The organism is Cytophagaceae bacterium ABcell3 (genome assembly GCA_030913385.1).
Lineage (GTDB): Bacteria > Bacteroidota > Bacteroidia > Cytophagales > Cytophagaceae > ABcell3.
This window is the reverse complement of record CP133159.1, coordinates 2,886,685-2,944,355: the sequence shown is the minus strand read 5'-3', so window position 1 is coordinate 2,944,355 and position 57,671 is coordinate 2,886,685. Positions and strand designations below refer to the sequence as shown.

The following is a 57,671-nucleotide window of genomic DNA, read 5'->3' as shown; positions in this document are numbered from 1 at the left end:
AACTTTGTCGTTCTCACGAATTTGATCGATTAAGCCTGAAGCGTGTACAAAAATGTCGTCTCCTGACTCTGATGGTTTAATAAATCCAAATCCTTTTGATTCATTAAAAAACTTTACTGTTCCTGTTTGCATTAGTATTAAATTGTAATAAATAAATAAGCATTTTTTGGTACAAGAAGTTCATTTACTTCTTATATTTTTTTTAAGAAATCTTGTTACTACAGGAACCGGTTGTTAATTATACAATTATTGGCAGGTATCTGAGGACACTATTACTTAAAAAGTATACTCAAATATATTCCGCATTTTTCAAAAAACCTACTATCCTGAAAAATTTATTTTTAATTTTATAAAAATTAATCAAAGCACCAATACATCAACTATGCGAATATCAGGAATAACATATAAACACAACAAAATAGAGGACCAAAATACCTTTAATGCGCTTCCAGAGCAACTACAGATCTTTCTAGAACAAATAAATGGGGTTGTTGCATATAAAGGGGGGCTACATATCAGAGGTTGCTGCCATTCACCTTCCTGGCATTCACTAGATGAAGCATGGACAGGAAAAAACGCCTTCTGGAAGCATTACCCTGAAATTTTGGATACAGATATTCCGTTTGGGCAAGACTGTATGGGCGATCAATTTCTGCTCAGAAATGATAATGTCATAAAGCTTTTTAGCGAAACAGGAGAGCTGGAAGAATTGAGGGTAGACTTTAAGAACTTCCTTCAAAAATCAGAAGAGGATCCTTTAAACTTTTTGGGAATGCACCCCCTTTTAAACTATGAAATGGAAAAAGGCTCCTTAGAGCCATGGCAGTTACTTAAAGCTTCTCCCCCATTTTGCTTTCAAAAACCAGGTGTAAAGCTAGAAGCTGTTTCAGCAGAAGAGCAAATTGCTTATTTATCAAAACTTTATAAAGAGATAAAAAAATCTAACGGTGACGACCAAATTGACTTTCTGGTAAGCTAAAAAAACAAAACTTCCCTGATATAAACCTACAGGAGGCTACTATTATCAGGGAAGTTTATTTTTACTTTTTCTTTATTGACTTAAAAATAGGTGTATTCTTCTTTATCAGCTCATTTCTGACAAATGTACCTGACTCTGTAAGTTCACTTTCTTTCCATCCACCTTTACCACTTGCCCCAGGCTTAAGGGCTGCCGAAGTTTCCTCTTTGTCTGCAATTGACCAATTACACCAGCTAATTTTCCTTTCGTCCAGAAAATCATACCATTCCTGCGCACGTTTGTAATCAATCCGTCCATCGCCGGAAGCGGTCGTAATGCCGTACTCGGACACAAAAACCGCAATACCTTTATCCAGGGCTTTTTTTGTTTCATTGATCAACCACTTTCCATGTGTGGCAGCGTAATAGTGGACTGTATATACAATATTTTCACCATCTATTGGATCGGCAGCAGCTTCGCTTACCATTTGCGACCATTGGCGAGTTCCGACTATTATTAGGTTGTTACTATCGTACTTTCTGATCGTGCTGATAACAGCTTCTGCGTAAGGTTTAATATCGTTGGACCATGAGGCGTCTTGCAAAGGCTCATTATATATTTCGTAAATAACATTGGGGTACTTATGGTATCTTTCTGCCATTTCTGCAAAAAATTTCTTCGCAGACTCATGGTCTGTATGCGCTTCATGGGAATGGTAGTCTATAATAACATAAATTCCTAGATCAATGGCAGCATCTACCACATCTATAACCTTTTGTTTTTCTTCTTCAGGGTTGTCAAGGTAACCTCCTTTTTCTACCCCCATAGCAGCGCGTACCACGGTAGACCTCCAGTCGTCCCTTAACCATTTAACGGCATCTCTATTATAGAATTGAGGCATCCATTGACTCCAAAAAAGAGACATTCCCCTTAGTTGAACCGTATCTCCATGTTCACCTATAATATAATTGCCATCTACAGAGAGCTGCCCATACTTCTCTACTATAGTTCTTTGGGCACACAGAGGTGAAGCGCTGCCAAACAACACAAGCAGTATCATTACAGCCAATAGTCTTACATTTTTACACATTACAATAAAAATATTGTTAATAAGAGTTTTTTTAGGAAGACTAGCTAAAAACATGCCATTTTCATTATTTTAAAACAGCTATAAATTAAATAGGAACGGTAAACTTAAATACAGCCCCTTTATTTGGCGCTGAATCTACCTGAATAGCCCCGCCATGCTCCTCAACTATATCTTTTACAATGGCTAATCCTAGCCCGGTACTGTCTAAAGCTTCGTTTTCATGTCCTACTTGAAACATCCCAAATATACGGTCTTTGTCTTCAGGTTTAATTCCAATGCCATTATCTTCTACGAAAATTTGATAATTGGAGCCATGTTTCTCGCAATAAACTTTAATAATACCATGCTCTTTGTTATTAAACTTAATAGCATTGCTTAGCAAATTTTGAAAAACCTGAAAAAGAGATATTTTATGGTATTTTACCTTGGGAAGGTTAGGTTGTATTTTAACAGTAATGTGTTCAGGAACTTGTAAACCAACTAAAACATCTTGAATTAACATGTTCAAATTAACAGGTTCCTTTACCTTATTAGTATTACGAGCCGACTCGAGAATCTGAGATATCATAGACCCCATATGCCCCAAACGTTCTCCAACCATATCCATCATCAATAAACTGTCCTTACTCAATTTATCCTCAGATTCCTTCCGGATAAATCTTAAAAGTGGTATTATTGAATTCAATGGAGACTTAAGGTCGTGAGAAACAGTATAGGCAAACTTGTCCAGTTCTTCATTAATCTTTCTCAACTCATTGTTCACCGCAGTCAAGTCTTTGGTTCGTTCAGTTATTTTCTCTTCAAGCTCAGTGTTAATTTCTTTCAACTTTAGTTTTGTGAGGTATAGATCCGTGACATTGTATATAGTCCCTATAACTTTTGCAGCTTCATTTTTTGAGTTTTTGTAAGTTTTGCATTGTGCCATCAAATAAACCTCTCTACCAGAAGGCAGAATGGCCCTATACACTAAATCATCAACTTGTTCACCTTGGAAAATAAGAGAGATATTATGCTTTACAATTTTAAGATCTTCAGGATGAACCAGCCTTAAAAAGTCTTCCATATTCATAGAAGAACCTTGCTGACCTAGAATTTTAAAAAACTGTGGCGTACCTGTTAATTTATCTGAAACGACATCCCATTCAAAACTACCTACTTGAGCTATTTTTTGGGATTCCAGAAGTAGGTTTTCAAGCCTTACCCGCTCGGTGATGTCTTGAGTAAAGCCCATTACCTTTACCACATTACCATTTTGGTCTTTTACAAACTTAGTCCTTCCAAAAGCAAAGCCTTCTGGGCGTTTTTTATGAATAAAGCGAAATTTATATTCAAAATCACTCTTAGCTGACTTAAAAAGCTTCGAAATATACTCTTGATCCTCTGGATGAACTACTTCCAAAGCCGACTCTGGTGTCAAAGTAAACTTGTTAGGATCTATGCCATAAATATCATAGAGCTGCTTGGTCCACGTCATTTTTCCTTCAACAATATCCCACTCAAATATTCCAAGCTTTGCTAGCTCCTGAACTTCTTCTAAAATTCCTTGTGTTTCAGAAATGCCACAAGCAACTTTTTCAACGACTTTAGTGAAAGTGGCAATTATTAAGTCATCTATAATTTGGACATGCGCATCGAACACCTTGTTTTGGCCACTCAAAGATACATTTCCAATATAAATCATCCCTTGATCTATAAGTTCAGGAAAAGAATTAATCAAACGACCGTTAAAGGTGCTTGCAACATTAGAAAGCAACTCATTTTCCGTGAAATCCACACCCAGAAACTCAGAAATTTTTGAGTTATAAAACTTAATATAAAAATCACTTATAGCAACTGAACCGGATTCAGCGACAGGCTCCAAAACTAAAACTCCATCCAGAGATTTCTCTACTATTTTTTCAAACAGATCCTTCATACAATCTGGTTATATAAAGAGCTTCTTTTCTTAAAGGTTCAACATTTATAAAGAAAAATCTGGCGGATTTAAAAATGCAACTTAGTTGAAATGTTCTTTTATAAAAAATCTTCTTTAAATATATTATTACAGGGATAATAACTCGTAAATACTAGCATTTACGGTCTTATAAATCTACAGTCGGAGTATAATCAACCGTGATGAAATCCTTCTAAAGCTAATTCAGAAGCCTTATAATCTATATACATTGACTCATCTAAAGGGTAATCCCAGCACCCTTCTCTGTGATGTAAATTCCCCCCAAAACCTGACTTAAATTTGTAAAGTCCATACATAGGATGAGACGGATCAGGACGATGAGCTACCCCAAACATATCATACTCTACACAACCCAATGATTTTGCTGTTTTGATAGCTTGCCATTGCAGTGCATAAGCGCCCATGTATTGTCTGTACTTATTAGAAGATGCGCCATAAAGATAAGTCGCTCGGCCTCCTGAGATTATTAAAAACATAGCTGCCAAGGGATTACCTTCTACTTCTGCTATTAAAAACTTAATACAGGTATCGCCGGGACACTCCTCCTTGGCCTGCAGCAAAGTCTTGAAAAAATCCCTATCTGATGAAATAATCTTATTCCGTTCTGCTGTCTGACAATGAAGGTCATACCAAATAGGAAGCCCTTCTTCGCCTGCTTCATAAACATGAGCTCCTTTTTTATAAGCCAATCTGATATTGTAACGAGTTTTGGGTTTCATTTGCTGCAAGAGCTTTTCTTCAGACAAGCTCAAATTGATCAGAAAAGTACTTGAAGGAAGTACATCGGTAGGTGCTTTTCTTAAATTCCACTGATTAGTCCCAAAGTTCATCCTAAACTCTCTCACTCTAGGTTCTGGAGGGCCAAGCCACATACCATTTTCGTCACAAAAATCCTCCTCTTGTGCATAGGGAGAACCCCAAGGAAGATCATATCTAATCAATATAGTTTCATCAGGCAAATGCTCCCGAAGGTTTTCAGAAAGTTCTTCAAGAACATTTCCTTGCTGACCTTCCGCTGGTATATTTTTTGGCCCATATGGTATATAAGCGATTTCAGAACTCTCCCCTATTTTTTGAGATACTATTAGCAAATCGTCTTCCACCTTTTTGCGACCAACCTCTCCTTCCTCTTCTAATATGATCTTAACATCATATGCATTGGCATCCCAACCTTGCTTTTGTTTCACGTGTCCCCAGTAGCTCGTTTGCTGAAGTATGTGACTTGAGGTAATATCATTAATCGGTTTTGGATCGACATTTACAAGCATTACAAATTGTGGCTTTTTTGATAAGGAAGAATTTTAAATTTACTAAATTTATAAATGAATGTAAAGGCACCCCTTTAGCTTTAGAATATTTAAATCAGAAGTATGTAATAGAGCTTTCCATTACGTATCAAATAACAAATCAGGTTTAAAACTTGTGGCACCATATTATCTTTTCAGCTCTGAACCAAACACTCCAACCCCTTATACCACTCCCTCACAACAAGTTTTAATAACCTAACACCTAGGTTGCTCACAATGTTTTTCCTAATACAATAACTTCCTATATTTCCTGTATATGGATCGTTATATCGTGTGGCGCAGTTTCCGTCCCTCCAAAGTATGGGAAAAGATAGTAGCTTCTTCCATTGCCACTGCACCCCCTGTCCATTGTTGTTGATTGGTTATTGACAGAAAAAATATATTGTCCTCTGTCTTTTTTAATTGAATACTGATACTCTTTTCCTAAATCCACAGAGGTTATATACTCCATGTTACGCTGGCCATTGCTATAACAGTATGCAAATATCTGTAATTCTTCCTGATACCATCGCCACCCAAAACGGGCACTATTGGTATGGTGAAAGTTTCCGCAGTCTGAGAAACCATAAAGTTTATTAATATCGCTTTGGTTAGAAGACGCCAGATCATAAATGGCAGATTCGTCAAAAACAGCATTAAAGTTCATCTCATTGCCTGTAAAAAACCTAACAACAGAAACTGAACTATGGCTACCTTTCCCTATTAAAAACCTCTGAAAATTGCTTAAATCAGGCATATCTAAGCTATCGGCCTCCTCCTCTTCGTTTGGGTATTCAAAATCTACGCTATCTTTAGGATACTCTTCCTCTAATGGATCATCCATTTGCATTTCTTCGCCTGAATCATCATTTGACTCTGAAGGATCTATTTTTTCTTTATTACAAGAAACAACAAAAAAAATCAAAACTAGGAAAGGGAATATTTTCATGATTTAAAGATATTTTTCCCTAAACCATTATAGGATACAAAAAATTCCCGAAAGATATAAATCAAGGAGTTATATAAAAAAGGCAAGGTTACGGCCTTGCCTTCATGAAACGTAAATCAGCGATTCTCCCCCTCTTCCAACATCTTTAAAGAAACCGATATCTCACATATCTCCCCTTCAACCTTTATCTAAGTTTCTTTATAAAAATAACCAGTGCCAGATAATAATGTTTACAGACAATCTTAATTCACGCAATGTCATTGCTGCTATCTTTACATTTATTACTTTTGTATAATTCAATAAGCGTATGAAGTTTGAAAGCTATAATATAGCACAAGAAATAAACCAAAATTTAGCCAAGGAAGGTTTTAAAAGGCCTACGGATATACAGTTTAAATCTATACCGCCTATACTTCGGGGTGAGGATGTATTGGCCATAGCGCAAACAGGAACCGGAAAAACAGCAGCTTTTGCTATACCCGTACTTTCAAAGCTATACTATAAAAAAAATAGAAAAGGGTTAAGTTGTCTGGTAATGGTTCCTACCCATGAACTGGCAACCCAGATAGCACAGGTTTTTGAAACCCTTGGGAAAGGCACAACAGTTAAGGTGGCATGTGTACACGGCGGGGTGGACCAACAACCTCAAATTGAAAAGCTAAAAAAAGCTGATGTTTTGGTAGCAACCCCAGGAAGGATGTTTGATTTAATGCATCAAAATCATATCAACTTAAGCCAAATAGATACACTTATTCTCGATGAAGCAGACCAAATGCTTGCCTTAGGTTTTTATAAAGACATTAAAGATGTTCTAAAGCATATACCAAGAAAACACCAAACTTTGTTTTTTTCTGCTACCATTGATGAAAACATAAAAAAGTTAGCGTACTCGTTGGTGCATAATCCCATCCGAATCCAAATTTCACCCAAAGACCCAGTGTCCAAGAATGTGGATCATTCTGTTATGGAGGTTATAATGGATGACAAACGTTTCTTTTTAGAGCGTATTCATAATGAAAATGATGGCAAAAAAATACTTGTTTTTGTAAGAACCAAGGTTCGTGCTGAAAGAGTAGCAAAGGCCATGGAAAGAGTAAATATTAAGTCTGAAGTATTGCACGGAGACAAAAATCAGACTGAAAGAGTACATGCGCTGGAACAGTTTAAAACGGGTGCATCTAAAATGCTTATTACGACTGATGTAAGTGCAAGAGGCATAGACATTCCTGGCGTTGAACTTGTTATAAACTATGACATTCCAGAACAGCCAGAAAGTTATGTACACCGGGTGGGAAGAACAGGCAGAGGTACACAAAAAGGGTTTGCCATTTCTTTTTGCAGTCCTGAAGAAAAAGAACTTTTTAATAATATTGAGAAATATATAGGCAAAAATGTAAAAGTAATCAATGTCGACAACAAAGAATATGCGGCTACAATAGACTTTTCAGAGGATAATCAAAAAGATATCAACTCCTTACTCTCAGAAATAGAATTTCTTGAAAACAAAAAACGAAAAGCTTATAAAGGAAAAAAGAAAAAATAACCCTTAATAGGGTTTTTCATACTAGTTACAAATATTGTGTTAACTGTAGCGTTATCTTTTAAGCAAAATATTTGGAAAGGGAGCAAAATCGATTTTATTTTCGTTTTGCTAACTATAATAAACAAGCAAAATCTAACTACTTTTATATTAAATTAATAATGTTGAGAATTCCTTTAGTATTAACTGCCGCGTTTTTAATTACTTTTTTTTCTTGTAAAGATAAAACTAGAGACCCAGAGCCGGATCCCAATGGAGCGGTAGATAGTAGTTTTAAAGAGAAAGCGGTTGGGAAATGGGCATTAGAGAAAACAGTTAGACACTCTACAAGTGGCGAAATAAGGGAGACTTTTGCTGGAGAATATCATGACGAGGAAAAAGATGTTACCTTATCATGCAATGATAGCCCTTACAACTTTACCTATACAGACAGAAGTGGAGTTAACTTCGATACCCTAACATTATATTCTACAGGTGCCGTAAATTGGCATATATCAACCACTTCTACAAGCTACTCCTTTTCTAATGACGAGAATACCGGGTGCACGCATGAAGTGATTACAAACGACAATACTTCTGTTATGTCTGGATTCTGGACTACCAATACGCAAAACGAACTAATTCTTACCGGTAGCTTCAACAACAGCTCTTCCTCAAGAACTAGCACGATGAAAATAGAACAAGTCAATGACAGTGAAATGATACTCTCCGCTGTAAGAACCAGTGGGGTTAAAGTGTATAGTCACTATAGCGCCCAACCATTTTAGCAAACCCTTAAAAAACGGGCATTAATGCCCGTTTTTTTATTTCATATAAAGCTATAATTCCTCAATCTAAGATTTCCTGAACCCTTCCAATCTCCCCTGATTCTAGTCTAACTTTAATACCCCGTGAGTGATAAGGAGATTTGGTTAGTAGATCTTTTACCACACCTTCAGTAAGCTTCCCGCTACGTTGATCTTTCTTTAAAATTATATTTACTTTAGTTCCAGGGCTAATATTTTCCCTATTTTTTCCGTCCATGTTAATCTAATTAATATATTTCAAATTCGACTTTGATAGGTAAACAACTCATAGTACCTACCTTTTTTTTCCAACAACTCTTCATGTACACCTTTTTCAAACACCCTTCCATTTTCAATAACCAAAATCAGATCAGCCTGACGTATGGTACTTAATCGATGGGCGATTACAAAGGTAGTCCGCCCTTTCATTAGCTTCATGAGGCTTTTCTGAATAAACGACTCGCTCTCTGCATCCAAGCTAGAAGTTGCTTCATCTAAAATCAACACTTTAGGATTTGCGAGTAAAGCACGGGCTATAGCTATCCTTTGTTTCTGGCCTCCAGAAAGCTTCACTCCTCTTTCTCCAATCAGCGTATCTAAACCATGTTCAAAGCCATTAGCAAACTCCGTCACATATGCAGCATCCACCGCTTCCATTAACTGTTGTTCACTAGCACCTGGGCTTGCAAATAAAATATTATCTTTAATAGAACCTTCAAAAAGAAAGTCATCCTGTAACACAACCCCCAGCTGACTTCGGTAACTGGTCAAGGTCACCTTTGAAAGGTCATTTCCGTCGGCATAAATCATACCTTTTTGGGGAGATAAATAAGAAGCCACTAAACCTGCAATAGTAGATTTGCCAGACCCTGAACTTCCTACCAAAGCTGTGATACTACCAGGCTTTGCATCAAAGCTAATATTATTAAGTACATATTTCCCATTTCCTTCATTATAGGAAAAAGACACATTGTCAAAAACAATGTTTCCTTCAAGCTTTGGAAGCTCAATATTTCTCCTAGGGTCTTCATTCTCCCTTTCCTGTTTTAAAAGATCTTCCATCCTATCAAGACCCGCAAACGCTTCTGTAAGTTGACTACCTGTCATGCCCATTTGAACTATAGGTGCCACCATAAAGCCTAAGTATAGGGTAAAAGCAAAGAAATCGCCTACTGTCATTTGACCATCCATTATTTTATTTCCCCCTACACCCATAATTAAAATGCTGGCCATGCCAAGAAGCAATGTAGACAAACTGGTTACGAGGCTCGAGGTCGTTAACGTTTTCTTTATATTATTGAAAAGCTTTGTAACACCTATGCTAAAAACATTTATTTCAAAATTTTCAGCACTAAAACCTTTGATGACCCTTATGCCATTCAACGACTCGGTAAGTCTCCCGGTAACTTCTGCTTTAATTTTACTCCTTTCCCTAAAAATAGGCCTTAAATAGTTGAAAGCTTTAAGGGAAATAAAACCAAAAACCAACATTGGAAGCACGGCAAACAAAGTCATTGAAGCATTAATCCTTAACAATATCAGAAAAGCTACCACGGACGTAAGAAGTCCGCCTACAAGTTGGACCAGCCCCGTACCAACCAAATTCCTAACGCCTTCTACATCATCCATGACACGAGAAACCAGTGAGCCAGACCTGTTATTATCAAAAAAATTTACCGGCATGTGCAAAACTTGTTTCTGAACTTTGAGCCTCAATTGAGCTATAAGATTTTGCGCTTCAACACTTAACACACGTGTCAAAAAATAGGAACTGAGGGATTGTATGGCAATAGCTCCGCCAACAACCCCAAGCAAAGCATATAATTGGTGAACCTCTTGCGCAGGTAAAATATCGTCGATTAGGATTTTTGTAGACCCTGGAAGCACTAAGCCTGACAAACGGTTGATAATTATCAGAACGAGTCCTAGCAAAAGGAGATATCTCCTAGGCCAGATGATATTTTTAAAAGCATACTTAACCGCAGACAGTGAAGCTCTCTTCTTATCAGGGTAGTCTCTATACCTCTTCATTTCCCAAATCTACGATATTAAAACACATTTTTTTAAACATTATGCACTCCACTATGTATTTTTTGTTCTAACACTATTCACAAATGAGACTAAAAACCTTACTTTTTGTACTAAGTCTGCTGCCTTGTCAGCGCATTATGGCATGTACAACCTGTAATTTGCCTTTACAAGACGCTATTTTTAACCACAACTTTTGGGAGTTAACTTTCACACTTATACTTCCTTTCATCTTTGCAGGACTACTTATCACAACCATTTATTTTAGGCTAAAGTAAATGAGCAAAAACAATCATAATAAAAGATCTGGCCCATTGGTGGCGGCAACCTTGCTTTTAGGTATGGGCTTGGGAGGTTTTATTGATGGTATTGTTTTCCATCAGATCCTTCAATGGCACCAAATGATTTCGAACATTGTAACACCAGATACTTTACTTAACAAATCGGTCAACATGTTTTGGGATGGAGTATTTCATGCTTTTACATGGACATTCACTTTTACAGGCTTACTTATACTATGGTCAATAACATCAAAACCTAATGTAGTAAAGTCAGATAAAATATTTGCCGGTGGCTTACTAGCCGGCTGGGGCTTATTCAACCTGATCGATAGCGCCAACCATTTCATTTTTAAGATTCATAATATTAGAGAAGAAACAGCAAACCCTTTCCTTTACAACATATTATTTTTGGCTTTTGCAATAATATTGTTGATTGTAGGTGGACTGCTAATTGTGAACGAAAGGAAAAAAACAACACATATCGCCTAGAGGTAAAAAATAGCTACATAAACCTGAAATATCCATTAGAACTTTCTATTGCGTGGCCAAATAACTTAAAATCAGACGCTTCACTAGCATTTGGTTATAACCATTGAACGAACCACTATGCTTTGCAAACCAAATACGTTGATTTTTTTGTTCTTTTGCCCCTCATAACGAAATCTAATGCATAATCCAAGTAAAAAAACAAACCTGCAATTTTTACAATTACAGGTTTACGTACATTTAGGTGTAAAAACTTCTAAGGTCTAGCAGTTCTTCTTTTTCCAGACCACCTCCTAGAAGGGTTAGATAATTTTGAAGAAGCAGTTGCTTGCTTAGGCCTGTTGTTTGATGAGCGGCTGTTATTCTTTGGAGCAGGCTTAACATCGGAAAAAGGATGTTCAGTAACAACCGGAATAGTAAGACCAATTAGCTTGTTTATATCTTTAAGGTATGCCTTTTCTTCACCATCACAAAAAGAAATAGCTTTACCATCGGCACCGGCCCTACCTGTACGACCAATCCTATGAACATATGTTTCAGGTTCATTTGGAAGGTCATAGTTAATTACAAAAGGTAATTTTTCAATATCTATACCACGAGCGGCAATATCTGTAGCCACAAGTACTCGAATTTTTTTATCCTTAAAATTGCCCAAAGCCCTTTGTCTGGCATTCTGACTTTTATCGCCATGAATAGCTTCTGCAGAAACACCTGCTTTGTTCAAATCTTTTGTAATTCTATCGGCGCCTCTTTTGGTTCTTGAAAAAACAAGCACCTCATCGATATCATTATCTGCAAGTAAATGCAACAACAAAGGTTTTTTACCTGGCTTTTCAACAAAATACACCTGCTGTTCCACAGTCTCTGCCGTAGAAGAGACAGGCGTAACTTCAATTTTTTGAGGGTTACGAAGAATGGTGCCTGCAAGACTTTGGATGTCTTTGTTGAGAGTAGCGGAAAAGAATATTGATTGTCTTTTTTCGGGCAATCTACCTATTACTTTACGCACATCATGAATAAAGCCCATGTCCAACATACGATCGGCTTCGTCCAATACAAAAAAGCTAATATCTTTAAGAGAAATAAACTTTTGGTTAATTAAATCCAGTAATCTTCCTGGGGTAGCAATTAATATATCTACGCCCTTTCTCAATACATTGACTTGTGCACCTTGAGATACACCTCCAAAAACAACAGTATGCTTTAAAGGTAACTTTTTGCCATAAGCAGCAAAACTGTCACCAATTTGTATGGCCAACTCTCTAGTTGGCGTTAACACAAGCGCTTTGATTTTTCCTGATTTATGTTGATAAGCAGATCCGGACAACAATTGCAAAACAGGAATAGCAAATGCTGCCGTTTTCCCAGTACCAGTTTGTGCACAACCTAAAAGGTCATTACCTTCAAGTATATAAGGTATTGCTTCTTGTTGAATCGGGGTGGGAGATTCATAGCCTTCTGATTCCACTGCCTCCAAAATTGGCTTAATAAGATTAAGTTTATTAAATGACATTAATTAAAGTTTAGAATTAAAATTGTACAACACTGACAATCAGGGTACAAATATGTAAAAAAAAGTATTTTTATTATTAAGTTTTAAGTTGCCCAAACAAAATGTTATCTTTATAACTGATCCTTGAAATGTATGGTTTGCGGGTAAGCTTCCCTTCTATCCTTCGGTAAATTTATATCACTCAATAGGCAGTAAAAATATCAATGGCGAGAAAACAGAAGACTTTTGTTATTTTTGTATTACAAAAATAGATAGAATAATAACAAAAACCTATTAACAATGTATATGTTGTTGAACATTTTTAACTTAATTAATATTATTTAAACACTTACATACTTATAAACAAAAAAAATTTACCTTAAATTCAAATTATGACAATACTATTATTCTTTGTGTTACATTGGTACCTATCTCTATTCACACAAACATTCTTTCACCATAGATATGGTGCGCACAAAATGTTTTCGATGAACAAGTTTTGGGAAAGAACCTTCTATATCCTCAGTTACTTATTTCAAGGTTCTTCTTACCTGACACCAAGAGCTTATGGCATCCTTCACCGGATGCACCATGCCTATAGTGATACAGAAAAAGATCCTCATTCTCCTCATTATCACAACAACATTTTCACCATGATGTGGCACACTAGAAAAATATATAATGACCTAGTATATAGCAGAAAAGAAATCGGTACACGCTTTGCCAACAACCTACCTGAATGGAAATTTATTGACAATTTAGGCGAGTCAGGCTATTCAAGAATTGCATGGGGCTTGCTTTATATTGGCTTTTACGTAGCTTTTGCCACACAATGGTGGATGTTCCTCTTATTACCAATCCATTTTTTAATGGGCGCAGTGCACGGTGCTATAGTTAACTGGTTTGGACATAAAATGGGGTATGCTAATTTTGACAATAACGACAAATCTAAAAATACGCTAGTGTTTGACTTCTTTATGCTAGGGGAACTCTTTCAAAACAACCACCACAAACACGCTGACAAACCTAACTTTGGTGCAAAGTGGTATGAGTTTGACCCGGTATACCCAATTATAAAACTGCTATCAATGTTAAGGATAATCAAATTACCCAAAACTCCGGAAATGGCAAAAGTAAATCAATAACATAAATAGCAAAAGAGGAGATGTCTCCCTTATGGGAAGCAACTCCTCTTTTTTTTATTTGTAAAATCTGGGCAATATTGAAAAAGAAAAGGTAAAAAGACTCTTTACCCAACATTTTTTATGCCTAAGAGCGGCACTTAGCGCTCTACCACATTTAAACCTGAAATATGTATTAGGGCTTTCTATTGCATTATCCAGGTTAAACACATAACACTAAAAGCTTGCCTTGAAAATTATGCTTCCACCATTTCTTTCTTTCTCAACTTTCTTGGAATAACTTTCTTTGGTATCTTTTTGACCCTAAAGGTAAAATACTTTTGAAGAATAAAAGTAATAGCAACAATAAGAGCGGTATTTAATATTTTGGCCGGTGTTGGATAAAAGTTCATAACATCCACAAAAAGCTTCAACAATACATAATTAAGGAACAGGTTTAATGCAACAACTGAAAAATACCTGCTCAATTGCACCCAGCCTTTTATTGTTGATTCAGGAAAGACTACAATACGCATCAATAAAAAGCCTGCTGGCGCAGTAATGCTAAAAGCCATTAAAAATGCAGCAATATGCGGACTTATAGAAAAACCTGCAAGAGAAACAATCTGCTTGTTTAAGATAAAGTTATAAGAAACGAAATACAAAAAGATGTCCAGTGCTGTATTAGAAGCGCCACATACTCCATACCTATAGGTTTGAATGTCCAAAAACCTGCTGCATAATGGATAAAAGGGATCAGTAATTTTTAGGATAAGCTTTCTTAACATCAATCAATCATTCGAAGAGCAAAAATGCTCTGTTTTAATATTTTAACCTAAAATAAGCATTAGAACTTTCTATTGCGTGAAATCCAGGTTTAACAAAGCACCATAGACAAATCTGTCTATAGTGCACATGTCATATATAACCCTTAAAAAGCTTAACAGTTTTAAGCAGAATTCCGTTCTGCATTGATAATCCCAAAAGAACACCGTATAACCAGCTTTTCGTAGATTCTTTTTTCAGGCAAATCTTGTCCTTGCTCAGCCATTTCCCTGATTTTCGTGAGCGCATGTTGTTGAATTAGTATCAACGGAAGCTCAATTCTTTGACGCATCTGAATAGACAAATAGTCTACCGGTTTGTTACCCATAATTTCTGATGCACCGGTTAATTTCAGCAAGTACTTCTTCGTCCGCTCATACTCTTCATATATATTTTGCCATAGATTGCCATATTTCTCATGCTTCGCCAAATAAGCTGTGGCAGGAAAATAGCATTTGCTCATGGCCATTTCACAGTTATCAATCAATGTCTTGAAAAACAAAGAGTGTTTGTATAGCTTCTGTAGCTCATCCCATTTTCCAGTCGCTTCTAGTTTTTCAAAAGCAGCCCCCACACCGTAATAACCAGGCAAATTCTGCTTTAACTGGCTCCATGACCCAACATAAGGCACAGCCCTTAAGTCATTTAAGTTCAGTTTACCTGATTTACGTTTAGATGGGCGACTACCAATATTGGTCTCTGCATAATACCTCAAAGGACTCACATAATTAAGGTATTCTATAAATTCCGGATGGTTCTTCAATTCATTATAAGCTACATAACTTTCCTCAGCTATCATGTTTAAGAGATTGTCCTCTTCTTGATTCAAAGTAGCAGTTTCAGAAGAAAACAAAGCGTTACTTATACCTGCATTCATCAATTGCTCAATGTTATACTGAGCCGCATCGACATTACCAAAGTTTGAACTGATGGTCTGACCTTGTATAGTAAGCTGAATTTCTTTACTAGAAATATTTTTTCCCATAGAAGCGTAAAACTGGTGGGTTTTTCCACCACCCCTGGCAGGAGGTCCTCCCCTTCCATCAAAAAACACTACCTGTACATCATACTCTCTGGAAATAGCGCTCAGTTCTTCTTTGGTTTTATAAATGCTCCAATTGGCCATTAAGTAGCCCCCGTCCTTAGTTCCATCGGAAAACCCAAGCATAATGGTTTGTATACTTGAGCGCTTGTGAAGTTGCTCACGGTAAATCTTATTGGTGTAAAGCTCCTTCATAACATCGCCCGCATTGCGAAGGTCATCTATGGTTTCAAACAAAGGAACAATATCAATGGTAAGTTCTTCTGGCTTCCACCCTCCAAGAAGAAAGAGGCCATATACTTCAATAACATTTAACGCACTGGTGCTGTGGCTAATGATGTATCTATGACAACCGCTTTCTCCATTAAACTCTTGTATTTCTTTAATAGCAGCAATGGTCTCAAGGGTATCTTTAAATAATTCATTATCCTCAAAAACCGAAGGATCCACCTTTCCTCTGACATGAAGTAAAAGGTCAATTTTCTCATTGTCAGAAAGCGTCTTGTAGTTATCAGGTAGCAAATCAGTTCTTTCTGAAATGGCTTCAAGCAGTTGAGCATGAACAGAACTGTCCTGCCTTACATCTAAAGAAGCGAAGAATAGTCCAAAAAGCTCTACTTTACTTAACAGGTTCTCAACCATTTCGAGGAACAAGCCGTTATGCTTTTCAATAATTGTATTCCTTATTTTTGTCAGAGAGCCAATAATGTCCTCTTTGGTCAAGTCTGCTTTATGTCCAGGTATAAACAGGTTATTGTATAGCTTTTCTTCCAATTCTGTGAGGATATTACCCAAGCCATCAAAAGTAAGTCTTCTTTTTAGACGGCGTACGTCCATGTAATAAGACTTCACAATACTTCCCCTTAAGGCCTCTGCTACTTTAATAGTAATACCAGCGTTTACATAAGGGTTTCCATCACGGTCTCCTCCTGGCCAAAAACCCATTCTTATTAGGTGGTTATTGGCATTGACCGCGTCTGGATATTGATTTTTTAAATAAGCAAGAATCCGTCCTGCTGATTGGTAAAAAACATTTTCAAGGAACCAAATCAAGTTGATAGCTTCCTCATAAGGGGAAGGCTTTGTTTTCTTAAAAAATGGAGTTTTACCCAACTGCTGCAAGTATGTATTGACAAGGGCCGTATTATCCGAGGTAAGCGCTTTAGACAAATCATGAATAATGCCTAACACCTCACTGGTATAAAACTGGGTCGGGTGGGCAGTTAAAACCAACCTGACGGCGAAGTCTTCAAACTTCTGAGCCAGTTTTTCCTGAGACATGTTTTGGTCAATCGGGCTTTCGAGATGCTTTAAAGTACCAACACCTTTCATATCATGCACATGCTTGAAAGCAGCATCCTCAAGTGCATCAAAAAGCACTACCTGTCTTTCTGCATACTGAATAAAACGAAACAAAAGACTATTTTGCTCTTGCTCTGTTCGGTATGAAGTAAACTGTTCAAAAAATGATTTAATCATTTCAGAAGGGCTCAAGCCTTTATTCAACCCTTCTTCACAATGAAGTACAAATAAAGATAATAAAACACCTGTTTTTTCTACCTTACTAAATGGTAGAGAGGTAAAGAGACTGTTATACATCTCATACCTCGTACCTATTAAACTTTTAAAAACTTGTACGTTACTATTTGCGGAGTTGTCCATCTAATTCTGCTGTTCTTTCGTTCCTGCCTAAAATTGTTCTAAAAATTGCTTGAATTTACAATAAATTCAGATATTTAACCAATGAGTAGTGACATAATTCTCCCTTTGAAAATATAATTTTGTCGACTAACAACGTATAATTCAATTATTACTAACTAATTTTACATTCTATTAAACCATTACACTTTGGAGCTTCCAATAATCTATAAAGACGAGGCACTCGTAGCCATTAACAAACCTCATGGGCTGTTGACTCATTTCTCCCCAATAGCCCGAGATGCCAATGAATGTGCTTTACAATTACTTCGAGATCAGATAGGACAAAGAGTTTGGCCTGTGCATAGAATTGACAGAAAAACCGGGGGCGTGTTGCTATTTACTCTTCAAAGCGATTTGGTTTATCCAGTCCAACAGCAGTTTTTTGACCATACAACTATTAAAAAACACTTAGCTATAGTAAGGGGTTTTGCTCCTGAGTCTGGAGAGATTGATTATCCGTTGAGAAATGAAAACGGCATTGTACAGACAGCAATTACAAACTATACTAGATTAGCAACAACTGAGCTTCCCATTCCCTTAGGCAACCATAACAGCGTCAGGTACTCTTTGGTAGAGGTATATCCGAAAACCGGACGAATGCATCAAATCAGAAGGCATTTTGCACATATTTCACACCCCATTATTGGTGACCGCCCCCATGGTTGCAATAAACAAAATCGTTTTTTTAAAAATACTTGGCAATTAAACACTATGCTTCTGCATGCAGCTGAGCTGACTATCAACCACCCTGTCTGCAATAAAAAAATTACCCTTGCTGCTCCTGTTCAGAGCGAATTCTCAAGAATAGCGGATCTATTAAAGCTAAAATTACCTGATTTCAAACAAGTTGCACATGAAAAACCTGAATAGTGAAAGAAGCCATTACAACATTATATAAAGTTTTCCTTCGACACATTTAAATATTTTTTCTAACTTTAAGATTGCTATTTCTGAAAAAACATTGAAAGTCTGCATTGCTGAAAAACCTAGTGTAGCCAGGGAAATAGCCTCTATCCTTGGCGCTAAAAATAGAAAAGATGGATATTATGAAGGCAATGGTTACCAAATAACCTGGACCATAGGACATTTGTGTACGCTCAAAGAGCCTCAGGATTACAACCCTCAGTTGAAATGGTGGAAAATGCACCATCTGCCTATCCTGCCTACTCGCTTTGGCATCAAAGAAATAAACAACCAGGGCATCCAAAAGCAGTTAGGTATAATTGGCAAGTTAGTAGAGAAAGCAGAAGAGGTAATAAACTGTGGGGATGCTGGGCAAGAGGGAGAGGTAATTCAGCGCTGGGTTTTGACTAAGGTCAAATGTAAAAAACCTGTAAAGCGGCTATGGATTTCTTCTTTGACCGAAGAAGCGATAAAAGAAGGTTTCAACAAACTAAAGGACAGCAAAGATTTTGACCTTCTGTATGCAGCAGGGAGCTCAAGGGCTATAGGAGACTGGCTGTTAGGCATTAATGCAACCAGATTATATACTTTAAAATATGGCGAAGGAAAGCAAGTCCTTTCTATAGGCAGAGTGCAAACTCCTACCTTGGCACTAATAGTAAACCGACACCTGGAAATCGAGAATTTTAAACCGCAAACGTATTGGGAGCTTAAAACGAAATACAGAAATGTCCTCTTTTCTGCAAAATCTGGAAAGTTCTTCTCAGTTGAAGAAGCAGAAGAGGTACTGAACAATATAAAAGACAAGCCTTTCAAGATCATTTCTTTTAAAAAGAAAAACGGCAAAGAAAGTCCTCCAAAACTTTTCGACCTAACTTCTCTCCAGGTTGAATGCAACAAAAAGTTTGGGCTGTCAGCAGATCAAACCTTAAAAACAGTCCAAAACCTTTACGAAAAAAAACTTGTTACCTACCCCAGGGTAGACACGGTCTATTTGCCTACAGACATGTATCCTAAAATGAAAGGTGTGCTGTCTAAATTAAGTGGGTACGAACATTTGACACAGCCTCTGCTAGACGCACCGATCAGGAAGTCTAAAAATGTATTTAATGACAAAAAAGTAACAGATCACCATGCCATAATCCCAACCAGTGTAAAAGCAGGAAGTTTGTATGGCAACGAGGCTAATGTCTATAACTTAATTGTATTGAGGTTTTTGGCTGCCCTATATCCAGACTGCAAAATTTCCAAAACAGAGGTAATAGGAGAAGCCGATAAGACAGAGTTTAAAGCAACAGGTAAGCAGATACTGGATGAGGGCTGGCGGAAAGTGTACATGGAAGAAAAGAAGGACGACGACAACAATGAGCAAGATGACGACCAGCTTTTGCCGGAGTTTAAAGAAGGAGAATCAGGGCCACACGAACCAGCTTTAGCTGAAAAACAAACCAGGCCACCTAAGCCGTTTACAGAAGCTACCCTTCTAAGGGCCATGGAAACCGCGGGCAAACAAGTGGCCGATGATGAGCTGCGCGACCTAATGAAAGAAAATGGCATTGGAAGACCTTCTACTCGTGCAAATATCATAGAAACACTTTTCAGGAGAAACTATATACGAAAAGAAAGAAAAAATCTTGTACCCACTGTAACAGGCATACAGCTCATACAAACCATAGATTTTGAACTATTGAAATCGGCAGAACTTACAGGAAATTGGGAAAAAAAGCTGCGCGATATCGAAAAGGGAGCTTATGAAACCAAAACATTCCTCAATGAGATGAAAGAAATGGTTTCAAAAATTGTACAGCATGTAAAGAAAAGTAAAGGTGAAAAAATAGAGATAGAAGTTCAGGAAGAAACGAAACCTCAACCCAATAAAAAAGTAGAGGCCAAAACTCCCTCATGCCCAAAATGCAAAAAAGGGAATATGCTCAAAGGAAGCAAAGCATATGGATGCAGTGAATATAAAAATGGCTGCAAGTTTATTGTACCATTTGTTTACAACGAGAAGAAATTGACTGAAAAACAAATATTCAGTTTAATTTCAAAAGGAAAAACATCTGTCATTAAAGGTTTTAAAATAGACAATCAAAGTATAGAAGGCATCTTATCATTGGATGAAAACTGTAAAGTGGTTTTTGAGAAGAAAGAGAAAAAGACAGTAAAAACAGAAGCCCTTTCTTGCCCAAAGTGTAAGAAAGGCCACATATTGCAAGGAAAAACTGCCTATGGGTGCTCTGAATGGAAAGCAGGCTGCAAACTTCGCATACCGCTTACTTGGTGGGGAAAAGAGATTAACAAGACCCATTTAGGCCATTTACTTTCCGGAAAAGAAACGTCCTTAATAAAAGGTTTCGTAAAAAATGAAACGGGAGAAAAAGTTGACGGTAAGCTAAAACTAAACAATGACTTCATGATGGAATTTATTTCCTCCAAAGAGTAGTTATTCAATCAAAACCTCACTTTTTTCATTATAAAAGCATCATTATATATAAATTTGCAATTCTTAGAACAGGAAACAAGAATGAAAAATACATTTGTTGAAAAACTTTACCTAAAGCACCAAGAAATACCACGTCTTCCTGCTACCTCTGCCATAAGCAGGTTAATAACCAAAATCCTCTTGGTCATGTTTCCTGAGCAATCTCGTGTACAATATAAAGACCCCAAAGATATAGAAAACTTTTTTGAGCGTAGGGAACAAGAGCTTATAGATATTTTAAGTTCGATGGAACACCTCCTGCCTTGCCCTGCTCCCCTTTTGTCCGCTGCATATATGAAAAAGATTCCTGAAATATACGACTACCTTATCCAGGATATCCACTCTATACTAAATGGAGACCCTGCAGCCAAAACAGAATATGAGGTCATTAGAACCTATCCGGGTTTTTATGCAATAGCGTTTTATAGATTGGCACACGGCTTATACCAACTAAACATTCCCCTTTTACCACGGATACTTACCGAATATGCGCACTCAAGAACGGGTATAGACATCCACCCGGCGGCGCAAATTCAACCTAACTTTTTTATAGATCATGGTACGGGCATTGTTATTGGAGAAACAGCCGTAATAGGAAAAAATGTAAAACTTTATCAAGGTGTCACCTTAGGAGCCATGAGTGTTTCTAAAGATATGGCTGAAACCAAAAGACACCCGACTATTGAAGACAATGTAGTAATTTATTCAGGAGCTACAATTTTAGGAGGAGAAACAGTTATCGGCCATGACAGTATTATTGGTGGAAACGTATGGTTAACCACCAGTGTCCCTCCATTCTCAAGGGTTTATCATCAAGCCCAAGTAAAAATGACTCGAAAAACTAAAATTTAATTTTTATGGCTTCTTTATTGGATTTTGTTGGTAACACACCACTTGTTGAACTTAAGAATATAATTAAAAAACCAGGGATTCAACTTTTCGCCAAGCTTGAAGGGCATAATCCAGGAGGAAGCGTAAAAGACCGCGCAGCTTTTGGAATGATAAAAGGTGCCTTAGAACGAGGGGAACTCAAGCCAGGCATGAAACTCGTTGAAGCCACTAGTGGCAACACAGGAATAGCGCTAGCAATGATAGCCCGGCTTTATGGAATAGATATAGAATTGATAATGCCTGAAAATTCCACCAAAGAGCGCATTCTAACCATGGAGGCTTATGGAGCAAAAGTAATTTTGACACCGGCCGACGGATCTATGGAAGCTGCTATCGACCTTGCCCATGAAAAAGTAGCCAGTGGAGGCTATATGATGCTGAACCAATTTGCCAATACAGACAACTACATGGCCCATTACCACTCTACGGGGCCAGAAATCTGGAAAGACACCCATCAGAAAATTACTCATTTTGTTTCTTCAATGGGTACTACAGGTACGATAATGGGGGTTTCAAGATTTTTAAAAGAGCAAAATGAAGCCATTCAAATTGTAGGAGTACAGCCTACCGACGGATCCAAAATTCCAGGAATAAGAAGGTGGCCAGTAGAGTACCTCCCAAAAATCTTTGACAAAGAACGGGTAGATCAAATAATAGATGTCTCACAAGAGGAAGCCACTCAAATGACAAGGAGACTATCCAGAGAAGAAGGCATATTTGCTGGAATGAGCAGTGGCGGTGCTGTTGCTTCTGCTGCAAAGCTCAGCGAACAAATCGACAGCGGAGTTATAGTATGTATTATCTGCGATCGTGGAGACAGGTACCTATCTTCTGACCTCTTTGGTTAAAGACATTGGTAACTTAACCTTTTAGAGAGAAGCGCAAATTGCGCCTTCTCTCTCTACAAAATTGTGCAGTTTGTAAAACGCCCAAAATAAGCCCAAACCAGCCTTTTCGCCCATATCATTAGATGCCAAGATACATTGGTGAACCATTTACTACCTACTAAAGGTTATGGATATAGAGAAACATGTAGGGAATATAAAATAGAGAGATAATGAAAAAGTTTCTTTCAATAATGGTGTTGGTTCTTACAGGGTATTTTATAAATGCTCAGAACCTTGACAACGATGAAGTTCCAGAGAAAGTTAAATCTGAATTTCAAGAGGAGTTTCCTGATGTAAGCATGGATGATGTGGATTGGGAGCGTGAAGATTTCCAATACACAGCGGAGTTCGAGCATGAAGGAATGGAGCACGAAGTGATCATCGATAAAGCTGGAGAACTGGTTTCTTCTAAGTCTGAAATGGATGCCGAAAAGCTTCCTGAAGAAGTGAAGGAAGGTATCAAAGATAACAACCTGACTATAGACGAAGAAGAAACTGCCAGACATTACAAAAATCAAGAAAGCACGCTTTATAAAATAGAAGCAGAAACTGAAGAGGAAGAAGAAGTTGAGGCTTTCTTTGACGAAGATGGTGAAATTGTAGAAAAAATAGAAAGCTAATATCATTAGTTTAAAAAAACAAAAGCACCCAGCATAACACTGGGTGCTTTTGTTTTTTGCGGGCCACAAGTGTGCCCTTCAGTACCCATAACAATCCTGCGCCCTTACTTATTACCTTTTAAAGGATAGATGTAAACAAAAAGAAAATGGAAAAATTATTAGAAGGGAAAGTGGCAATAGTTACAGGTGGCGGATCCGGTATAGGTGAAGCTATATGTAAAAAATTTGCAAAACATGGAGCTAAGGTTATAGTTTGCGGTTTTCATGAAGACCCTGTAGATAATGTAGTAGGAGAAATTAAGGATTCCGGAGGCGAAGCCATTTCCTATAAAGGAGACATGGCTATCGAAGAGCAAGCCAAAGGTTGTGTAGATTTTGCCCTCAGAACCTATGGGAAACTAGATGTATTAATAAATAATGCAGGAGTTTTTCCAGAAACTGGTCCCGTTCAAGACTTTTCAGTGGACGCTTTTAACTATTTAATAAAAAACAACATACAGTCAGCATTACTGATGACCAAGTATGCCATTCCGGAACTCCAAAAAACCAAAGGTTGTATTGTTTCTGCAGGGTCTGAAGCAGGAATGGACGGCGAGCCAGAAGTTGCTGCATATGCCGGAACAAAAGGATTTGTTCATGCATTTACTAAAAGCGTTGCTGTAGAACAGGCAAAATATGGAGTAAGAGCAAATATTGTCGCCCCTGGCCCTGTAGACACTTCATGGATGCGAATTACCGAGAGCCCTATGACCATGAAACAAAAAGGACTTTTCAAAAGCGCTATTCCAATTGGAAGATTTGGAAAAACGGAAGAGGTTGCCAACGTATACTTATTCTTGGCATCAGACCTTTCTTCTTTTGTAACAGGTGCTGAGTATAAAGTAGATGGTGGATTAACGATAGGAAAAGGACCTATGGGCTTAATGGCTGATGATGCTTTAAAAGAAGATCCTGAAGGAGAACTTGAGCTACATCATGAGCATGAAGGACATGCACAAATTAGACACTAAGTATAATAAAATCAAGATGGCCAAAAGTATTTGAAGCTTATAAAAAAAGGCTGTCTTTATTTAGACAGCCTTTTTTAACCAAATTCGGATGTCGCACTCCCACGACATCAGGTAAGAAGAGAGGTTATGCAAAAATAACATTTATTTATAAAAATTATTATATATTCACACCACATAGTTCTGTTTTACATCTACAGCCAATTATTTAAAAAAAACTTCCTAAAAAAGGTATCTTTTTATTACATACGCCGTATACAATAAGTTGATTGACTACTAGCAATATTATTGATTTCCTTTTAGCCAGTGTGGGGAAACCTTATTCTATGATAAAATATTTTTTTATTGTTTTACTATTAGTATTTACCACTAATATATCATTTTCATCAAATGATAAAGAGAAGCCTTTCTTGGTCTTTCATACACTTAGTATAGTTAATGGTATTTCGGATAACATTGTCAGAGGCATAACCGAAGACAAAGAAGGGTTTATGTGGTTCATTACCGAAAACGGCCTCAACCGGTATGACGGAATAGACTTCAAAATATATAAATCTACAAGTGCCCCCTACTCTATTTCAAGCAACGACCAAAAGGTATTTTTCACAGACAGTAAACAAAGGCTTTGGGTTGGCACCAGAAACGGTCTCAATATGTATGACAACATATCTGATCAATTTTATAATTTCAAATCCGACGACTACGAAGCTCTTAAATACATCAAAGGGGACATAGACCAGATCACTGAAGATACTTATGGAAACATTTGGGTAACAGTACAAAGCGAGGGTTTGTATAAAATCAGTGATTTAAACAAAAAGCCAGACAATTTTCAATTTAAGCCTGAAGAAAATGTCGGAATTTTTGTAGGCCTGTCTGCTGACAAAAATGGAAATGTTTGGGTTGGTACAAGAGATGGATTATTAAAATTAAATGTTTCTACGGGTGAATTTAGAGATCTAAGGCCTTTATATGGAAGTGGCTATCATGTAATGAAAATCATTGCTGATAACCAAGGAAGAATATGGATGGCAACAAGTTCCGGTCTCAGGTATATTGATTCATCAGGGAAGCTGAAAGTCTTTCAGCATGAACAAAATAAACCTTACTCTATCAAAGGAAACAATGTATATGACATTTTCCCTTATGATGAAAACAGATTGCTACTTGCTGTAGATGGCAGAGGGATAGACATATTTGATTTAAGAACAGAAAAGTTTTATCACTACAGTGATGAAAATGAAGCACAACTTCCTTGTAAAAATATAACTTCAGTATATAAAGATTCTAAAGGTGGTATTTGGGCAGGTACATTTATGCATGGGTTGGCGTATTCAAATTCAACGACCAATCTGTTTACTATGTTTAAACATAATTCTGGTCATTCAAAAGGGATTGCAAAGGGTATAATTACTTATTTTCTGGAAGATCAAGCTGGCAACCTATGGTTCTCTACTGATGGAGGAGGCTTATACGTAAAATGGAAGAACAGCTTATTTCCAGAAGCTTATGAACCAGTACCAGGAAAAGGAAATATTTCTGAAGTTCCTATAGTCTCCATGCTGCAAGACCAAAACAATAATTTATGGTTAGCAACATATGGCGGAGGACTTAAGGTGTTTAACACAGATAAAAAAGAAATAAAAACCTACCTTCATGAACCAGATAACCCTAAGTCTCTAGGAAATGACAAAATAAGGTATCTTTATGAAGATAAAAAAGGTAATATTTGGACAAGTGGTTTTAGTACAGGCCTATCCGTATTAGATATTAAAACAAATACATTTAAACACTACACCCATAACCCCAAAGACCCTAATACAATCTCTTCCAATATGATCCAAAGTTTTTTCGAGGATTCAGAAGGAACACTTTGGGGAACAAGTTTTAATGGTCTAACAAAATATATTCCTGAAAAAGACTGTTTCAAAAATTACACTTTCTCCTCTCCTATATTTTCCCAAATGGAAAGTAACTTCACTTCTGACGTAGTGGAGGATAAAGAGGGTAATTTATGGCTAGCCTCTAACGGAGCTGGTCTTATCAGGTTTAATCCTAAAAATGAAACTTATGACTTTTTCACTACCAAACACGGGCTTAGCGACAACAGAATTAAAAATATTACCCTAGACGATAAAAATCATCTATGGCTGGTTACTTATACAGGGTTAACAAGGTTCAGTCTTGAAACTTTACAAGGGATACCTTTTACATATAAAGATGGAGTTCCAGCCTATTCATACTATCCTTTAGCAAAGTATAAAGACAAGCATGGAAGGATCTATCTAGGTACTAATATGGGATATTTAGTGATTGACCCAAGACATCTTGTCAAAAACGAAACCGTACCTCCTGTTGTAGTAACTAATATAGAAATTTCAGAAAAAACCGTAGAGGATACATCCAAAACATTTAACGCTACAGTACTACACAAGAAAAACAAGCCCATTGATTTACAACACAATCAAAACGGAATTAGAATCGACTTTGCTGTTTTAAATTTTAACAACCCACAAAAAAACAAATATGCATACAAACTAGAAGGGTTTGACCCTGTCTGGATTCGAACCACAGAACAAAGAACTGCCACATATACTAACTTAGACCCAGGAACTTACACTTTTAAAGTAATTGGCGCGAATAATGACAATGTCTGGAATAAAAAAGGCGTTTCTTTTACTTTTACAATATATCCGCCTTGGTGGAAAACTTGGTGGTTCAATTTAATAGCGTTTTCACTGAGTTTTATTGCGCTAATTGGTGTAGTTCAGTGGAGAACATTAACCGAGAGGAGAAAAAGTTTTAATTTAGAAAAAGAGGTAAGACAAAGAACCAAAGAGCTAAAAGAAAGCAATGAACAACTAGATGCCTTTGTATACAAAGCATCCCATGATATTAAAGGCCCGCTAAAGTCTATTATAGGATTGACTACCATTGGACAAAAAGACGTTAAAGACCCTGTTGCGCAAAACTACTTTAGCCATATCCTAAAAAGTACTAGTAAGCTAGAAAAATTACTATCTGACTTGCTAATGCTAACAAAGGTAAAAAGCTCTTCTGTGAATATAGATAAGATTGACCCTAATCAGCTCATAAATGAAGCATTGGACAACTTTAAACATTTCCCGGGATTTAACAAAATAAAAATCAATAAGGAAATCACTGAAAATAAACATATCTATACCGACAGGAACCTGCTTTATTCAATCGTTCAAAACCTAATAGAGAACCCTATTAAATATTACGATGCAGAGAAGGAAGAAAACTTCCTAAACATCACAATAGACATAAATCCGGATAAAGCGATTTTAACTTTTCGAGATAACGGAAAAGGAATTGACAAAGAATACCAGTCAAAGGTTTTTGATATGTTTTTCAAAATCAATGAAAGTTCTGTAGGTACAGGCCTAGGTTTATATATAGTTAAAACAACAATAGACAAGCTTGACGGAACCATATCATTACAGAGCGAAGAAGGTATCGGTAGTACTTTTACTATTGTCATTCCTAACAAAACTCCTTAAAAAAGAGGACCTACAATAGAGTTGCTATCCCAAAAAAGTAATTATATTCCATATCGTTTCTTTCTAGTGCTAGAGAGAGACAGTTTCTCCTCCATTAAGCCTACAGAAGACAAGAAAGGCAGTGTATTTCGCTCTTTACAAAGCCCCTTCACACTTCAGTACTTGATACAGCTTTAAAAGCAACCCCATAGATTTCTGAAGAAAAGTTGAAGTCGTATTCCAAATGCATGAAAAATTGACAAAACAGGGTTAGGCTCGACTAGGTGGTTTAGCTATGCAAAAAGTTAGTTGTTTAAAGTAACTATTAAAGGGGCTAACAACACCTTTAAACCTAACAATCATATACCTACACAGCCCTAATATAGGTTTATAACAAGTTCACAGCGGTATTGCCTCGTTTAATGAGTCTGCTTGTAGGGATTTCCATTGTTAACTTCTCCCAAATTAGATATGTCTCAAACAAAAACAACTACAGTACAATCGATCCACTAGCCAATATAACTTAACAGTAATTACTGTACTTATGCTATTCTATGAGCCAAATTAATCATATAAAAAGGGTAAAAACGAAAAAAGCTCCCGAAGGAGCTTTTTTCGAAAGGTAAATTATAGAAACTAGTTCTTAATTACTCTTTTAACTACCATGGCATCATTGGTTTGAATTTCAACCATATAAATACCAGAAGGGTAATCAGAAACATTCATTCTTAATGAAGCTCCACTACCTGTAAGCTCTTCTGTTGTAGAGTATACAAGAGAACCTACAGCGTTTCTAACGTTTACAATAACAGAACCGTTAAACACTTCACTTAAGTTAATGTAGAATACACCTTCAGTTGGGTTAGGCGCCACAGTAACCTCTCCACTAAGCTCTTCACCTACAGAAGTAGTAAAGCTAACAGCAATAGGGAAAGTAGTGGTATGCGCTCCTTCAGAGTTCTCTTCTCTAAGAGTAACTTCAAACTCTCCAGTAGCATCTCCAAAAGTTACAAATATTTCACTGCTATCTGCGCTTGCAGAAGTAATGATAGCACCTTCTGGAACAGTCCAGCTATAAGTAGAACCTTCTACTGGATCCACAGCAAACCTATTGTCTTCACTGTTAGTATAAACAATCCTTGGCCCATCAACTTCTCTATCACCAGGCTTACAAACAGTTGCAGCCGATACAGTCAAAGTAGAAGTACTACCACTACCACACTCTCCAGCAGGAATAACTCTAATTTCACCGCCTGGATTTTCACTCCACCTTACAGTAATCTCACGCTCATTGTTATTTCCAACGGCAGTAGCTCCAGAAGGCAAGATCCACTTATACCTAGTAGCACCAGAAACTTCTGGGACTTCGAAAGTATACTCTTGGTTTACACAAACAGCATTGCTTCCCGTAATATCACCGGTTGCACCTAGACCTTGGTCAACTGCAACATTGATAGACACAGGCTCGCCATCACCACATCCTGAAACAGGAGTTACAGAAAGCGTATAGTTGCCTGAAGTTCCAAAGTTAACAGTTACACTGTTTTCATCTATATCATGTGAAACGCCACTAGGAACAGTCCATTCGTAGCTATTTACACCTGCAACGGCATCAACTGAATAAGTAACAGCCGTACCAGAACATACATCTTCAAGTCCGTCAATAGCACCAAGCGTAGGTGCGCCATCATTTACAGTTACATCAAGTGTAGCAGTTTCGTTAGCACATCCACCTGTAACAATTACTGAAACATGTGCATCAGTTGACTCAAAGTTAACAGTAACTTCATTGGTATTCTGTCCACTAGATATCTGAGCACCAGATACTGTCCAGTTATAAGAAGCACCTTCAACTTCAGTTACTGTATAAACTGAAGACTCATTAGCACATACAGCTTCTTCACCTTCTAGGTCAATAGAAGGAATTGCTATTACAGATATAGGTAAAGTAGCACTTGTACCTTCACCACACTCGCTATGAGGGGTAACAGTAATGTCACCACCCTGAGAATTGTTGAAGTTAACAACAACAGAAGTACCGTTATCATCACCAACAAGATCAGCGCCAGCAGGAACAGTCCAAGTATAGCTTTCAGCGCCAGCTACTGGCTCAATGCTATATTGAACATTTTCAGCACCTGCACAAACAGATTCATCACCGCTTATAGCTCCAGCAGCTTCAACACCTTCTATAACAAGTACAGAAGTTTCAGCTGATTGACCGTTTCCACAGTCACTAATAGGTGTTACACTTACCTCAACTTGACCTTCGCTTCCAAAAGCAATAGTCACAGTATTTCCTGAAGCATCACCTTCAATAGTAGCGTCACCAGTAACAGTCCACTCATAAGCCGTAGCATTTTCTACTTCGGCAATTGAGAATTCTCTTGATAAACCACTACATACAGATTCAGCACCTACGATATCACCAGCATCAGCAGCAGGAGCGTTAACAACTAATTCAATAGAAGAAGCTCTTCCGTCACCACATTCACTGATAGGTGTTACGCTTACAGTCCCCCCTTCAGTACCTACAGTCACAGTGATTTCATTTGTATTCTCACCAGCTGTAATTACAGCGCCTTCTGGAAGTGTCCAGTTATAAGAGTCAGCACCATCAACAGCGTCAATTGCAAAAGTTAGATCTGTTGCGTTTGCACAAACTTCTTCTGCACTAGCAGTAATAGTTCCAGCAGGATTAGCTACACCACTAATTTCAACAGCAAAAGCTTCAGATGGAGATCCTTCAGCACATGCGTTGTAAGGAGTTACAGATACATCACCACCTTGGTCACCAAATGTAATACTTACTATACTAGCTGTTTCATCAGCAGATGAAATTTCTGCACCAGCAGGAATAGTCCACTCGTATCCAGTAGCACCAGCTACTTCAGGTACGGAGAACTCAACAACAGCTCCACTACAAACAGATTCGCTACCTGATACTTGAACAACCTCATCAGAGATACCATCTTCAATGACAACATCAAGTTCAACAGAAGCACCTTCTACACCACATTCATTAATAGCAGCTACTGTGATAGCTCCAGCTTCCTCACCAAAAGTTACAGTAATGCTGTTTGTTTCTTCTCCTGCAGTGATTTCAGCACCAGCAGGTACAGTCCAAACATAAGAAGCTGCACTTTCAACTGGCTCAACAGTGTAAACTACATCCTCAAGTCCACTACATACAGCTTCTTCACCTTCGATTTCACCAGTAATGTCAGCAGTAGCTTCTAAAATATTAACTTCAAGCTCTACCTCATTGCCATAGTGGCAAGCATTTCTAGGAACGACAGAAACAACGCCGCCAGTAGTCTCGAAAGAAACAGTAATAGTGTTTGTTCCTTCTCCATCAATAATTTCAGCAGTTTCAGGAACAGTCCACATATAAGAAGTAGCACCATCTACATCTGCAACGGTAAACACTACTTCATCAGCGTTAGGACAAACAAGGTCATCACCTTCTATGCTAGAAGCAGTACCTATTTCCTCACACTCAACTTCAACATCAATCACTTCGAAAGTATCATCCTCACCACACTCTCCACTTACATGAAGCTCTACAGTGTTTTCACCTTCTTCAAGCTCCAGTTCAATATAGATACCTTCACCTTTCGTTTCTCCATCTATAACCCACTCATAAAGCACATCCTCTTCTTCTCCTACCCACGTAGCTTCAAAAATATATTTTCCACCACCATCTTCATGTTCAGTAGCAGTAAACTCTGCGACCATTTCAGGTAGTACATGTACGTAAAGCGAGTCTTCAACTTTTTCACCACACTGGTTATAGGCTTCAAATTTGATCCAGTGAGATTCCTCAAAAGTGAAAGTAAGCTCAAGATCTTCTTCTAGCGCATCTTCTTCCATACCATACCATGCATAGCTTTCAGCATTTTCGATCTCTTCGACAGAGATTACATGCTCAGTTCCAGCACAAGTGGTCAACGTATCACCTACTTCAGCACCATCTACACTGAATCCAGCAGGGTCTTCCATTGGCGCTTCACACTTGATTTCAATAGTTTTACAAATAGTATCTCTATCTCCACAAGTTTCATTTAATACATATAGACAAACCTCATACTCGCCTTCTTCTTCATAATAATGATATCCTTCTTCCCAAGTCTCGGCACCTTCTTCAAAATCGTCAGTACCATAACTCCACTCCCAAGAGTCAAAGTCTACAGAAGTATTGATCAAGCGAAGGCCAAGACCATTGTCCTCTAGTTCATATCTAAAGTTTGCTTCAAGGTCAGCGCCTCTAACTTCTACAGTATCACGAGTAATACCTCCTTGGTTAATCAAATCTACATAATATCTACCAGGAGCAAGCTCTGCTGTTTCACCTGTAGCAATTAACGTGTTCGTATTTCCAGAATACCAGCGAATTTCTTCTGCACTACAAGACTGAGCATTAACAACAGCCTCTCCATCACATGCACTTACCCTTTGCTGCCAAGTTGAGATTCTGTTACCATCTGCATCATAAGTAGGGAAACCGTTTTCATCAACTTCCAGATCAAAAGTTGGGGTTGGAACAGTAGCACCACCAACAGTAATCCATTCTATAGTTATAGTGCCTTCCCAATCAGGATCGTCTTCCATAGGGAAGAAGTTAACAGCAACTATATTAGTAAAATCAACCTCTACACTTGGGTTGTCTTCATCTAACCAACCTGTTCTTAAAGTTGTATTATCAGCAGGGAACTCTACCTGCACCACTTGAGCTTCTCCGGCAGTAAGTTCAACCTCTGCGCGGTTTGTAGTTACTTGTCCATCATTAACTCCAACACCAAGGGTTACATCTGCTGTAGTCCTAACTCTAAAAGTAACATAAGGAACAGCATCCATATCTACTGCTACATCTTCGTCATCATGTCTGAAGTTTACACCAAATGGATCATACTGTCCTCCACCTGTTACATTAACTTCTAACAAGCCACAAGGTAAGTCAAGACATTCTGGGTCATCCCCATCATCATGCGCTTCTTCAGAACACCAAGTACGAGGTAATTCTTCATAGCCATTGGCTCCAATCCAAGGTTGCGCGTAAGCATTGTCATTAAACTGGTTAGCAGACCATCCCTCACCATCGCTAATGAGAACAGTTCTTGTAAGTTCATCAGTATCAGAACAACCAAATCCTGAGTTATTGACAGTTAAGGTAACCTCATAAGCACCTTCGCTCAATATTTCAGTTGCAAAGTTTTCCTCTTCACTTTCTTCTACTACCACACCATCTAAAGAAACTTCCCAATGATAGTCTGAAATACCACCAGTTGAAGTATTATTCAATCTAATACTACCTGCTACTACAGAAGAGGTAAAATCAGCATTAATTTCTTCATCATAAACAGTCACCCTACTTCTACGTGTACAACCCTCAGCATCAGTAGCAACCACTTCATAGTCACCTGCCTGAGACACTTGAAGCGTTTGTCCAGTTTCAGACAAAGTAACATTGTTTCTTCTCCAAGTATAGGTTCTGTTAGAAACTCCTGCATCCAAAGTTATAGCACCTTCACAGAGAGACCTGTTATCACCTAAGTCAGGAGCTTCACATTGATCAGGTGGAGGAAGGTAAAAGTTACCTGTCTGAACAAAAAGTGCAATAGTTTTGATGGTAGCATTAAAGTACTCACCATAACCAGGGTTTACTTCTTGGTTTACACGATAAATTTCATCCACAAAACTTTGGTTATTAGCCAAACCATCGGCAGCCATAGCACCTACAGCAAAGCATCCTAAGAATGTATTGTTAAGGTGGTGCCCAAGTTTATCACCTTCATTTCCACTGGTAGAGATTCTTGTTGCATACCGCGATCCAATATTATTAGGGTTGTCTTGATGAGAATCTCTTAACCATCCAATAATTTTTTCACAATAAGCTTTACCTTCAGGCGATCCGTGCCATAAATAGTCAAGTGCTGATCTCAAAGGAGTTCTGACAGCATCAAAGATAAAATCCCTACCGCCTTCTTCGTAATGGGAAGCATCAGGACTATACTCACCATCAGCTCTGTGAAAGTCAGGCACTAAACCAGTTGTACCACCAGCAGCTTCTATGATCTGATAACCTCTTGTTACCGCATCATCCCAAAACTGCTCATGACCATGGTCATACCTTTTAAAAACTTTATAATAGTGAGGTGAGAAATAAGAAGCGTTAGTAAGATTCCATCCTCCAAACATATCACCTGGCTTCAATATGTCGCCATCAAATTGGTGTTCTCTTATCAAGCGAATCATTCTTCTTGCATCACTAAGATAGTCATCACTTTGCCATTGATAAGAAGCAATAACCAAAGACATTGCAACGTCTAGGTCAGCATCAGAAGCACCGTTCTCTCCTATAACATTACAGTTCTGAATTTTCCAGTGCATAAACCCGTTATGGTTTGCATGGTGCTGGTAATACCCCCATAGACCATCAAATACAGGACGGTCACCAGCGTATGCTGCCAAAAGCATACCGTAGGCAATACCTTCAGATACAGTCATAGATCTGTCCTCGGCTCCTCTTTGGGTTCCAGGGAAAAAGTCAAAAATAACACGTCTGTGACCACAGGCACCCTCTGTGGTAACATATTCATTCTTCCAGGCTTCATAAGCAGCCTGTGCATGTGCCGTGTTTCGATTGTTTGGCATTTGTCCATAAGTATACTCCACATCCTGAGGGAAGGGGTATGCTTCTTGAGACCATGCCTTCTGTACGAAAACCATACAGATAAAACCGAGAACCGGCAAAATGTAGCTTTTTTTCATGGTAAAGTTAGCTAGGGTTAGAAAATAAGTTTTACAATTTCCCAATCATACTCTTTGACCATCTAGTGTTATACATGCAGGCATACAAAGTGTTGTCTGTACATACCACTAAACAGCAATCCGAAGAAAAGCACAATTGGAAGCTTAAAGATAAGCAGCTTCATTATACTTTTAAAGTATATTATGTAATATTTCCAATATTTAATAAAAAATGATACTAAATATTACCTAAATCGAAAAGTAAAATAAAACAAAAATCTTCTATATGTACAATACATACTAATCCACAAACACTACATTCATACATCTAATTTTCAATTATTTACACTATACTTACACAGTAAAAAACAAGCAGAAAAAGCAGGAATTTTACATAGACTAAAATAGGGGAACAAAGAAAAAACATGAATACGTAAATAAGTCTGTAGAAGGAAAACATCAACGTTAAACCTGAATTATGCGATAGGTTTCTCATTAGGAGCAAAACAACAGTAAATCAGCACTTTTGCTATGTATAGAAAGTCCTATTTTTTCAAGGTTAAAACAACCGTAGTACATGCAGCTTTCTACCATGCATCGTAATTTCCTTGCAAATATCTACTACAAATCGATGAACCAGGTGATAACAAGCAAAAAAGGAAAAAATTTACTTAATATAGGTTTGGCTAAGAGAGAAATCATCAAAATCAATATATGTATCTAAACCACTTCCCCATGAACCATCATTACCGCCAAAAAAGGTACTAAAAAATATACCATTGATTTTAAGGTCTTCTGTCGACCGAAACAGCAAACCTTCTTCGCTATGCACCAGCTCCCCGTCAATCCAAATATTAACTTTCCCATCATGAACATTAGGGGTATTTAAAACTACTTGATGCTGTACGCTATGCCATTTGCCTGCTTCAAAAGTCCAATTACCTGCTCCAATAGGTGTCCCCCATTGTTCACTTTCCGGGGTATATAAATAAAGTTCGCCAACTCCATCCTCCCTCCACATATATCTAGTAGAAAAGCCATCGTAACCGGTGGGAATACTGCCTCCACTATTAGCTGTTCCTCCATAAAGTCCAGGCAACTTCCCTCCTTTTACAAAATCGAAGTCAGGGGAAAAGCGTACATTATATTTAAAAAATACAGAGTCCACGTTGCATAAGGCTGCAAGAAATTGCCCGCCTCCAACTGGCGCGCCCTCATTGACCGTCACATTGGGACTGGCCGAACCTTTGGGGTAAACAACATTCAACACTTGCCTATCTTCTATAGTTTTGATGCTTAAGTTTTCCATGCCCCACATTTTACTCTCTTGGATTCCCCAATGGTGTTCATTCATGCCATCAGCAAAATCACTTTTCCAAAAAACGTCGTTTGTGGACCGGTTTGAACACGAAGCAAACAATAGTATTAAAAAGAAAGTAAATGAAGATCTAATCATAAAGTCAATATATACAGTAGTACTCCAACTTCTCAGATGCATTAACCCGTATCACTTTCATTCGAATCATATTTACCAAAATACGACTGGCCTTCCATCTGGGAATATAGGCTAATTTACAAAATCCTTTTAAAGTAATCTGATTATTTTCTTCAAGATACTTTAACAGTATTTTTTCAGGAGTCCCAAAAGTAATGGTGGGAGATTTACCTTTACTTTCGTTTCGCATAACATCCAACATAATCTTACTGGCCATCAGGCACTGATCTTTAACCCTAATATAAGCCCACCACCTGCCATCACTGTCTTTTGCATAATGCGGTTTATTATGGCTTTCCGGAATTTCAGCTACCAATATGGTTTTACCATTAATGATCTCTTCACAAAATTCAACTTTTACAGGAGGCTTACATTCTAGGGCAGCCGCACCTTCCAACATATAACGCTCTTCCTCAGCCGTTGCTCCGACTACGGATCCATTATCCTTAACTCCAACTAAAATTTTCCCTCCATGGGTATTTGCAAAAGCAACCAAAGATTTGGCAATTTTTTTGGCGCTTGAGATTGTATGTTTAAAGTCAAGGGTTTCTCCTTCCCCTTCCCTTATAAGGTTTTTAACCATTACGGATATGTTAAAGCCAGCAATTATACTAAAAATTTAGTCCTTTAACCTGGATTATGCATTAGATTTCGTTATAAGGGGCAAAAGAAAGTTCTAATGCACATTTCAGGTTTAAATATAGAAATAGGGTTACCCACTTAGATATCTTATGTGTTATTAGCTTACTTAGGCTCGCTAAGTTACTTTTTACCTCGCCGGCAGGGCCTTACTTTTTTTCTTAGACAAAAAAAGTAAGCAAAAAAGTCAAGGCCTGTGATGAAATTTGCTAAACTTTATAACCATTACGCTATCCCGATAGCTATCGGGATGAAACTCACCCTCCTTGCGTCGGGCTCAAACAGCAAATTTTTTGGCCGCTTCATGCTTATAAAGTTCTTAACGCAATTTCATCAATGGCCACCTTATTTTCTAACAATGGCACATATCGCCATTTAAGAAAGGCAGTTTAAAGCATCAAAAAACTTATTACTTCCTAGAGACTTAAATGGTAATCCTATATAGAAATTCTTGTGATAGCTCTTTTCTCAACAAAAAAACCAGTATAAACTTATACTGGTTAGTAAAAATTCTAATGTAAGGCACAAATATGAGATTTGCACTGGGAATGGGAAGCCGTTTCCTGCTGTTCTTTTCCCTTTACAGTAACAGCCGATGACTTATAATCTTCCAGTTCATTAAGCTTCCGTTCCACCATTTCTTCCCACTCTTTTTGCTTTTCTTTATTTAGTCCATGCCTACATTCCTTATCGTAAAGCTTTTCCATTTTATTCCAGTCGGCAAAAACTTTGTCTACTGTAGTTTTGAATTCTTCCTTAGAAAGCGCCACCCCAACATCACTGAATTTTTTCCTAAGAATACGTCCGTGTAATTCTGTAATATCAAAATGTAACTGTTCATGGGCAAGCACCCTTTGAGATTTACTCCTGGTCCAGGACTTGTTAGTTTTGAATGAGCATTTAACGGTATAGGTAACATCCTTTCCGGTCTTGAAGCTTTTCACACTGATATCACTACAGGTCATAGCAGCAAATTTATTCTGGGCAGGATCCCCTTGAAAATCGTCCCACTTCAACTTATAAGACTCCGACCACTCTATCATTTGCTCTGCATTATCATCGTTGGCAATGCCTTTATCCTTGTTAAGTGAAAACAAATTTGAAAATAATAGGAAGAAAAACAGAAATAACTTCATGAGCTAAAACTTTAATTTAAAATCAGTATATACAAGGTCTATTCACCGTAGGTAGTTCCTTGTTTTTAGGGTTAGAGAATTACCTACATGTAAGATAAAGCAGGTACTTTTTCACTTGCAAAGTGTATTTAACTATATTGCAGACATAAAAAGGCATTTCATAAGCCCTAAGTCAGGTAAGAATGAACAGAGAGTTTTACAAAAAACTGACAAAGAAAAAAGACATCAGCCAAACACTGGAAATCCATCAAAAGCTGCGCAGCGAAAAAAAGCTAAGCAGAAATTTGACATTTAAAGACCTTACGTCTTTCGGTATTGCAGCCATTATAGGAGCTGGGATTTTTAGTACGATTGGCAATGCAAGTGCAGCGGGTGGCCCCGCAGTAAGTCTGTTATTTGTTTTTACGGCCATAGCCTGTCTGTTTTCAGCTCTTTGCTATGCAGAATTTGCGTCTGGTATTCCGTTGGCAGGAAGTGCATATACCTATGCTTATGTGTCATTTGGGGAGTTTGTAGCATGGATCATTGGTTGGGACCTGATAATGGAATATGCTATAGGCAATATAGCTGTTGCTATTTCATGGTCTGACTATTTCACCAATTTGATGAAAGGGATAGGGATAAATATTCCCCATTGGTTGTCCATGGATTATTTAAGCGCCATAAACGGGTATGAAAGTGTTGTGCAGAAATTGGAAGCTGGTGTGCTTTGGGAGAACCTGCTATTAACCGAACGAGCTGCCTATATGGCGTGGACTAGCGCCCCCCAAATAAGTGGAACCCCTCTTATTGCAGATGTTCCAGCCCTGTTGATTGTTATCCTGATTACCACGTTGGTATACACCGGCATCAAGGAGACCAAAAGAACGGCCAATCTCATGGTAGTTTTTAAGTTAGGCATTATTTTAATGGTAATTATTGTTGGTGCTTTTTATGTAAACCCTGACAACTGGTCCCCCTTTGCCCCTGAAGGCTTGAGAGGTGTCCTTTCTGGGGTATCTGCTGTATTTTTTGCCTATATAGGTTTTGATGCAATTTCCACTACGGCAGAGGAATCGAAAAATCCGCAAAGAGACCTACCACTTTCAATGATAGTTTCCCTAATTATCTGTACTGCTTTATATGTGACTATTTCTTTTGTTTTAACAGGAATGGTTAATTATAAAGAATTAGGTGTGGGAGATCCACTCGCATTTGTATTTGACAAAGTGGGCTTGTCTTTTATTTCTGGAATCGTTGCTTTTGGTGCCATTATTGCCATGACCGGCGTTTTACTAGTTTTTCAAATGGGGCAACCTAGAATATGGATGAGCATGAGTCGTGATGGGTTGCTTCCTCCTGTATTTTCAAAAATACACCCAAGATTCCATACCCCGTCTTTTGCTACTATTGTTACAGGGCTAATCGTAGCCATCCCTGCACTGTTTATGAACCTAACCCAAGTAACTGATTTAACAAGTATAGGCACTTTATTTGCATTTGCGGTAGTTTGTGGAGGAGTACTGGTACGGAAAGCTGCCCCTAAAAAAGATCAATTCAAAATACCCTATTTAAACAGTAGGGTCTTTATACCTATATTTTTGGCTACCTTTCTACTTCTTTTGGCTCTATGGCCAGATATTTTTTACCCTGACCATTATATCAATGCTTTTCTGGCTCCAGTAGATAACCTGTTACATATATTTTTCATTTTGTTTGCCACAGCCCTCTCCATTACTGCCGTATATAAAAAACTATCCTTAATTCCGGTATTGGGTTTAATTATAAATGTTTACTTAATGTCAGAATTAGGTTTGGACAACTGGATTAGGTTCCTTGTATGGCTGGCCGCAGGTTTAGTGGTTTACTCTTTATACGGCTTTAGGAGACGGACCACATAGGCCAGATTGCACCCAAAACGAGCTATTCTAGGTGATTTAAACACTCTTCAAAAGAAGTGTAAATTTTACCCCCAATAGCTTCAACTGCATTGCTAATCATAAGATTGACACAGCTACCAAAGTCTTCTATTTCTGTATAATCTGGCTGTTTACTCATGTCAAACATCCGAGAAGTAATGGTTGGCAAATCTAAATCAACACAAGTGGTATAAGCCAATATTTTTTTCCCTTTTGCATAACAGTAGCCTATTTCAAAAGCAGTACCATCATCCATGCAAGCACCACGAAAAGGTTCAATATTGGCAATGATAACATCGGCCTTGTCCATCATGTTAATGTTTCCTTTAAAGATAGAAGCGGAAATAATCTTTCTATCTTTGCTCATATCTACTTCATTATCGAGCGGAATTAAGGCTTCATGACCATGTGCCTCACAGGCTACTTTCATCCGTTCAAAATGAGCTTTTGCATTTCCTCTAAAAACATCAGGTCCGGCTAAGTAAATTTTCATAATATTAATTCTTAATCAATAGATTATCCACGACGAAAACTATAATATACAGCAGAAACATACATAAATGCGCCATAACATATGGTACCAATAGCGACCAGTACCAGAAACACACTACCTATTACCCCTCCCCCTATAAAATCAAAAGCTGAATCGGTGTCACCTACTGCCCCGGGTTCTCCTTGTACTGCTGCGTATACTATCAGGTATCCTATAACCAATAAAATAAGCCCCCTGGCAAAATAACCAGTGTGCGCTAAAAACTGTATGATGGACCGCTTTTTATCGGAAAGATGCTCTATAGCTAGCCTAGGGTTATGATCTCCCTGAATGACATATTTAAATTGTACCAACCCTGCCAAACCAACTATTACACCAACAGCACCAACAAGCCAAGCGCCTGCTGTCCAGTTTAACACTTCGGCTACCATGATCTGTTGCTCTTCTTCTCCATTTTCTTGTCTTTCCCCAAACAGTATTTCAGCAGAAGAAAAAGCAATCAATGCATATCCACTGGCACTTAAAGCAATACCGATACGTCTGGCTAATCCTTTTGCATCATTTCCAAATTTATAAGGATCTGTTATGGCTTCAAAGACCCTCCAGATAATATATCCCAACAAACCGATAATAAGTGCTCCAATAATAACTTCCCCTAAAGGTATTTCCATTATTCGGTCCATAATACGTTCCTCATCGGCAGCATCTTCTGCTGTTTCTCCTAAAAAAGACAACAGAGCCATTATCCCTACAAGAACATACACGGTACCAATAGAAAAGCATCCAAATCTTGCAAGCTTTTTTACAACCGGTTTATAATTATTGTTTACGACCATTAACCGGAAAACCCTGCTTTTGGGTAATTGTTTCAATTCATCTAACAAATATACCAACGGGTAATAATTAGAGCGTACGTAAAAATTCAAATTTGGAATTAGAAGTAAAAGTAAAGATTTGTTTAAGTATTGGTGAAAGGAGCTTGTAAAAAAGTACTATAAAAAACAAAGCTTGATTAAATAGTTTTCACCTAAAGCCCATCCGGTCTTACACACTTGCATCTTTTCTACATACCTAATTCATTTTGAGAAAGAAAAAATAATAGCTAAATGTGTTAATTAAAGATCTTTATAGGATTGTTACCTGATGTATTGTTAGGTGTAAATGGCAAAGAGATATTAGACTCATTGTTAACCTTAAAATGACTCAGCCAAAAAATCGCTTCTTCATGATCAGTGAAAACCTTTGAAGGAATTGAAGGCGGGTTGATATTTACATAGAAATTCCCTATGATTTTCTGTACAGGCGAGTGAATAAATAAAGCACAAGCCAATAAACCTTTACAAGATTCATCATCAGCAAGGTAAAGGCGTGCATCCCTATCCATGCTTCCTAGAACTCCACAATCAATTAATACGGGAAAAGCATTATCTTTTATAAACAGTTTGCGCTCATGCACCATATGTTTAGCAAAGTCCAAATCAATAGACTCAACATTTTTAAGTATCACATGGAGAATGCCCTCCTGGATACGTATAGCTTGAAAGTCGTTTTCAAAAGACATACAACCCTAAATCACATTTGATTTAAAATACAATATACTCGATTTTCATATACCAAAAAAAACAAAAAGCCAGAAGGCGCATCGAAGTCTATCAACCAAACATTTCTATAGATTGAACGAATAAAGAAAAACACCTTACTGTACAGAAAGCCTATATAAGCAACCAACATATGTGTAAACTACATACAAAAGGAGATTTAAATAACACTTTTGAACCCATGGTTGCTCTTTAAAATATTTAAAAATAGGGTTACCCATTTAGATATCTGATGCTTTATTAGCTTACATAGGCTAGCTAAGTTACTTTTTGCCTCGCCGGCAAGGCCTTACTTTTTTTCTTGGACAAAAAAAGTAAGCAAAAAAGTCAAGGCCTGTGATGAAATTTGCTAAACTTTATAACCATTACGCTATCCCGATAGCTATCGGGATGAAACTCACCCTCCTTGCGTCGGGCTCAGACAGCAAATTTTTTGGCCGCTCCATGGTTATAAAGTTCTTTACGCAATTTCATCAATGGCCGTCTTATTGTCTAACTATGGCACGTACCGTCACTTAAGGAAGACCGTTTAAAGCATTTTATCATGCAAAAAACTTATTACTTCTAGAGACTTAAATGGGTAATCCTATTTAAAAATATAACAACGAACGGATCCTACAGATGTTGAAATTAACTATAAAAATTTGGGTTAGATACCACCCACTCACAAAAAAAGCCGACAAAAGCCGGCTATATTATTTTCAAAAACTAAAATAAGTTTCAACACTCAACACCTAAAAAACAGCCATTCTTTCGCATTTGCTGTTTCTTGCGTCTATTTATCAAATATAGATAAAACTACTGGCTTAGGGTCTCTATAATAATGTTATGATTGGTGTAAATACATGTATCAGCAGCTATATGGAGTGCCTCCCTAACCATTTCTTCTGCCGAAAGGTGCGGAGCATGTTTCTTCAAAGCTATGGCTGCGGATTGGGCATACATACTACCAGATCCTATAGAAGCAATTTCTTTATCTGGCTCTAAAACATCGCCAGTACCTGAAATTACCAGTAATTCATCTTTGTTAGCAGTGATCATCATTGCTTCCAGCTTCCTAAGATAACGGTCTGTACGCCAATCTTTGGCCAGCTCAATGGCCGCACGTTTCATATTGCCACCGTAAGCACTTAGCTTTTCATCAAGTCGCTCCAGTAAAGAAAATGCATCAGCGGTCGACCCGGCGAAACCAGTCACGATCTTACCGTCTGCAAGTTTTCTAAGTTTTTTAACATTGCTCTTTGCAACAGTGTTTCCCATAGTAGCCTGTCCATCGGCTCCTATAGCCACCTGTCCATTATGGATGATGGCCAATACTGTAGTTGATTTGATTTCTATCATAATTAGTTATTGTCCTCTACTCTACTGAAAAAATATCTTAACCTACGCCTATCGTTCCAAATAAGCGTATCTTCTGCCAAACGTTCAATTTGATAAGATTTTTCTACTACCCTATTTAGTTGTTTTTCCCTCAACCTCAACATGCTCCTATCTTGGTCATTCTCTTGTACAGTTGTCATCTCCCAACTGCCCCGCATAATCACAAGATCCTCGTCACCTTGTCTTTCTACTATTTTATCAAGTGTATACGTACCATCAGGACTGAATATGTAAACCTCTTCTTGTTCTGGTTGTAAAGTATCAGGAGCAACATTTGTGTCTGCTGGCATGGTATACATCTCACGTAGTTGCCAAGCTCCCAAAATCACCCTGTCTTCCCTTCGGCAAGAAGAAAATATAAGTAAAGCAGATAATAATAAAAGTAAAAGAGAACTATAAAAAGTGTCCTTCATAAAAAACCATTTTAATTATTAACAAAAAAGCCTCTCAATTGTTAGAGAGGCTTTAAAGCTATATAATTTAAACGAGGATACGTACTGGATCCTCCAACAGACCTTTCAGCGTTTTAAGGAAAGCTGCACCATTAGCACCGTCCACAGCCCTATGGTCACATGACAAGGTTACTTTCATAACATTTCCAGGGACCACTTGGCCATTTTTCACTACAGGGGTTTCTTTAATACCACCTACAGCTAATATACATGCATTTGGTGGGTTAATAATCGCTGTAAATTCTTCTACACCAAACATACCAAGGTTTGAAATAGTAAATGTGCTACCTTCGTAATCAGAAGGTTGAAGTTTGTTAGCTTTTGCTTTTCCAGCAAAATCTTTTACTTCAGCAGCGATATGAGAGAATGATTTGTTATCAGCGAATTTAACAACAGGGATATAAAGTGCTTCGCCCACAGCCATAGCCACACCAATGTGGATGTGGTTATTTTTCCGCATCTTATCATCAAGCCAAGAAACATTAACGCTAGGGTTTTGTCTTAAAGCGGCAGCCACTGCTTTAATTACCATATCGTTGAATGAAATTTTAACTGGAGAAATGGCATTAAGGCTAGTTCTAGCTTCAATGGCTTTGTCCATGTTAATTTCCATAGTCACGTAGAAATGAGGGGCTGTAAACTTACTGTCCGAAACCCTACGGCCGATAGCTTTTCTCATTTGAGAAACAGGTACATCTTCAAAGCTTTCCTGACCTACTACAGGAGGCAATACAACACCTTGCTCGGCTTTTCCTGTTGCCTCTGGTTTTGCAGATGGTTGATAAGACTCAACATCCCTTCTGACAATTCTACCATGCTCTCCACTTCCTTGAACATCAGCTAGGTTTATACCTTTTTCTTTTGCAAGTTTTTTAGCCAGAGGGGAAGCTTTTATTCTTCCATCAGCAGTAGATTTAGAAGCGGCAGGCTTTTCTTGTTTGGCAGGCTCGGAAGAAGGCTGGCTCTTTGGTTCTGCCTTTTCTTTCTTCTTAGGAGCAGATTCTTTTTTGAGAAGTGCTTCATAGTTAGCCCCTTTTTCACCTACAATAGCAATGATACCATCAACAGGGACTGAATCTCCTTCTTTTACCCCGATATATAAAAGTGTACCATCTTCATAAGACTCAAGTTCCATAGTAGCCTTGTCCGTAGCAACTTCAGCTAAAAGGTCTCCCGACTGTACACTATCTCCCTCTTTTTTATGCCATGCAACAATGGTACCTTCTGTCATGGTATCACTCATTTTTGGCATTCTGATAACTTCCGCTTCAATATCAGAAGTATCAATGTCTTCTTCAGAACCATCGTCATCTTGATCTTCACTTTCAGACGAATCGCCATTTGACGATGATCCATTTTTAATAGATTCTAGAAGACCTTCAATGTTCTCCCCTTCTTCTCCAATAACAGCAAGTACCCCATCTACAGGAACTGCTTCTTTTTCACTAACACCAATGTAAAGCAAAGTGCCTTCGTCATAACTTTCAAGCTCCATTGTAGCCTTGTCTGTTTCCACCTCTGCCAGAACATCACCGGACTTTACTTTATCACCTACTTTTTTATGCCATGCAGCGATAACCCCTTCCGTCATTGTATCGCTCATCTTAGGCATTTTGATTACTTCGGCCATTTCGTCTGTTTATTTTTTTGTTTATGAAAATAAAAGATATAAAACAATTAATTGTAATATTCTTAGAAATACCGCAAAAACATACGGTTTTCTAAGGCAATATTAGTTCAGGAGCTTCAAATTTAAAAATAAAATGCAAAATTAGAAGCCTCCGACCATCAAAAACAATCAGTAATTGTCCTGAGCGCATTGATTAATCCCAGTCATCTCCCCAATCATCACCCCAGTCGTAATCATCCTCTGGCTCGGAATAAGGTTCAATATCCTCCTCATAACCATCATCATAGTTTTGATCTTCTTCTAACTCTTCTTCAAGCTCTTCCTCAAGCTCTTCCTCAATTTCAGGCTCTGGCTCAGGTGAAGGTTCTCTTTGATCTTCCAATGGGTCTCCTGAGCGAGAAGGTTGCTCTTCTTCCCTACCACCTTCTTCCCTACCGCCTTCTTCTCTATCTCCATTGCTTTCTCTGGAAGGCGCAGGAGGAGGCAAAGCTTTCCTTCTTTTCCGTTTCTTCCTAAATGCTGGTGGGTCTGGGGTAAATTGCAGTTTCAAGCTGAACAATGCATATCCATCATTTCCGGCCAAATCGCCACGCTCACTCACATCATCCAAATGGTCAGTAAAAGTAAACCTATAAGACGCTTCAGCTAAGATGCTTATTTTGGGAGAAACATAAAATGAAACACCCAAACCAGCAGGAATCACCAATGTCCCCCCAGGATAGTTCCGTTCTCCATCTTCATATTCAATCATATCAGGAGAAGGTTCGGTATACCAAGATTCAGGATTATAGCTCAAAAAACCTACACCTGTAAAAATATAAGGCTTACTAAACCTAGGCGGGCGACTCCTGTCCCGGGCCACACGAACGGCATCATCTATAATAAAAAATTTAGCAATTCCTGTCACCTCCCAATTTTGAGACTCAAAATTTAGGTTTCTGTAATCATGTTCATCTTCTGCCCTTAACGTAAACCATGTAAATTCACCACCAAACATCACCCTTGGCCAAATCCGATAATGAGCACCAATATTGGCATTGTACCCCATCGTATTTAAACCTAGGTTATGGGACAAATCGCCACGGTAAGCAGAAATTCCACCACCAGCAGTAATGTTAAAATAACGATAATAGTAGCTATCAAAAAAACCAGAATACTCCAGTTGATGCTGCCCCTTTACAGTTTGAAAACAGCTAAACACTGTCAATATCAAAAAGAAAATCTTTTTCATCAGTTTTTTGGACGTTTTTAAACAAGCAAATTACACATATCCGCCCCTTTTACAAAATCGCTACCTCAAAAATAAACTTTTTTTGTGTTTAGAAAGACTAAAGGACTTCCTTAACTTAGTTTATAAAATAAGGTTTGGTTTGAATGCATGAAACCTCAAATAACTATTTAATTTTAAAACAATTAGCATCAGAGAAACAAGCCAATGAAGTGAATACCATATAAAAAGAACCTTAGTGCGTGTATTGGGCTTACAAAACAGGAAAACTAGTAACCTAAAGTAACGTAATAAATAGAGGCACATAACTCTTTTGGAAATATAGGGTTAAACCTGAAATATGCATTAGAACTTTCTATTGCGTGGCAAAATAACTTCAAATGAGGCGCTCCGCTCCCATTTGGTTTTTAACCATAGAACCATTATGCTTTGCAAAACCAAATACGCTGATTTTTTTATCCTTTTGCCCCTCTTAACGAAATCTAATGCATAATCCAAGTTAAAAAATTATCTATGAAAGTAATTGTGTTTAATACCCAGCTTTACGAATTACCTTTTTTGAAAGGGGCCCTGCATAATCATGAAGTAAATTATGTGGAAGAGCCTCTAAGCATAGAAAGTGCAGCAAATATTGACAACACCTATGCCATTTCCATATCAGGAGAAGCGCTGGACAAACCAATGCTAAACAAACTGGTGGAAAAAGGAGTCAAACATGTGGCCCTAAGAATTGCCGGACTTGACAGAATAGACACCCGTTATGCTTCCAAAGTTGGCATTACCATAGCGCATGTGCCAGACTACTCCCCCTTTGCCGTTGCAGAACATGCTATGATGCTTTTACTTGCACTTAATAGAAAGCTTTTAAGGGCAAACACTAAAGTGAGAGAATATGACTTTACGCTCAATGACCTTGTGGGGACAGACTTGCACGGCAAAACTGCCGGAATAGTTGGACTAGGAAGGACTGGTCAGGCAATGGCAAGTATTTTGAATGGATTTGGTTGCAGAATATTAGGATATAACAGATCGGAAAAACCTGACCTTACTGAAAAGTACCAAGTGGAGTTTTGTACATTAGAAAAATTGTGCAAAGAGTCAGACTTCATCTCATTACATTTACCTTATAATAAACACACACACTACATAATTAACAAAAAAACTATAGCCTTGATGAAAAAAGGTGTTTTACTGGTCAATACAGCCCGAGGACAGCTAGTCAATATACAAGACGCAATCGATGAAATAGTCAATGAACACATAGGCGGGTTAGGACTAGATGTTTATGAAAACGAAATTGGTCTGTTTTTTCAGGACCACTCCAATGCGATCCTTAAAGACGAAACATTTGCAAGGCTTCTGTCATTTAAAAATGTCATTATTACTGGGCATATGGCTTTTCTTACCCGAGAGGCTTTATCAAATATCGCTCAAACTACTGCTTTTACATTAGACTGTTGGGAAAAAGGAGTAACTTCAAAGTACGAAGTTAAAATTTAAACTGAGTTATAGGGTAAATTTTTCGGAGCTTGCAAAGACGTAATACAGCAACAAAGTAATTTACTTCCATAAAAAAAATTAAGACCCAAATAGCGGAATGCCATATTCAGAAAAAATTTAATAAAATTTAAAAACTATTGGAACAGAAAAAAGTATATTACTTTTGAAGATATTTTTATGCTAAACGGATTAAAAAGCCAAAAGATTTTTTAACCTTTTGTTTAATTACTAAATTAAAAGAACTACGTTTTATATTAATTTTTAGAGATATGAACCTTACCGATCAGGAAAAACTACCACTTATCCAAGACGACCCATGGTTAGAGCCATATTCAGATGACATTGCTGCTCGTCTGGAAAGGTACCATAAAGCTTTGGGTGAAATAGAAAAAGATGCAGGAAGCATTGAGAAGTTTGCAACTGCACATCAATACTATGGCTTTAACTATGACAAAAAAAAGAAAGGGTGGTGGTTCCGAGAATGGGCACCGGGTGCGCACCAGATTTACCTAACTGGAGATTTCAATAACTGGGACAGGAACTCCCATCCATTGGAGCGAAACAGCAATGGAGACTGGGAGATTTTTTTACCGGATAGCAAGTACAAAGACAAACTGACCCATGAAAGTAAAATTAAAGTTCATATCGTAGCCAACAACGGCTCACTAGACAGAATTCCTGCTTATATTAGGCGTGTGGTACAAGACCCGCAAACCTATGATTTTTCTGGCCAAATGTGGATGCCAGAAAAAGAGTTTGCATGGGATGACGATAAGTTTGATGTAAAAAAATGCGACGAGCTAGTTATATATGAGTGCCACATAGGAATGGCTCAGGAAAAAGAAGGCGTAGGAACTTACAGAGAGTTCGCTGACGAAACTTTACCACGTATAAAGAAGGGCGGTTATAATGCTATCCAAATGATGGCTGTACAGGAACACCCTTACTATGGCTCTTTTGGTTACCATGTTTCAAACTTTTTTGCCCCTTCAAGTAGGTTTGGCTCACCCGAAGACCTGAAATACCTAATAAACAAAGCCCACAAAGAGGGTATTGCAGTAATTATGGACGTGGTTCATTCTCATGCTGTGAAAAATATTGCCGAAGGCCTTAATGAATTTGACGGCACCGACCACCAGTATTTTCACCCAGGCGGCAGAGGCTATCATGAGGGCTGGGACTCCAAGCTTTTTGATTATGGAAAATGGGAAGTTAAAAAGTTCTTGCTTAGCAACCTTCGCTATTGGCTAGAGGAGTTTCACTTCGACGGTTTCCGTTTCGATGGCGTAACATCCATGCTTTACTTCCACCATGGACATACCTCATTTGATCACTATGACAAATACTTCAAATATGATGTAGATTGGGATGCAATTATATATATACAACTGGCAAACAAGCTAGTGCATGACTTTAAACCAGGCGCTATATCCATAGCGGAAGATGTCAGCGGCATGCCAGGCCTGTGCAGGACGAATGAAGATGGTGGTTTAGGTTATGACTACAGACTAGCGATGGGAATCCCTGATTTCTGGATTAAGATTTTGAAGGAAAAGTCAGATGAAGAATGGGATATTCATGAAATATTTAATGTCCTAAACAACAGAAGGTGGAAGGAGCCAACCATTGCTTATTGTGAGTCGCATGACCAAGCTTTGGTTGGAGACAAAACACTGGCTTTCTGGCTCATGGACAAAGAAATGTATTACCACATGTTGGTAGGAGACCAAAACCTGATCATTGATAGAGGAATTGCATTGCATAAAATGATCAGGCTATTGACTATCTCTCTTGGAGGAGAGGGTTATTTGAACTTTATGGGCAATGAGTTTGGACATCCAGAGTGGGTAGACTTCCCTCGTCAAGGAAACAACTGGTCCTATGCCTACGCCAGAAGACAGTGGACACTAGCAGACAGCAAACAACTTAAGTATCAATACCTGCTGAATTTTGACAGGGAAATGATCAAGACCATAAGAAAGAACCACATCCTTTCTGCGCTTCCAGGAAAGCAGTTAAATATGGACAATCAAAACAACGTCATCATATTTGAACGAAATAACTTGATATTCATCTTTAACTTTTCTGTAAGCAATTCAATCTTTGACTACGAGTTTAAAGCTCCTCAGAAAGGATCCTATAAAATTATATTAAATAGTGATGCATCTGAGTTTGGAGGTTTCGACAGAATAGATACCAGCATTACTTATAAAACCGACCAAGATCAGAACTTGAAAATATACCTGACCAATAGGACAGCTTTGGTAATGAAAAAACAAAGGTAAATTTAATATAAAGTTATATTACACAATTTAAAAGGCTGCCTCAAAATGGCAGCTTTTTTTATGCTTTTGGAATGTATAAAGTGGAATTACAGCAAAAGATTACAAAAGAGGCAAAATTGAAGTTTTCGTAATTTTTCAAAAAGCCTATTACAACTTCAGGCGAGAAAATTTCACATATGAATAAACGACATCTTGTTTTAAGTGCCTCCTATTTTTTGTTTTGTGCAGACTTTGAATACTTAAAAACCCTATTTACATTACCCATGGCTTTAAGAATATTGTTTTTACGGTTGTGAATATAAAAATTTGGGGTACAAGGAGACCATAACCTCGGATTGGGGATAGTCGCAACAATTAATGCAGCCTCCTCCTTAGAGAGATGTTTGGCGCTTTTGCTAAAACAAGCTTGACTTATGCGTTCAACCCCGTAAACACCGTTTCCCGTTTCTATCACATTAAGATAAACCTCTAAGATCCTTTCTTTAGGCCAAAATATTTCTATTAAAAGAGTAAAGTAAGCCTCAAATCCTTTTCTAAGCCAAGTCCGGTCAGGCCATAAAAAAACATTCTTAGCGACTTGTTGGGAAATTGTACTGCCACCTTTTAAGTGCTTCCTGTTTGGGTTGCTGTTGTTTTGCCAAGCTTTTTGAATAGCGTCCCAATCAAACCCATAATGAAATAAAAACTTCTGGTCCTCTGACGAAATAACCGCCACCGGCAAGTGTGCCGACATTTCCCTAAGCGGCACCCATTCTTTATCGACTTTATACACCCCATCAGTTTGCCACATATTCCAACCACGCAGTACCATCAAAGGAGTGATAGGCGGGGAGACGTACCTAAATAAAATTGTAAAAAAAATGCTCAACAGAAAACCTATAACTATAAGCATCTTAGCAAAATGAAAAAGTTTTCTTATTAAAGCACGTACCCAGGCCATCTCCTTCAAGCGTTTTTCTAATCTATAAACTACTTATAAAATTACTCAATCCATTCATTACATAACATATTTACAAAATAGGCAAACTAAACAATTTGTTTTTAGCACAGGTTGAATTAACAAAAGCTTTAAGTAAAAATTGAGGTAAAGTAGAATAGGTATAGAAAGTAAACAAAACACAGCAATGGATATAAAGAAGGGTTTTAAGGTAGTTGTTTTGTTAATCGCAGGTTTGATATTTTCAAGCAACTCAGCTTTTGCACAGAAGTCGGGTTTTGGTATTAGAGGAGGTTTTAACTATAACCAATTCCAAGATTCTGAAGGGCTATACGGTGGAGATTTATACGGGTACCACATGGGTGTTTTTGGTATCATTGGTTTCAGCAGAAGTTTTGCTTTGCAACCAGAGCTTCTATATTCAAGAGAAGGTTCTGTAAACAGATCACCAGGCACAGCAACAGACCCAGTAACAGATATGCCACTTGAAAACTATGAGCGAAGGGTCGAATACTTAGACCTTCCAGTTTTCTTAAGAATCAATGTTACTAGAGGTCTACATTTTCTAGCAGGTCCACAAGCGTCTTATCTGTTAAGGTCAAGACATCAATTTGCAAGCCCCGAAGGAGCTACAGGGGTTACTAGTGGAGATGTGGAAAATAGATTAGAATACGCTGCTGTAGTAGGTCTGGGTTACGAGTTCTTCTCAGGGTTCAGCTTAGGCGTAAGATACGGACGTGGGTTTGGCGATTTCGGAGGAAGTAATAACAACCCCGAGTCTTTTGTAAACCCAGCAAGAGAACACTTCGGACAAGTAACCTTTGGCTGGACTTTTGGCGGAAGAAGGACCGGTTGTTAACCAGTACAAAAACTCATATAATTAATTGTAGCAGAACCGTTTGACTAACACCAAACGGTTTTCTGCTTATTTATCTACTGTAATATTGCAAATTGCTAAAGTACGTTAAGAACGTCCTTTGATTCATTAAAAGTGAAGCGCCTGATTTGAAGTTATTTTGCAAAAACTCTATTCCTTTTTCAGGTTAAAAGCAATTATTCAAAAAAAAGCGCATTTCTGCGCTTCTTCAATATTTTTTCAAGGTCAATTAAGTTTATTTATTTGCTGTTACAGGTTCTGCGTCTTCCGCCAAAATAGGTAGGTACTTTGCATTTCCTCTTATATATTCATCCACATATGAGCAGGTTGGCTTTATTCTGTAATTGTTTTTCTTTGCAAAATTTACAGCTTGCTCCACTAGTTGACTAGCGATTCCCTGCCCTCTCATATTCTTAGGGACAAACATAAGCTTTGCATCTATTACATTATTGTTCATTTTTTCGTATCTTAGACTACACTCTTTTCCAGCAATTATGGCAAAGAATTTGTTATGATCACTATCATGTTTTATCTTAATGTCCATTGTCTGTTTCCTCCAAATTTTAAAATATAGCTTTACTTTTAAGAAATAAGGATATATATTTTATAACAACAAGTAGAAAAAAAATGTTAAACAAAGGCTAATAAATTAAAAAAAAATTACATGGAATGAACAACCTAAGCTACATACTCGCTCCTATTGTCCTTTTGATCCTAACCGTTTCATGCCGTCCTTCCACCCAAGAACTACAACTAGAAGCAACACGTATGCTTCATGAAAAAAATTACAAAGGTGTTATAGATATTACAGGAAAAATACTGGAACACAATACCGCACGTACAGATGTATACAATATGAGAGGCATTGCCTTTCTTGAACTCCATAATATGGAAGAAAGCATCAAATGTTTTAGTAAAAGTATTGAGCTGGACTCTTTAGACTATAGACCGTATTACAACAGAGGCAAAGCATTTTTTGAGAACAATGAAGTAGAAAAAGCTTTGAAGGACTATAACATTGCGTTAAAGCTCAAAGGTGAACACCCAGATATTTATACCAATAGGGGAATTTCTTATTTTACCGCAGGCAATTATACCAGTGCGCTCAATGATTTTAACAAGGCACTAAGCTTTGACCCTGCTGACGAGAAAATTTGGTGCAATAGAGGAAACGTCAAACTGGTATTAACAGATTATAAAGGGGCTATTAAAGATTTAAAGAAAGCGATTAGTATCAATAAAAATTACGCCAAAGCTTACCAAGGTCTAGGCTTAGCACAAATTTTTTCAGGAAAGACTTCAGAAGGATGTGAGACTTTAGAAAAAAGCATCAACCTAGGGAACAAAGAAGCATTAAATTTTAAGAAGAAGTTCTGTAAATAAAAAAATAGGCTTTAGGCTCCCTTAACTGCAACCGCTGTAGCAGCCAAAGCCCTAGCCAATACCCTAATTTCATTTACGGCATCAAATGAAAAGAAATTACCCCTACCCTCTTTTCCTTTTTAGGTATTAAAATATAGATGTATTAGTTACATTTGCAGAAATTATTGAAACATGAAGCCTGAAGAAGCTAAGTCTACAATAGAAGAACTTACTGACAAAATCAATTATTACAACTATATGTATTATCAACAGCATAAATCTGAAATTCCAGATTATGACTTTGATAAACTTCTTGAGGACTTATTAAGATTAGAACAGCAGTTTCCACAATACCGCAAAGAGGACTCGCCTACCCAACGTGTGGGAGGCCACGTTTCTGGAGAATTCCCTACTGCTATCCACAGGTTTCCAATGCTTTCATTGGCCAACACCTACTCCAAGGAAGAAATAACAGAATTTGACACCCGAACCAAAAAGCAGATACAAGGGCAACCAGAGTACATTTGTGAGCAAAAATATGATGGGGTGGCATTAAGCATTACCTATGAAAATGGTATTCTGAAAAAAGCAGTTACCCGAGGTGACGGGTTAAGAGGTGATGATATAACACATAATGCCAAAACCATACGGTCTTTGCCATTAAGAATCTTTGCAGACAATCTTCCTGAAATATTTGAAGTACGTGGGGAGGTATTTCTCACCTTGGAAAATTTTGAGCGAATCAACAAAGAAAGAGAAGATATAGGAGAACCACTTTTAGCCAACCCTAGAAATGCCGCATCGGGAACGTTGAAGATGCAAGATTCGGCTATAGTAGCCAAGAGAAAACTAGATTGCTATATATATAGCTTACTAGGCGAAAACCTACCTATACAATCGCATTCAGAAGCCTTGGAGTTGTTAAAAAACTGGGGTTTCAATGTACCTGACACTTGGTCGAAGTGCCATAGCATAGAAGAAATTATGGGCTACATTGAACATTGGCGGGAAAAGCGCTTTCAACTTCCAGTAGGCACAGACGGCGTGGTTATTAAGCTTAACAGCTTTCAACAGCAAAACAGCCTAGGGTACACAGCCAAGTCGCCGAGGTGGGCCGTTGCTTATAAGTACAAAGCAGAAAGCGCGTCCTCCAAACTATTGTCAATAGAATTTCAGGTAGGAAGAACAGGCGCTGTTACTCCGGTGGCCAATTTATCCCCTGTATCATTGGCTGGCACTACAGTAAAAAGAGCGTCACTGCATAATGCCAATGAAATAAAAAGATTAGACCTGCGCTTGGGGGATACTGTTTTTGTAGAAAAAGGAGGAGACATTATACCTAAGGTAACCGGAGTAGACCTCACTCAAAGAAGCTTAGACTTTAAGCCCATTGAATTTATCAGCTTTTGCCCAGAATGTGGTACAGAGCTGATACGAAGAGAAGGCGAAGCGGTACATTACTGCCCTAACGACACATTATGCCCTCCACAAATAAAAGGGCGTGTGGAGCACTTCATACAAAGGAAAGCTATGAACATAGAAGGTCTGGGACCAGAAACTATAGTAGCGCTTTATGACAAGGAGCTGGTCAAAGACCCTGCGGATCTTTATGCGCTAACTTATGACCAACTGATCTCTCTGGACAGGTTTGGTGATAAGTCTGCCAAAAACTTGCTAAAGGGAATAGAGAAATCTAAAGAAGCTCCATTAAGAAATGTTTTGTTTGCCTTAGGCATTAGATATGTGGGAATAACAGTCGCTGATAAGCTGGCCAGGCATTTTGAAAACATAGATAGGTTAATGAGTGCCGATTTTGAAGAGCTGCGCTCTGTACCTGAAATTGGAGAGAAAATTGCTCTTAGTATACTTGATTATTTTAATACACCAGAAAAGCAATCTTTTATAGATAAGTTAAAAGAAGCAGGCTTAAATTTTTCAGTAGACACATCTGAACAAGTAAAAGAAAGTAACATCTTTGAGGGGCAAAGCTTTGTAGTCTCCGGGGTTTTTCAAAACTTTAGCAGAGATAATATTAAAGAAAAAATAGAAAACAATGGCGGAAGAATCATTTCAGCAGTTTCATCTAAAGCAGATTATTTAGTTGCTGGTGACAAAATGGGGCCAGCCAAGTTAGACAAAGCAACTAAACTTGGGGTAAAAATAGTTTCAGAAGAAGAGTTTTTGGAAATGCTGAAGAAATGATAAAAAAAAACATCTTAAAATTAAAAAACTTCTTGGCCAAAAGGCAAAACAAAACAAGAAGGCATACGGTCAAGTGGGAAGAAGCTACACAAATAGGTGTATTGGTAGACAACCCAGATGGGAGCCAAATAAAAGCGGTGAATAAATTTATAGAAGAACTGCGTAGCGAAAAGAAAGAAGTAGAAGTAATATGTAGAATAGAAAAAAGCTATTTAAGAAATTATAGCTTCGATTTTATACAAGTTTCGTCCTCGTCTCTTGATTGGAAAGGAACTTTTAAAGACATTCGCATAAATAATTTTACAAAAAAGAAATTTGACTATTTATATTCTATTAATAATTCACCATTTTTGCCTTTTGAAAACATCTTAGTAAGTAGTAAAGCAAATTTTAGAATTGGAATAAATAATGGACGCAATCTTGACTTGTTTGAGATAGCGATTCAACCACATGAGCACGAAAAGTTAGGAGACATTCTGAACAAAATGCTCACAATTTCAAAAAAACTAACAAATTAAATGGGTATTGACATTACCGGTACCGGTGTAGCACTAGCAACACCTTTCAAAGCTGATCTCACTCCTGATCTAGCAGCCTTTGGCAGACTTTTAGATCATGTTCTGAAAGGAGGAGTTGACTATGTTGTTGTAAATGGAACAACTGCGGAATCTGCAACAACTAATTCGCAAGAGAAAACCTTACTGCTGGATACAGCCAAGAAACACCTTCAAGGCAAGTTGCCCATAGTATATGGTATTGGAGGCAATAATACAGCAGATACAATCTCCAGGATAAAATCCACAGACCTGGAAGGCGTCAAAGCAGTATTATCAGTTTGCCCTTATTACAACAAACCCAGTCAGGAAGGAATATACCAACATTACATAGCCATAGCAGACAACTGCCCTGTGCCAATCATCCTTTACAACGTTCCGGGAAGGACAGGGGTAAACATAACGGCACAGACCACTATCAGGCTTTCACAACACCCTAACATTATAGGTGTAAAAGATGCAGGAGGCGATCTCACACAGGGGCTGGAAGTGGTAAAAGGTGCAGCTCAAGACTTCTACCTAATATCAGGAGACGATATGCTTACAGTTCCAATGATCTCAATTGGAGCCAAGGGCGTTATATCTGTTCTTGCCAATGCATATCCTTCACAGTATTCTGAAATGGTAAGAAAAAGCCTTGACCAGAATTTTCAGGACGCACTACCTATATTAAAATCCTTTTCAGGCCTCAACCCTTTGCTTTATGAAGAAAGCAACCCTGTAGGCATCAAACAAGCCTTAGAACTTCTTAATATTTGCGAAGGTCATGTAAGGTTACCTTTGGTAAAATGCAGCGACTCATTGAAAGACAGAATACGTGAGAAAATGACAGAAGTGAACTAAAGCTGAAATATGCAATAGCGCATTCTATTACGTACAAAATAAATCCTCAAAGCCGGACAATGTTCCGGCTTTTTTTTAATCTGAGTTATGCGATTGGTTTCATCATGATGAGCAAAGTAGCAACAAACCACCATTTTTGAGTCGCAAAGCGTACAGCGCTAGGGTCAAGACATAAAAAAAGCTGTTTATAATAAACAGCTTTTTTTATGCAAACATAATTGAAGAATCCAATCATTTAAGCAGTTTCGTTGTTTTTCATGTTCTGAACCTCAACTCTGATCTCTTGAGCAATATTCTTAAGCTCTTGCATACCTTTTCTTACTCGGGTTCCAGCCGCTGAGTTACCTTTGTCATAAAATTTTTGAAAGTCTGCTTCCAAAGATAAAATTAGATCCTTGATTTCTTCATATCTCTTCATTCTGCTAAAAAATTTTTAGGTTATTAATATTTTTCCAACGCTCTAATTTACATATATCTCAATGATTTGCAAAGATCTTCATCGAAATAAAGCATATTTTTAATAAATCTTACAAATCAAAGATTGTTTAAACAGATATTTGTGATAGATCGCTGGCGTACAT

45 protein-coding genes (2 of these 45 only partly in view) are annotated in these 57,671 nt (G+C 37.8%); 20 read left to right on the top strand and 25 right to left on the bottom strand.

Annotation, left to right across the window (positions count from 1 at the left end; all coding sequences use genetic code 11):
- Positions 1-132, bottom strand: partial view of a cold shock domain-containing protein gene (locus RCC89_12005; protein WMJ73879.1) — the 5' portion only. It extends 63 nt beyond the left edge of the window; 132 of the gene's 195 nt are visible here — the first part of the coding sequence; it begins with the start codon at positions 130-132; its stop codon lies beyond the left edge, outside the window.
- Between the two features lie 250 nt (positions 133-382).
- On the opposite strand from RCC89_12005, the gene RCC89_12000 reads away from it, so the two are divergent.
- Positions 383-979: a hypothetical protein gene (locus RCC89_12000; protein WMJ73878.1), complete on the top strand. Its 597-nt coding sequence runs from the start codon at positions 383-385 to the stop codon at positions 977-979.
- A gap of 61 nt (positions 980-1,040) precedes the next feature.
- Here the strand turns inward: RCC89_12000 and RCC89_11995 are convergent, their stop codons facing one another.
- The 4 genes from RCC89_11995 to RCC89_11980 all read right to left on the bottom strand — a co-directional run bounded on the left by RCC89_11995 (position 1,041) and on the right by RCC89_11980 (position 6,237).
- Positions 1,041-2,048: a glycoside hydrolase family 5 protein gene (locus tag RCC89_11995; GenBank protein ID WMJ73877.1), complete on the bottom strand. Its 1,008-nt coding sequence runs from the start codon at positions 2,046-2,048 to the stop codon at positions 1,041-1,043.
- A gap of 85 nt (positions 2,049-2,133) precedes the next feature.
- Positions 2,134-3,963, bottom strand: a complete 1,830-nt coding sequence (locus tag RCC89_11990; GenBank protein WMJ73876.1) for a PAS domain-containing sensor histidine kinase — start codon at positions 3,961-3,963, stop codon at positions 2,134-2,136.
- A gap of 191 nt (positions 3,964-4,154) precedes the next feature.
- Positions 4,155-5,270, bottom strand: a complete 1,116-nt coding sequence (locus RCC89_11985; GenBank protein ID WMJ73875.1) for a peptidoglycan bridge formation glycyltransferase FemA/FemB family protein — start codon at positions 5,268-5,270, stop codon at positions 4,155-4,157.
- Positions 5,271-5,550: 280 nt separating this feature from the next.
- Positions 5,551-6,237: a hypothetical protein gene (locus RCC89_11980; protein ID WMJ73874.1), complete on the bottom strand. Its 687-nt coding sequence runs from the start codon at positions 6,235-6,237 to the stop codon at positions 5,551-5,553.
- A gap of 307 nt (positions 6,238-6,544) precedes the next feature.
- Here RCC89_11980 and RCC89_11975 point away from each other — a divergent pair, with 307 nt between their 5' ends.
- Together RCC89_11975 and RCC89_11970 are read left to right on the top strand one after the other, a co-directional pair.
- A complete protein-coding gene (locus tag RCC89_11975) occupies positions 6,545-7,780 on the top strand; it encodes a DEAD/DEAH box helicase (protein ID WMJ73873.1) in 1,236 nt (411 codons plus the stop codon).
- Positions 7,781-7,938: 158 nt separating this feature from the next.
- The gene (locus RCC89_11970; protein ID WMJ73872.1) at positions 7,939-8,544 is read left to right on the top strand and encodes a hypothetical protein; all 606 of its coding nucleotides are present in this window, start codon (positions 7,939-7,941) and stop codon (positions 8,542-8,544) included.
- Between the two features lie 61 nt (positions 8,545-8,605).
- Here the strand turns inward: RCC89_11970 and RCC89_11965 are convergent, their stop codons facing one another.
- Together RCC89_11965 and RCC89_11960 are read right to left on the bottom strand one after the other, a co-directional pair.
- Positions 8,606-8,800: a YwbE family protein gene (locus RCC89_11965; GenBank protein WMJ73871.1), complete on the bottom strand. Its 195-nt coding sequence runs from the start codon at positions 8,798-8,800 to the stop codon at positions 8,606-8,608.
- A gap of 20 nt (positions 8,801-8,820) precedes the next feature.
- Positions 8,821-10,593, bottom strand: coding sequence for an ABC transporter ATP-binding protein (locus tag RCC89_11960; GenBank protein ID WMJ73870.1), 1,773 nt, complete (start codon positions 10,591-10,593; stop codon positions 8,821-8,823).
- 275 nt (positions 10,594-10,868) lie between these two features.
- On the opposite strand from RCC89_11960, the gene RCC89_11955 reads away from it, so the two are divergent.
- The gene (locus RCC89_11955) at positions 10,869-11,360 is read left to right on the top strand and encodes a DUF2243 domain-containing protein (GenBank protein ID WMJ73869.1); all 492 of its coding nucleotides are present in this window, start codon (positions 10,869-10,871) and stop codon (positions 11,358-11,360) included.
- Between the two features lie 253 nt (positions 11,361-11,613).
- On the opposite strand, the gene RCC89_11950 is transcribed toward RCC89_11955, so the two are convergent.
- The gene (locus RCC89_11950; GenBank protein ID WMJ73868.1) at positions 11,614-12,870 is read right to left on the bottom strand and encodes a DEAD/DEAH box helicase; all 1,257 of its coding nucleotides are present in this window, start codon (positions 12,868-12,870) and stop codon (positions 11,614-11,616) included.
- Between the two features lie 371 nt (positions 12,871-13,241).
- Between RCC89_11950 and RCC89_11945 the strand changes: the two genes are divergently transcribed.
- Complete coding sequence (locus tag RCC89_11945; protein ID WMJ73867.1) at positions 13,242-13,994, top strand: acyl-CoA desaturase; 753 nt, start codon at positions 13,242-13,244, stop codon at positions 13,992-13,994.
- Between the two features lie 233 nt (positions 13,995-14,227).
- On the opposite strand, the gene RCC89_11940 is transcribed toward RCC89_11945, so the two are convergent.
- Together RCC89_11940 and RCC89_11935 are read right to left on the bottom strand one after the other, a co-directional pair.
- Positions 14,228-14,698 carry a GtrA family protein gene (locus RCC89_11940; GenBank protein ID WMJ73866.1) on the bottom strand — a complete coding sequence of 157 codons (471 nt, stop codon included), beginning with the start codon at positions 14,696-14,698 and terminating at the stop codon, positions 14,228-14,230.
- A 221-nt stretch (positions 14,699-14,919) separates the two neighbouring features.
- Positions 14,920-17,499 carry a phosphoenolpyruvate carboxylase gene (locus RCC89_11935; protein ID WMJ73865.1) on the bottom strand — a complete coding sequence of 860 codons (2,580 nt, stop codon included), beginning with the start codon at positions 17,497-17,499 and terminating at the stop codon, positions 14,920-14,922.
- A gap of 186 nt (positions 17,500-17,685) precedes the next feature.
- On the opposite strand from RCC89_11935, the gene RCC89_11930 reads away from it, so the two are divergent.
- The 7 genes from RCC89_11930 (at position 17,686) to RCC89_11900 (ending at position 27,852) form a co-directional block, all read left to right on the top strand.
- Positions 17,686-18,408 (top strand): pseudouridine synthase, encoded by a 723-nt coding sequence (locus tag RCC89_11930; GenBank protein ID WMJ73864.1) that lies wholly within the window; start codon positions 17,686-17,688, stop codon positions 18,406-18,408.
- Between the two features lie 91 nt (positions 18,409-18,499).
- The gene (locus RCC89_11925) at positions 18,500-20,884 is read left to right on the top strand and encodes a DNA topoisomerase 3 (protein WMJ73863.1); all 2,385 of its coding nucleotides are present in this window, start codon (positions 18,500-18,502) and stop codon (positions 20,882-20,884) included.
- 81 nt (positions 20,885-20,965) lie between these two features.
- Complete coding sequence (epsC, locus tag RCC89_11920) at positions 20,966-21,775, top strand: serine O-acetyltransferase EpsC (protein ID WMJ73862.1); 810 nt, start codon at positions 20,966-20,968, stop codon at positions 21,773-21,775.
- 5 nt (positions 21,776-21,780) lie between these two features.
- On the top strand, positions 21,781-22,662 hold the full coding sequence (gene cysM / locus RCC89_11915) for a cysteine synthase CysM (protein ID WMJ73861.1): 882 nt from the start codon (positions 21,781-21,783) through the stop codon (positions 22,660-22,662).
- Between the two features lie 209 nt (positions 22,663-22,871).
- Positions 22,872-23,321 carry a PepSY-like domain-containing protein gene (locus RCC89_11910; GenBank protein ID WMJ73860.1) on the top strand — a complete coding sequence of 150 codons (450 nt, stop codon included), beginning with the start codon at positions 22,872-22,874 and terminating at the stop codon, positions 23,319-23,321.
- A 146-nt stretch (positions 23,322-23,467) separates the two neighbouring features.
- Positions 23,468-24,331 carry an SDR family oxidoreductase gene (locus tag RCC89_11905; protein WMJ73859.1) on the top strand — a complete coding sequence of 288 codons (864 nt, stop codon included), beginning with the start codon at positions 23,468-23,470 and terminating at the stop codon, positions 24,329-24,331.
- 323 nt (positions 24,332-24,654) lie between these two features.
- A complete protein-coding gene (locus RCC89_11900) occupies positions 24,655-27,852 on the top strand; it encodes a two-component regulator propeller domain-containing protein (GenBank protein ID WMJ73858.1) in 3,198 nt (1,065 codons plus the stop codon).
- Positions 27,853-28,467: 615 nt separating this feature from the next.
- On the opposite strand, the gene RCC89_11895 is transcribed toward RCC89_11900, so the two are convergent.
- From RCC89_11895 to RCC89_11880, 4 genes are all read right to left on the bottom strand, one after another.
- Complete coding sequence (locus tag RCC89_11895) at positions 28,468-34,602, bottom strand: glycosyl hydrolase family 8 (protein ID WMJ73857.1); 6,135 nt, start codon at positions 34,600-34,602, stop codon at positions 28,468-28,470.
- Positions 34,603-35,248: 646 nt separating this feature from the next.
- Positions 35,249-36,079 (bottom strand): hypothetical protein, encoded by an 831-nt coding sequence (locus RCC89_11890; GenBank protein WMJ73856.1) that lies wholly within the window; start codon positions 36,077-36,079, stop codon positions 35,249-35,251.
- Positions 36,042-36,659, bottom strand: a complete 618-nt coding sequence (locus tag RCC89_11885) for an ATP-binding protein (GenBank protein ID WMJ73855.1) — start codon at positions 36,657-36,659, stop codon at positions 36,042-36,044. Before RCC89_11885 ends, RCC89_11890 begins: the two co-directional genes overlap by 38 nt.
- A gap of 568 nt (positions 36,660-37,227) precedes the next feature.
- Positions 37,228-37,851, bottom strand: a complete 624-nt coding sequence (locus RCC89_11880; protein WMJ73854.1) for a DUF922 domain-containing protein — start codon at positions 37,849-37,851, stop codon at positions 37,228-37,230.
- Positions 37,852-38,033: 182 nt separating this feature from the next.
- Here RCC89_11880 and RCC89_11875 point away from each other — a divergent pair, with 182 nt between their 5' ends.
- Complete coding sequence (locus tag RCC89_11875) at positions 38,034-39,731, top strand: amino acid permease (GenBank protein ID WMJ73853.1); 1,698 nt, start codon at positions 38,034-38,036, stop codon at positions 39,729-39,731.
- 22 nt (positions 39,732-39,753) lie between these two features.
- Here the strand turns inward: RCC89_11875 and RCC89_11870 are convergent, their stop codons facing one another.
- From RCC89_11870 to RCC89_11840, 7 genes are all read right to left on the bottom strand, one after another.
- Positions 39,754-40,242 carry a nucleoside 2-deoxyribosyltransferase gene (locus tag RCC89_11870; protein WMJ73852.1) on the bottom strand — a complete coding sequence of 163 codons (489 nt, stop codon included), beginning with the start codon at positions 40,240-40,242 and terminating at the stop codon, positions 39,754-39,756.
- A gap of 23 nt (positions 40,243-40,265) precedes the next feature.
- Entirely contained in the window at positions 40,266-41,078 is an 813-nt protein-coding gene (locus RCC89_11865; GenBank protein ID WMJ73851.1) for a DUF1206 domain-containing protein, read from the bottom strand.
- Between the two features lie 275 nt (positions 41,079-41,353).
- Positions 41,354-41,803 carry a hypothetical protein gene (locus tag RCC89_11860; protein ID WMJ73850.1) on the bottom strand — a complete coding sequence of 150 codons (450 nt, stop codon included), beginning with the start codon at positions 41,801-41,803 and terminating at the stop codon, positions 41,354-41,356.
- An 835-nt stretch (positions 41,804-42,638) separates the two neighbouring features.
- Positions 42,639-43,181, bottom strand: coding sequence for an ATP-dependent protease subunit HslV (gene hslV, locus RCC89_11855; protein ID WMJ73849.1), 543 nt, complete (start codon positions 43,179-43,181; stop codon positions 42,639-42,641).
- A gap of 2 nt (positions 43,182-43,183) precedes the next feature.
- Entirely contained in the window at positions 43,184-43,633 is a 450-nt protein-coding gene (locus RCC89_11850; protein ID WMJ73848.1) for a hypothetical protein, read from the bottom strand.
- Positions 43,634-43,700: 67 nt separating this feature from the next.
- Entirely contained in the window at positions 43,701-45,302 is a 1,602-nt protein-coding gene (locus RCC89_11845) for a pyruvate dehydrogenase complex dihydrolipoamide acetyltransferase (GenBank protein ID WMJ73847.1), read from the bottom strand.
- 193 nt (positions 45,303-45,495) lie between these two features.
- Entirely contained in the window at positions 45,496-46,533 is a 1,038-nt protein-coding gene (locus tag RCC89_11840) for a hypothetical protein (protein WMJ73846.1), read from the bottom strand.
- Positions 46,534-47,043: 510 nt separating this feature from the next.
- Between RCC89_11840 and RCC89_11835 the strand changes: the two genes are divergently transcribed.
- Together RCC89_11835 and RCC89_11830 are read left to right on the top strand one after the other, a co-directional pair.
- The gene (locus tag RCC89_11835; protein WMJ73845.1) at positions 47,044-48,030 is read left to right on the top strand and encodes an NAD(P)-dependent oxidoreductase; all 987 of its coding nucleotides are present in this window, start codon (positions 47,044-47,046) and stop codon (positions 48,028-48,030) included.
- Between the two features lie 269 nt (positions 48,031-48,299).
- The gene (locus RCC89_11830; protein WMJ73844.1) at positions 48,300-50,315 is read left to right on the top strand and encodes an alpha amylase C-terminal domain-containing protein; all 2,016 of its coding nucleotides are present in this window, start codon (positions 48,300-48,302) and stop codon (positions 50,313-50,315) included.
- Between the two features lie 208 nt (positions 50,316-50,523).
- Here RCC89_11830 and mtgA read toward each other — a convergent pair whose 3' ends face one another.
- Positions 50,524-51,207, bottom strand: a complete 684-nt coding sequence (gene mtgA / locus RCC89_11825) for a monofunctional biosynthetic peptidoglycan transglycosylase (GenBank protein ID WMJ75656.1) — start codon at positions 51,205-51,207, stop codon at positions 50,524-50,526.
- 232 nt (positions 51,208-51,439) lie between these two features.
- On the opposite strand from mtgA, the gene RCC89_11820 reads away from it, so the two are divergent.
- Positions 51,440-52,111 carry a porin family protein gene (locus tag RCC89_11820; protein WMJ73843.1) on the top strand — a complete coding sequence of 224 codons (672 nt, stop codon included), beginning with the start codon at positions 51,440-51,442 and terminating at the stop codon, positions 52,109-52,111.
- Positions 52,112-52,364: 253 nt separating this feature from the next.
- On the opposite strand, the gene RCC89_11815 is transcribed toward RCC89_11820, so the two are convergent.
- Complete coding sequence (locus RCC89_11815; protein ID WMJ73842.1) at positions 52,365-52,673, bottom strand: GNAT family N-acetyltransferase; 309 nt, start codon at positions 52,671-52,673, stop codon at positions 52,365-52,367.
- Between the two features lie 125 nt (positions 52,674-52,798).
- Here RCC89_11815 and RCC89_11810 point away from each other — a divergent pair, with 125 nt between their 5' ends.
- The 4 genes from RCC89_11810 to dapA all read left to right on the top strand — a co-directional run bounded on the left by RCC89_11810 (position 52,799) and on the right by dapA (position 57,090).
- Positions 52,799-53,512, top strand: coding sequence for a tetratricopeptide repeat protein (locus RCC89_11810; protein WMJ73841.1), 714 nt, complete (start codon positions 52,799-52,801; stop codon positions 53,510-53,512).
- Between the two features lie 171 nt (positions 53,513-53,683).
- A complete protein-coding gene (ligA, locus tag RCC89_11805) occupies positions 53,684-55,693 on the top strand; it encodes an NAD-dependent DNA ligase LigA (GenBank protein WMJ73840.1) in 2,010 nt (669 codons plus the stop codon).
- Positions 55,690-56,211, top strand: a complete 522-nt coding sequence (locus RCC89_11800; protein WMJ73839.1) for a hypothetical protein — start codon at positions 55,690-55,692, stop codon at positions 56,209-56,211. The genes ligA and RCC89_11800 overlap by 4 nt, the downstream gene beginning before the upstream one ends.
- Positions 56,212-57,090 (top strand): 4-hydroxy-tetrahydrodipicolinate synthase, encoded by an 879-nt coding sequence (gene dapA, locus RCC89_11795; GenBank protein ID WMJ73838.1) that lies wholly within the window; start codon positions 56,212-56,214, stop codon positions 57,088-57,090.
- A 235-nt stretch (positions 57,091-57,325) separates the two neighbouring features.
- Here the strand turns inward: dapA and RCC89_11790 are convergent, their stop codons facing one another.
- Together RCC89_11790 and RCC89_11785 are read right to left on the bottom strand one after the other, a co-directional pair.
- A complete protein-coding gene (locus tag RCC89_11790; protein WMJ73837.1) occupies positions 57,326-57,508 on the bottom strand; it encodes a histone H1 in 183 nt (60 codons plus the stop codon).
- Positions 57,509-57,635: 127 nt separating this feature from the next.
- Positions 57,636-57,671, bottom strand: the final stretch of a protein-coding gene (locus RCC89_11785; GenBank protein WMJ73836.1) for a pyridoxal phosphate-dependent aminotransferase family protein. 1,209 nt of this gene lie beyond the right edge of the window; the window shows 36 of its 1,245 coding nt (coding positions 1,210-1,245); its start codon lies beyond the right edge, outside the window; the stop codon is at positions 57,636-57,638.

Excerpts from the sequence above, each read along its gene's own strand:
- RCC89_12000 (WMJ73878.1), top strand. The coding sequence starts at position 383 with ATGCGAATATCAGGAATAACATATAAACACAACAAAATAGAGGACCAA.
- RCC89_11995 (WMJ73877.1), bottom strand. The coding sequence starts at position 2,048 with ATGTGTAAAAATGTAAGACTATTGGCTGTAATGATACTGCTTGTGTTG.
- RCC89_11990 (WMJ73876.1), bottom strand. The coding sequence starts at position 3,963 with ATGAAGGATCTGTTTGAAAAAATAGTAGAGAAATCTCTGGATGGAGTT.
- RCC89_11985 (WMJ73875.1), bottom strand. The coding sequence starts at position 5,270 with ATGCTTGTAAATGTCGATCCAAAACCGATTAATGATATTACCTCAAGT.
- RCC89_11980 (WMJ73874.1), bottom strand. The coding sequence starts at position 6,237 with ATGAAAATATTCCCTTTCCTAGTTTTGATTTTTTTTGTTGTTTCTTGT.
- RCC89_11975 (WMJ73873.1), top strand. The coding sequence starts at position 6,545 with ATGAAGTTTGAAAGCTATAATATAGCACAAGAAATAAACCAAAATTTA.
- RCC89_11970 (WMJ73872.1), top strand. The coding sequence starts at position 7,939 with ATGTTGAGAATTCCTTTAGTATTAACTGCCGCGTTTTTAATTACTTTT.
- RCC89_11965 (WMJ73871.1), bottom strand. The coding sequence starts at position 8,800 with ATGGACGGAAAAAATAGGGAAAATATTAGCCCTGGAACTAAAGTAAAT.
- RCC89_11960 (WMJ73870.1), bottom strand. The coding sequence starts at position 10,593 with ATGAAGAGGTATAGAGACTACCCTGATAAGAAGAGAGCTTCACTGTCT.
- RCC89_11955 (WMJ73869.1), top strand. The coding sequence starts at position 10,869 with ATGAGCAAAAACAATCATAATAAAAGATCTGGCCCATTGGTGGCGGCA.
- RCC89_11950 (WMJ73868.1), bottom strand. The coding sequence starts at position 12,870 with ATGTCATTTAATAAACTTAATCTTATTAAGCCAATTTTGGAGGCAGTG.
- RCC89_11945 (WMJ73867.1), top strand. The coding sequence starts at position 13,242 with ATGACAATACTATTATTCTTTGTGTTACATTGGTACCTATCTCTATTC.
- RCC89_11935 (WMJ73865.1), bottom strand. The coding sequence starts at position 17,499 with ATGGACAACTCCGCAAATAGTAACGTACAAGTTTTTAAAAGTTTAATA.
- epsC (WMJ73862.1), top strand. The coding sequence starts at position 20,966 with ATGAAAAATACATTTGTTGAAAAACTTTACCTAAAGCACCAAGAAATA.
- cysM (WMJ73861.1), top strand. The coding sequence starts at position 21,781 with ATGGCTTCTTTATTGGATTTTGTTGGTAACACACCACTTGTTGAACTT.
- RCC89_11910 (WMJ73860.1), top strand. The coding sequence starts at position 22,872 with ATGAAAAAGTTTCTTTCAATAATGGTGTTGGTTCTTACAGGGTATTTT.
- RCC89_11905 (WMJ73859.1), top strand. The coding sequence starts at position 23,468 with ATGGAAAAATTATTAGAAGGGAAAGTGGCAATAGTTACAGGTGGCGGA.
- RCC89_11900 (WMJ73858.1), top strand. The coding sequence starts at position 24,655 with ATGATAAAATATTTTTTTATTGTTTTACTATTAGTATTTACCACTAAT.
- RCC89_11895 (WMJ73857.1), bottom strand. The coding sequence starts at position 34,602 with ATGAAAAAAAGCTACATTTTGCCGGTTCTCGGTTTTATCTGTATGGTT.
- RCC89_11890 (WMJ73856.1), bottom strand. The coding sequence starts at position 36,079 with ATGCATCTGAGAAGTTGGAGTACTACTGTATATATTGACTTTATGATT.
- RCC89_11885 (WMJ73855.1), bottom strand. The coding sequence starts at position 36,659 with ATGGTTAAAAACCTTATAAGGGAAGGGGAAGGAGAAACCCTTGACTTT.
- RCC89_11880 (WMJ73854.1), bottom strand. The coding sequence starts at position 37,851 with ATGAAGTTATTTCTGTTTTTCTTCCTATTATTTTCAAATTTGTTTTCA.
- RCC89_11875 (WMJ73853.1), top strand. The coding sequence starts at position 38,034 with ATGAACAGAGAGTTTTACAAAAAACTGACAAAGAAAAAAGACATCAGC.
- RCC89_11870 (WMJ73852.1), bottom strand. The coding sequence starts at position 40,242 with ATGAAAATTTACTTAGCCGGACCTGATGTTTTTAGAGGAAATGCAAAA.
- RCC89_11865 (WMJ73851.1), bottom strand. The coding sequence starts at position 41,078 with ATGGTCGTAAACAATAATTATAAACCGGTTGTAAAAAAGCTTGCAAGA.
- RCC89_11860 (WMJ73850.1), bottom strand. The coding sequence starts at position 41,803 with ATGTCTTTTGAAAACGACTTTCAAGCTATACGTATCCAGGAGGGCATT.
- hslV (WMJ73849.1), bottom strand. The coding sequence starts at position 43,181 with ATGATAGAAATCAAATCAACTACAGTATTGGCCATCATCCATAATGGA.
- RCC89_11850 (WMJ73848.1), bottom strand. The coding sequence starts at position 43,633 with ATGAAGGACACTTTTTATAGTTCTCTTTTACTTTTATTATTATCTGCT.
- RCC89_11845 (WMJ73847.1), bottom strand. The coding sequence starts at position 45,302 with ATGGCCGAAGTAATCAAAATGCCTAAGATGAGCGATACAATGACGGAA.
- RCC89_11840 (WMJ73846.1), bottom strand. The coding sequence starts at position 46,533 with ATGAAAAAGATTTTCTTTTTGATATTGACAGTGTTTAGCTGTTTTCAA.
- RCC89_11835 (WMJ73845.1), top strand. The coding sequence starts at position 47,044 with ATGAAAGTAATTGTGTTTAATACCCAGCTTTACGAATTACCTTTTTTG.
- RCC89_11830 (WMJ73844.1), top strand. The coding sequence starts at position 48,300 with ATGAACCTTACCGATCAGGAAAAACTACCACTTATCCAAGACGACCCA.
- mtgA (WMJ75656.1), bottom strand. The coding sequence starts at position 51,207 with ATGCTTATAGTTATAGGTTTTCTGTTGAGCATTTTTTTTACAATTTTA.
- RCC89_11820 (WMJ73843.1), top strand. The coding sequence starts at position 51,440 with ATGGATATAAAGAAGGGTTTTAAGGTAGTTGTTTTGTTAATCGCAGGT.
- RCC89_11815 (WMJ73842.1), bottom strand. The coding sequence starts at position 52,673 with ATGGACATTAAGATAAAACATGATAGTGATCATAACAAATTCTTTGCC.
- RCC89_11810 (WMJ73841.1), top strand. The coding sequence starts at position 52,799 with ATGAACAACCTAAGCTACATACTCGCTCCTATTGTCCTTTTGATCCTA.
- ligA (WMJ73840.1), top strand. The coding sequence starts at position 53,684 with ATGAAGCCTGAAGAAGCTAAGTCTACAATAGAAGAACTTACTGACAAA.
- RCC89_11800 (WMJ73839.1), top strand. The coding sequence starts at position 55,690 with ATGATAAAAAAAAACATCTTAAAATTAAAAAACTTCTTGGCCAAAAGG.
- dapA (WMJ73838.1), top strand. The coding sequence starts at position 56,212 with ATGGGTATTGACATTACCGGTACCGGTGTAGCACTAGCAACACCTTTC.
- RCC89_11790 (WMJ73837.1), bottom strand. The coding sequence starts at position 57,508 with ATGAAGAGATATGAAGAAATCAAGGATCTAATTTTATCTTTGGAAGCA.